At 71.5% G+C, this 57,671-nt stretch carries 50 protein-coding genes (2 of these 50 cut by a window edge); 37 read left to right on the top strand and 13 right to left on the bottom strand.

Annotated elements, in window-relative coordinates:
• Positions 1-527 carry part of the coding region annotated (locus tag ACZ4S3_RS37105; protein ID WP_467942849.1) for an NAD-binding protein on the top strand (this coding region is incomplete at its 5' end). 14 nt of the annotated region lie to the left of the window's left edge, so 527 of the 541 annotated nt are shown.
• An 89-nt stretch (positions 528-616) separates the two neighbouring features.
• Here the strand turns inward: ACZ4S3_RS37105 and ACZ4S3_RS37100 are convergent.
• Positions 617-1,813, bottom strand: coding sequence for a cytochrome P450 family protein (locus tag ACZ4S3_RS37100; RefSeq protein WP_467942847.1), 1,197 nt, complete (start codon positions 1,811-1,813; stop codon positions 617-619).
• On the bottom strand, positions 1,810-2,250 hold the full coding sequence (locus ACZ4S3_RS37095) for a MarR family winged helix-turn-helix transcriptional regulator (protein WP_467942845.1): 441 nt from the start codon (positions 2,248-2,250) through the stop codon (positions 1,810-1,812). Before ACZ4S3_RS37095 ends, ACZ4S3_RS37100 begins: the two co-directional genes overlap by 4 nt.
• 108 nt (positions 2,251-2,358) lie before the next feature.
• Here ACZ4S3_RS37095 and ACZ4S3_RS37090 point away from each other — a divergent pair, with 108 nt between their 5' ends.
• Positions 2,359-2,586 (top strand): hypothetical protein, encoded by a 228-nt coding sequence (locus ACZ4S3_RS37090; RefSeq protein WP_467942843.1) that lies wholly within the window; start codon positions 2,359-2,361, stop codon positions 2,584-2,586.
• Positions 2,587-3,338: 752 nt separating this feature from the next.
• Here ACZ4S3_RS37090 and ACZ4S3_RS37085 read toward each other — a convergent pair.
• Entirely contained in the window at positions 3,339-3,683 is a 345-nt protein-coding gene (locus tag ACZ4S3_RS37085) for an AfsA-related hotdog domain-containing protein (protein ID WP_467942841.1), read from the bottom strand.
• Positions 3,684-3,869: 186 nt separating this feature from the next.
• Between ACZ4S3_RS37085 and ACZ4S3_RS37080 the strand changes: the two genes are divergently transcribed.
• Positions 3,870-4,532, top strand: coding sequence for a ScbR family autoregulator-binding transcription factor (locus tag ACZ4S3_RS37080; protein WP_467942839.1), 663 nt, complete (start codon positions 3,870-3,872; stop codon positions 4,530-4,532).
• Positions 4,533-4,934: 402 nt separating this feature from the next.
• Positions 4,935-7,424: an MFS transporter gene (locus ACZ4S3_RS37075; RefSeq protein ID WP_467942837.1), complete on the top strand. Its 2,490-nt coding sequence runs from the start codon at positions 4,935-4,937 to the stop codon at positions 7,422-7,424.
• 91 nt (positions 7,425-7,515) lie between these two features.
• On the opposite strand, the gene ACZ4S3_RS37070 is transcribed toward ACZ4S3_RS37075, so the two are convergent.
• Complete coding sequence (locus ACZ4S3_RS37070; RefSeq protein ID WP_467942836.1) at positions 7,516-8,208, bottom strand: FadR/GntR family transcriptional regulator; 693 nt, start codon at positions 8,206-8,208, stop codon at positions 7,516-7,518.
• A gap of 173 nt (positions 8,209-8,381) precedes the next feature.
• On the opposite strand from ACZ4S3_RS37070, the gene leuA reads away from it, so the two are divergent.
• The 17 genes from leuA (at position 8,382) to hypE (ending at position 26,950) form a co-directional block, all read left to right on the top strand.
• On the top strand, positions 8,382-10,199 hold the full coding sequence (gene leuA, locus ACZ4S3_RS37065; protein WP_467942834.1) for a 2-isopropylmalate synthase: 1,818 nt from the start codon (positions 8,382-8,384) through the stop codon (positions 10,197-10,199).
• Between the two features lie 269 nt (positions 10,200-10,468).
• Entirely contained in the window at positions 10,469-11,998 is a 1,530-nt protein-coding gene (locus ACZ4S3_RS37060) for a right-handed parallel beta-helix repeat-containing protein (RefSeq protein ID WP_467942833.1), read from the top strand.
• Positions 11,999-12,333: 335 nt separating this feature from the next.
• A complete protein-coding gene (locus tag ACZ4S3_RS37055) occupies positions 12,334-13,074 on the top strand; it encodes a DUF4232 domain-containing protein (RefSeq protein WP_467942831.1) in 741 nt (246 codons plus the stop codon).
• Between the two features lie 535 nt (positions 13,075-13,609).
• Positions 13,610-14,701 carry an NADH-quinone oxidoreductase subunit B family protein gene (locus ACZ4S3_RS37050; protein ID WP_467942829.1) on the top strand — a complete coding sequence of 364 codons (1,092 nt, stop codon included), beginning with the start codon at positions 13,610-13,612 and terminating at the stop codon, positions 14,699-14,701.
• Between the two features lie 232 nt (positions 14,702-14,933).
• On the top strand, positions 14,934-16,718 hold the full coding sequence (locus ACZ4S3_RS37045; RefSeq protein WP_467942827.1) for a nickel-dependent hydrogenase large subunit: 1,785 nt from the start codon (positions 14,934-14,936) through the stop codon (positions 16,716-16,718).
• Positions 16,715-17,266, top strand: coding sequence for a hypothetical protein (locus ACZ4S3_RS37040; protein ID WP_467942825.1), 552 nt, complete (start codon positions 16,715-16,717; stop codon positions 17,264-17,266). The genes ACZ4S3_RS37045 and ACZ4S3_RS37040 overlap by 4 nt, the downstream gene beginning before the upstream one ends.
• Positions 17,263-17,931 (top strand): DUF5947 family protein, encoded by a 669-nt coding sequence (locus ACZ4S3_RS37035; protein ID WP_467942824.1) that lies wholly within the window; start codon positions 17,263-17,265, stop codon positions 17,929-17,931. Before ACZ4S3_RS37040 ends, ACZ4S3_RS37035 begins: the two co-directional genes overlap by 4 nt.
• The gene (locus ACZ4S3_RS37030) at positions 17,928-18,656 is read left to right on the top strand and encodes a DUF6084 family protein (RefSeq protein WP_467942822.1); all 729 of its coding nucleotides are present in this window, start codon (positions 17,928-17,930) and stop codon (positions 18,654-18,656) included. The genes ACZ4S3_RS37035 and ACZ4S3_RS37030 overlap by 4 nt, the downstream gene beginning before the upstream one ends.
• Positions 18,653-20,074, top strand: a complete 1,422-nt coding sequence (locus ACZ4S3_RS37025; RefSeq protein ID WP_467942820.1) for a hypothetical protein — start codon at positions 18,653-18,655, stop codon at positions 20,072-20,074. The genes ACZ4S3_RS37030 and ACZ4S3_RS37025 overlap by 4 nt, the downstream gene beginning before the upstream one ends.
• The gene (locus ACZ4S3_RS37020; protein ID WP_467942818.1) at positions 20,071-20,631 is read left to right on the top strand and encodes a hydrogenase maturation protease; all 561 of its coding nucleotides are present in this window, start codon (positions 20,071-20,073) and stop codon (positions 20,629-20,631) included. The genes ACZ4S3_RS37025 and ACZ4S3_RS37020 overlap by 4 nt, the downstream gene beginning before the upstream one ends.
• Entirely contained in the window at positions 20,625-20,729 is a 105-nt protein-coding gene (locus tag ACZ4S3_RS37015) for a DUF6893 family small protein (protein WP_467942816.1), read from the top strand. Before ACZ4S3_RS37020 ends, ACZ4S3_RS37015 begins: the two co-directional genes overlap by 7 nt.
• 127 nt (positions 20,730-20,856) lie before the next feature.
• Positions 20,857-21,249 carry a hydrogenase maturation nickel metallochaperone HypA/HybF gene (locus ACZ4S3_RS37010; protein WP_467942814.1) on the top strand — a complete coding sequence of 131 codons (393 nt, stop codon included), beginning with the start codon at positions 20,857-20,859 and terminating at the stop codon, positions 21,247-21,249.
• A gap of 5 nt (positions 21,250-21,254) precedes the next feature.
• Positions 21,255-22,043 (top strand): hydrogenase nickel incorporation protein HypB, encoded by a 789-nt coding sequence (gene hypB / locus ACZ4S3_RS37005; protein WP_467942812.1) that lies wholly within the window; start codon positions 21,255-21,257, stop codon positions 22,041-22,043.
• The gene (gene hypF, locus ACZ4S3_RS37000; protein ID WP_467942811.1) at positions 22,040-24,400 is read left to right on the top strand and encodes a carbamoyltransferase HypF; all 2,361 of its coding nucleotides are present in this window, start codon (positions 22,040-22,042) and stop codon (positions 24,398-24,400) included. Before hypB ends, hypF begins: the two co-directional genes overlap by 4 nt.
• Before the next feature lie 42 nt (positions 24,401-24,442).
• A complete protein-coding gene (locus ACZ4S3_RS36995; protein ID WP_467942809.1) occupies positions 24,443-24,766 on the top strand; it encodes a HypC/HybG/HupF family hydrogenase formation chaperone in 324 nt (107 codons plus the stop codon).
• Positions 24,763-25,887, top strand: coding sequence for a hydrogenase formation protein HypD (gene hypD, locus ACZ4S3_RS36990; RefSeq protein WP_467942807.1), 1,125 nt, complete (start codon positions 24,763-24,765; stop codon positions 25,885-25,887). The genes ACZ4S3_RS36995 and hypD overlap by 4 nt, the downstream gene beginning before the upstream one ends.
• On the top strand, positions 25,880-26,950 hold the full coding sequence (hypE, locus tag ACZ4S3_RS36985) for a hydrogenase expression/formation protein HypE (RefSeq protein WP_467942806.1): 1,071 nt from the start codon (positions 25,880-25,882) through the stop codon (positions 26,948-26,950). The genes hypD and hypE overlap by 8 nt, the downstream gene beginning before the upstream one ends.
• A gap of 95 nt (positions 26,951-27,045) precedes the next feature.
• Here hypE and ACZ4S3_RS36980 read toward each other — a convergent pair whose 3' ends face one another.
• Entirely contained in the window at positions 27,046-28,851 is a 1,806-nt protein-coding gene (locus tag ACZ4S3_RS36980; protein ID WP_467942804.1) for an AMP-dependent synthetase/ligase, read from the bottom strand.
• A 134-nt stretch (positions 28,852-28,985) separates the two neighbouring features.
• Here ACZ4S3_RS36980 and ACZ4S3_RS36975 point away from each other — a divergent pair, with 134 nt between their 5' ends.
• From ACZ4S3_RS36975 to ACZ4S3_RS36965, 3 genes are all read left to right on the top strand, one after another.
• Positions 28,986-30,071 carry an AraC family transcriptional regulator gene (locus ACZ4S3_RS36975; RefSeq protein ID WP_467942802.1) on the top strand — a complete coding sequence of 362 codons (1,086 nt, stop codon included), beginning with the start codon at positions 28,986-28,988 and terminating at the stop codon, positions 30,069-30,071.
• A gap of 84 nt (positions 30,072-30,155) precedes the next feature.
• Positions 30,156-31,325 (top strand): lipase family protein, encoded by a 1,170-nt coding sequence (locus ACZ4S3_RS36970; RefSeq protein ID WP_467942800.1) that lies wholly within the window; start codon positions 30,156-30,158, stop codon positions 31,323-31,325.
• Positions 31,326-31,470: 145 nt separating this feature from the next.
• Positions 31,471-31,695 (top strand): acyl-CoA carboxylase subunit epsilon, encoded by a 225-nt coding sequence (locus tag ACZ4S3_RS36965; protein WP_467942798.1) that lies wholly within the window; start codon positions 31,471-31,473, stop codon positions 31,693-31,695.
• Positions 31,696-31,822: 127 nt separating this feature from the next.
• Here ACZ4S3_RS36965 and ACZ4S3_RS36960 read toward each other — a convergent pair whose 3' ends face one another.
• Entirely contained in the window at positions 31,823-34,081 is a 2,259-nt protein-coding gene (locus tag ACZ4S3_RS36960; protein WP_467942855.1) for a HelD family protein, read from the bottom strand.
• Positions 34,082-34,333: 252 nt separating this feature from the next.
• Between ACZ4S3_RS36960 and ACZ4S3_RS36955 the strand changes: the two genes are divergently transcribed.
• The 3 genes from ACZ4S3_RS36955 (at position 34,334) to ACZ4S3_RS36945 (ending at position 37,990) form a co-directional block, all read left to right on the top strand.
• Positions 34,334-35,947 (top strand): APC family permease, encoded by a 1,614-nt coding sequence (locus tag ACZ4S3_RS36955; RefSeq protein WP_467942796.1) that lies wholly within the window; start codon positions 34,334-34,336, stop codon positions 35,945-35,947.
• Positions 35,948-36,105: 158 nt separating this feature from the next.
• Complete coding sequence (locus ACZ4S3_RS36950; RefSeq protein WP_467942795.1) at positions 36,106-36,939, top strand: PP2C family protein-serine/threonine phosphatase; 834 nt, start codon at positions 36,106-36,108, stop codon at positions 36,937-36,939.
• A gap of 64 nt (positions 36,940-37,003) precedes the next feature.
• A complete protein-coding gene (locus ACZ4S3_RS36945; protein ID WP_467942794.1) occupies positions 37,004-37,990 on the top strand; it encodes an MASE1 domain-containing protein in 987 nt (328 codons plus the stop codon).
• 19 nt (positions 37,991-38,009) lie between these two features.
• Here the strand turns inward: ACZ4S3_RS36945 and ACZ4S3_RS36940 are convergent, their stop codons facing one another.
• On the bottom strand, positions 38,010-39,071 hold the full coding sequence (locus ACZ4S3_RS36940; RefSeq protein ID WP_467942792.1) for an ATP-dependent DNA ligase: 1,062 nt from the start codon (positions 39,069-39,071) through the stop codon (positions 38,010-38,012).
• Positions 39,072-39,162: 91 nt separating this feature from the next.
• On the opposite strand from ACZ4S3_RS36940, the gene ligD reads away from it, so the two are divergent.
• The 4 genes from ligD (at position 39,163) to ACZ4S3_RS36920 (ending at position 42,022) form a co-directional block, all read left to right on the top strand.
• Positions 39,163-40,173, top strand: a complete 1,011-nt coding sequence (ligD, locus tag ACZ4S3_RS36935) for a non-homologous end-joining DNA ligase (protein WP_467942791.1) — start codon at positions 39,163-39,165, stop codon at positions 40,171-40,173.
• A gap of 179 nt (positions 40,174-40,352) precedes the next feature.
• Positions 40,353-40,517: a hypothetical protein gene (locus tag ACZ4S3_RS36930; RefSeq protein ID WP_467942790.1), complete on the top strand. Its 165-nt coding sequence runs from the start codon at positions 40,353-40,355 to the stop codon at positions 40,515-40,517.
• A gap of 8 nt (positions 40,518-40,525) precedes the next feature.
• Positions 40,526-41,749, top strand: a complete 1,224-nt coding sequence (locus ACZ4S3_RS36925; RefSeq protein ID WP_467942789.1) for a PP2C family protein-serine/threonine phosphatase — start codon at positions 40,526-40,528, stop codon at positions 41,747-41,749.
• Between the two features lie 60 nt (positions 41,750-41,809).
• Positions 41,810-42,022, top strand: a complete 213-nt coding sequence (locus ACZ4S3_RS36920) for a hypothetical protein (protein WP_467942787.1) — start codon at positions 41,810-41,812, stop codon at positions 42,020-42,022.
• Positions 42,023-42,030: 8 nt separating this feature from the next.
• Here the strand turns inward: ACZ4S3_RS36920 and ACZ4S3_RS36915 are convergent, their stop codons facing one another.
• The gene (locus ACZ4S3_RS36915) at positions 42,031-43,578 is read right to left on the bottom strand and encodes an AMP-binding protein (protein ID WP_467942785.1); all 1,548 of its coding nucleotides are present in this window, start codon (positions 43,576-43,578) and stop codon (positions 42,031-42,033) included.
• Between the two features lie 365 nt (positions 43,579-43,943).
• On the opposite strand from ACZ4S3_RS36915, the gene ACZ4S3_RS36910 reads away from it, so the two are divergent.
• Together ACZ4S3_RS36910 and ACZ4S3_RS36905 are read left to right on the top strand one after the other, a co-directional pair.
• Positions 43,944-46,028, top strand: coding sequence for a SpoIIE family protein phosphatase (locus tag ACZ4S3_RS36910; protein WP_467942783.1), 2,085 nt, complete (start codon positions 43,944-43,946; stop codon positions 46,026-46,028).
• A gap of 320 nt (positions 46,029-46,348) precedes the next feature.
• Positions 46,349-47,809, top strand: coding sequence for an APC family permease (locus ACZ4S3_RS36905; protein WP_467942782.1), 1,461 nt, complete (start codon positions 46,349-46,351; stop codon positions 47,807-47,809).
• Between the two features lie 34 nt (positions 47,810-47,843).
• Here the strand turns inward: ACZ4S3_RS36905 and ACZ4S3_RS36900 are convergent, their stop codons facing one another.
• Positions 47,844-48,179 (bottom strand): hypothetical protein, encoded by a 336-nt coding sequence (locus ACZ4S3_RS36900; protein WP_467942780.1) that lies wholly within the window; start codon positions 48,177-48,179, stop codon positions 47,844-47,846.
• Between the two features lie 568 nt (positions 48,180-48,747).
• Between ACZ4S3_RS36900 and ACZ4S3_RS36895 the strand changes: the two genes are divergently transcribed.
• Positions 48,748-51,477 (top strand): SpoIIE family protein phosphatase, encoded by a 2,730-nt coding sequence (locus ACZ4S3_RS36895; protein WP_467942778.1) that lies wholly within the window; start codon positions 48,748-48,750, stop codon positions 51,475-51,477.
• A 68-nt stretch (positions 51,478-51,545) separates the two neighbouring features.
• On the opposite strand, the gene ACZ4S3_RS36890 is transcribed toward ACZ4S3_RS36895, so the two are convergent.
• Positions 51,546-52,607 carry an isopenicillin N synthase family dioxygenase gene (locus tag ACZ4S3_RS36890; RefSeq protein ID WP_467942776.1) on the bottom strand — a complete coding sequence of 354 codons (1,062 nt, stop codon included), beginning with the start codon at positions 52,605-52,607 and terminating at the stop codon, positions 51,546-51,548.
• Positions 52,608-52,792: 185 nt separating this feature from the next.
• Between ACZ4S3_RS36890 and ACZ4S3_RS36885 the strand changes: the two genes are divergently transcribed.
• A complete protein-coding gene (locus ACZ4S3_RS36885) occupies positions 52,793-53,518 on the top strand; it encodes a Mut7-C RNAse domain-containing protein (protein WP_467942774.1) in 726 nt (241 codons plus the stop codon).
• Here ACZ4S3_RS36885 and ACZ4S3_RS36880 read toward each other — a convergent pair.
• Positions 53,498-53,929 carry a tautomerase family protein gene (locus tag ACZ4S3_RS36880; RefSeq protein WP_467942772.1) on the bottom strand — a complete coding sequence of 144 codons (432 nt, stop codon included), beginning with the start codon at positions 53,927-53,929 and terminating at the stop codon, positions 53,498-53,500. The genes ACZ4S3_RS36885 and ACZ4S3_RS36880 overlap by 21 nt on opposite strands.
• Positions 53,930-54,047: 118 nt before the next feature.
• Here ACZ4S3_RS36880 and ACZ4S3_RS36875 point away from each other — a divergent pair, with 118 nt between their 5' ends.
• The gene (locus ACZ4S3_RS36875) at positions 54,048-54,977 is read left to right on the top strand and encodes a LysR family transcriptional regulator (RefSeq protein WP_467942770.1); all 930 of its coding nucleotides are present in this window, start codon (positions 54,048-54,050) and stop codon (positions 54,975-54,977) included.
• Positions 54,974-55,765: a GNAT family N-acetyltransferase gene (locus ACZ4S3_RS36870; RefSeq protein WP_467942768.1), complete on the top strand. Its 792-nt coding sequence runs from the start codon at positions 54,974-54,976 to the stop codon at positions 55,763-55,765. The genes ACZ4S3_RS36875 and ACZ4S3_RS36870 overlap by 4 nt, the downstream gene beginning before the upstream one ends.
• Positions 55,766-55,832: 67 nt before the next feature.
• Here ACZ4S3_RS36870 and ACZ4S3_RS36865 read toward each other — a convergent pair whose 3' ends face one another.
• Both ACZ4S3_RS36865 and ACZ4S3_RS36860 read right to left on the bottom strand, forming a co-directional pair.
• On the bottom strand, positions 55,833-56,582 hold the full coding sequence (locus tag ACZ4S3_RS36865) for a glucose 1-dehydrogenase (protein ID WP_467942766.1): 750 nt from the start codon (positions 56,580-56,582) through the stop codon (positions 55,833-55,835).
• Positions 56,579-57,671 carry the 3' portion of an LLM class flavin-dependent oxidoreductase gene (locus ACZ4S3_RS36860; protein WP_467942764.1) on the bottom strand. 44 nt of this gene lie beyond the right edge of the window, so only the last 1,093 of its 1,137 coding nucleotides appear in the window; the start codon falls outside the window, past its right edge; it ends in the stop codon at positions 56,579-56,581. Before ACZ4S3_RS36860 ends, ACZ4S3_RS36865 begins: the two co-directional genes overlap by 4 nt.

Below are 57,671 nucleotides of genomic sequence, written 5' to 3'. Positions count from 1 at the left end.
TCTCCGGCGGCGAAGCCGGCGCCATCGAAGCGGTCCTGTCCATCATGGTCGGCGGCGACCAGAGCGACTTCGACGCCGCCCAGCCCCTCCTCCAGGCCCTCGGCAAGACCATCGTCCTGTGCGGCCCGCACGGCTCGGGCCAGACCGTCAAGGCCGCCAACCAGCTCATCGTCGCCATCAACATCCAGGCCTGCGCCGAAGCCGTCGTCTTCCTCGAGAAGTCCGGCGTCGACCTCCCCGCCGCCCTCGACGTCCTGAACGGCGGCCTGGCCGGCTCCACCGTCCTCGCCCGCAAGAAGGACAACTTCAAAAACCGCGACTTCAAGCCCGGCTTCCGCATCGACCTCCACCACAAGGACATGGGCATCGTCACCGACGCCGCCCGCACCGTCGGCGCCGCCCTCCCCGTCGGCTCCGTCGTCGCCAACCTCGTCGCCTCCCTCCGCGCCCAGGGCGACGGCAACCTCGACCACTCCGCCCTCCTCCGCGGCGTCGAACGCCTCTCCGGCCACACCACCGAAAGCTGAGACGGGTCGCGGTCCTTGCGCCGCGACCGACCCGGAACCAGCCGGCGCCGCGACTGCCGTACTGCAGCCGCGGCGCCGGTTTGCTGTGTTCAGCCGGCCGCCGAGGTCACCGGGAGTCCCGCCAGGCCGCGCATCAACCGCGTCCGCCGCCACTCGAGCGCCTCCCCGCCCGCTTCGGTACGCCGCAGCTCCGGGAAGCGCGTCAGCAGCACCTCGAACGCGATCCGCGCCTCGATGCGGGCCAACGGCGCACCGAGGCAGTGATGCGGCCCGTGACCGAACGAGAGATGGCCGGCAGGACGGTCGAGCCGTACGGCGTCGGGCGACGGGAACCGCGCCGGATCGCGATTGGCGGCACCGGGGGAGACCAGGACGACGTCGCCCGGCTCGATGTGGGCGCCGGCCAGCTCCATCGGTTCGGTGGCGTAGCGGAAGGTGGCGAGGGTGATCGGTGCGTCGTAGCGCAGGAGTTCCTCGACCGCGCCAGGAAGCAGCCCGGGATCGGCCCTGAGGCGGGCGCGGAGCGCGTCGTCGAGGAGCAGGGCGAGCATGCCGTTGCCGATGAGGTTGGCCGTGGTCTCGTGCCCGGCGACCACCAACAGCACGGCCAGGGAGACCAGTTCGGGCTCCGTCAGCCGGTCCTCCTCGTCCCGTGCGGCGATCAGACCGCTGAGCACGTCCTCTCCGGGGGCGGTCCGGCGGGCCGCGATCAGCTGCGTCATGTAGTCGCTGAGGGCATGTGACGCGCGGTCGACGGTATCCGGATCCGCGGCCGCGAAAAGGTCGTTGGACCAGTGCCGTACGGCCGCCCGGTCCGGCTCCGGCACGCCGAGGAGTTCGCTGATCACGGCGATGGGCAGCGGCACGGCGAATTCCTCGATGAGATCCGCGGACCCGCGCGCGGCCAGTCCGGCGGCCAGCGCATCGGCCAGGCCCTCCGCGATCTCGCGGATACGGGGCTCCAAGCGGGCGACGGCCGCCGGGGTGAATGCCGTCATCGCCAGCTTCCGCAGCCGGCCGTGGTCCGGCGGGTCGGTGGCGAGCATGCTGCGGCTCACGGCCGGGGCCAGATTGCGGGTGGACGGCCGGTCGGCGAAGTACCTCGCGGTGTCCTTCGACAGCGGCGCGGCGGCCAGCGCCGTCCGCGCCGCCGCCCATCCGGTGACGACCCATGTCGTACGGCCGTTGCCGGTCCGTATCCGCTGTACGGGGCCGCGCTCGCGGAGGGCGGCGAGCAGCGGGTACGGGTCCCGGGAGAATGCGCTCGAGTCCAGGGGGCTGTTCACGGCCGGCCGGCCTGGGCCAGGGCCTTGCGGAGCAAGCGCAAGGTGGCCGCCTGGTCCTCGGGGCTCAACGCCGCCAGGGGCGACTGCTCGACCATCGCCTCGATCAGCTCGCCGCGCACCAGCGCCCCCTTGTCCGTCAGCTCGACCATCTTGGAACGCCGGTCCGCCGGATCGGGCACCCGCTCCGTGAGCCCCTGCATGTCGAGGCGGGTGACCAGGAACGTGGCGCTGGAGGGATCGCAGTGCAGCAGGCCCGCGAGGACCTTCATCGACGGGGCGGGGAGCGCGGGATCGAGCACCCACAGCGCATCCGCGAGCGGAACCGTCAGCCCCAGCCCGTCGAGGGTTTCCCTGAGCTGGGCCTGAGACGCGCCGATGACCTCGCGGACGGCGATGAGCAGCTCCCGCGTACGTTCGGCCGGTGTCGGTGTCACCACATGGCCAGCCTACGGGGCACTGATTGGAGTCTCCAAGCTTGGAGCTCACAGGCCTGCCGACCGGACTTTCGACGTGCGCGGCCGGGAAGCCCGGCGCACGCTGGACTCATGACCGAGCACCCGCCCGTGATCGTGCACCCACCGACGCCGTCCGGCGGCCGGCGAGTGACCGTGCGTGGCCAGATCGTCGGGCTCGCCCACGGCCGGGGCGACGTCGCCGAATTCCTCCGCCGCGCGGGAGTAGCCGGACCCGCCGAGGAGATCGAGCTGGATAACCCCCGGATCGTCGAATGGCGCGGGGGCAACCTGGACGAATGGCCGATGCCGCCTGCCTGAACCGTGCGGGGCGGCGCGGCGGTCCCGGAACCCGGACCATGCCACGTGCCGCACCCGCGGCGTGTGCCTCAGGGGTCACACGCATTGCGGCGTTCATATCGGTCTCGATGAAGCCCGGGGCGATGGTGTTCACCGTGATACCGCGCTCGCCGAGGTCCTTGGCCGGTGAGGGGCAGGGTGTCCACGGCGCCCTTGGACAGCGCGTAGGCGATGGTCGGCGGGAAGGCCGTGGTGGTCACTGCCGAGCAGACTTTGATGATGCGTCCGCCGTCGCGCATCCGGCGCAGACCGTGCTGCACAGTGCACCGTCCTGGGCGAGGTGGGGAATTCAGGAACGTGTGTCCAGCGCGGTCAGTGTGGAGACGAACACCGGCTCGCCGTCCTGTGAACCGTGATCCGGACGGTCGTGGTGCGGGGCCGGCCGGCGAGGGAGAGCAGGACACGTCACTGTTCCGGCCGTCCTTGCGGAAGGTCATGGCGAAGTGTCCGCCGGAGAGCGCGCCGCTCCGGATCCGCAGCCGGCTAAGGGCTGTCCCGTAATCCCTGGCGGATCAGCGCGCGGCGTCAGATGCGGTGCATCGCAAGGCGGAGGAGCGTCCCGATACTGGATGTATCGGGATGTTCCGACAACGCGGCGAGGTGCCGTAGCTGTCGTCGCGCGCCTGCCAGGGATTACGGGACAGCCCTTAGTTGACCTCGATCGTCAATCGGGTGGGTCCACAGCCAACCGTCAGATCCTCGGGGTGTGTTGTCTACACAAGATTTCCGAGGACGAAGTGGTGGCCGACCGGCACGCCGAGTTGCGTGTGGCACGGGAGCAGGCCTGCCTGCCGGATGGTCTCGCCGGTAAGGATGAGGTGGTGGCGGCCGTGAAGCGGGGTGAAATACGCGTGATCGTGGGGCCGCTGGGCGGTCAGTGAGAAACGGTGGCCGTCAGGTCGGCGCCATGATGTGACCAGAATGTCTTCGGTGAAGGAGCGGTGCACGAGCTCCCGGGGATTGCGGGGTTCTCGGTGATGCCCGGTGACGGCGCGGCGGGGCCGGTTCAGGTGTACCTGCCGTGGACTCTTCGGCCGAACCGTGCCGCTGACGTGCATAGTGTCGCTCATGACTGCCCCCAGGCGCCTCAATGAGGTGAGTGTCGATGCCATTAAAATACGTACCATCCGGTTTTCTTTTCCGTGCCGGAGTGACGAGACGAAGCAAGTAGCTGGTGCTGGGGCGACTTGGGCGATAGCTAACTCATGCGGAACTTGAAAGCAGCGAGAGGCAGGAGGCGTCCTGTGGCGCAACAGGACCGCGCGATCCGAACCCGGCGATTGATCTTGGAGGCGGCCGCTTCGGTCTTTGACGAGCTCGGCTATGACCGCGCGACCATCGCCGAAGTACTCGAGCGCGCCGGCGTGACGAAGGGCGCCTTATATTTCCACTTCGCTTCCAAGGAGCAGCTCGCGCTGGCTGTGCTCCAGGAGCGGGTGATCGACATCTCGGTGGCGCCCCAGAAGATCAAGCTGCAGGAGTTCGTCGACGCGGGGCAGGTGCTGGCGTACCGGCTGCGGAGTGATCCGATTCAGCGCGGGGCGGCCCGGCTGGCGGTCGAGCTGGGCTCGAACCACCTGGACCGCAAGCAGTCGATAATGGCCTGGACGCGGTTCGTCGAGGGCCTGCTGGGTCAGGCGCGAGACCGTGGTGAGGTGCTGGAGGGCGTCGTCGTGAACGACACCGCAGAGTTCTTCGTCGGAGCGTTCGCCGGACTGCAGTTGATGTCGAATGCCGTGAGCAATCAGGCGGATCTCAGTCACCGCCTGACGGTTTTCTTCGAGCACACCCTCCCCAGCATTGCGGTCCCGGCCGTGCTCGCCAAACTCAAGCTGGATCCGGAGCGGGGTGCCGAACTCGATGCCGCGCTCAAGGGGAAAGCGCTGACGGACGCCGCTTCGGCGTGAGGTGAAAGGCGGGCGATTCGAAAGGCGAGCAGGAGAAGCGTGGGGCAGAAAAATACCGCGCGGACGGTATTTAACAACGGTATTTAACGCCCTCGCCGAAGTCCGCGGCGCCTTCTGGTGTCTGCCGCGGCGGTGCGGTGGCGCAGAGGGAGAGGCGGGCGGCCGCCGCGAAGGGGGCCCGCCGGTAAGGGGGGTGAGCCAGATCACGGCCGATGTGGCGAGAAGTCTTTCTGTAGGCCGGAATAGGACGCCGGCGTAAAACGTTCGGCATGCATGTATTCATGGTCCCGGCGGCGTCGGGGCCATGTGTCATACCTGTAGGCAATGCCGTCCCCAACGGCCGCCGTCAGCCCTGCTCCGCCCCCGACGACACTCATCTCTGCCGCCCTGGAGGCCGCACGCATGACCCAGACGACGACCGACCAGCTGTCCGGGAGGACACCGATCCCCGGTGCCGCGCAGGCGGTGCCCGACCCCGGCAAGGGCGGGCACCGCAGAGCAGGCCGCGGCATCGTCCCGGTGCTTGCCTTCTCCGGCATCGTCGTCGCGGTGATGCAGACACTGCTCGTGCCGGTCATCAAGGACCTGCCGACGCTGCTCAACACGGCGCCCAGCAACGCCACATGGGTCATGACGGCCACCCTCCTCGCCGGCGCCGTCTCGACACCCATCATGGGACGCCTCGGCGACCTGTACGGCAAGCGGCGGATGCTGCTGGCCAGCCTTGCCGTCATGGTCGTCGGCTCGCTGATCTGCGGATTCACCAGCGACCTGGTCACCATGATCGCGGGCCGGGCGCTGCAGGGCTTCGCCATGGGAGCCATCCCGCTCGGCATCGGCATCATGCGCGACGAGCTGCCGCGCGAACGGCTCGGCTCGGCGATGGCCCTGATGAGCTCGTCCATAGGTGTCGGCGGCGGCCTCGCCCTGCCGGTCGCCGCTCTGGTGGCCCAACACGCCAACTGGCACGCCCTGTTCTTCGGCGCCGCCGGGCTCGGTGTGCTGTCGATGCTGCTCACCGTCCTCGTCGTACCGGAGACCTCCGTACGCGCCCAGGGACGCTTCGACATCGCCGGTGCCCTCGGGCTGTCCGCGGGACTGGTCGCGCTGCTGCTGCCCATCACCAAGGGCAGTGACTGGGGCTGGGGATCGCCCACCATCCTCGCGCTCTTCGGGATCGCGGCGGTGATCCTCGTCCTGTGGGGCCTGATGGAGCTGCGGATCGCCGACCCGCTGGTCGATCTGCGCACCAGCGCCCGCCGCGAGGTGCTGCTCACCAACCTCGCCTCCATCACGGTCGGCGTCGCGTTCTACGCGATCTCTCTGGTGCTGCCGCAGTTGCTCCAGCTCCCGACGTCCACCGGCTACGGCCTCGGCCAGTCGATGGTGGTGGCCGGTCTGTGTGTGGCACCGCTCGGCCTGACGATGATGTTCGTCGCCCCGCTGTATGCGCGGATCGCCGCCCGGCGCGGCCCCAAGATCTCGCTGCTCCTGGGCATGCTGGTGATAGCCATCGGCTACGGCGCGGGCATCGGCCTGATGAACGCCCCCTGGCAGACCGTCATCATCGCGGTGATCGTCGGTGCGGGCATCGGCCTTGCCTACTCCTCGCTGCCCGCGCTGATCATCGGCGCCGTCGACCCGTCCGAGACCGGCGCGGCAAACGGCCTGAACACCCTGATGCGGTCGATCGGCACGTCCGTCTCCAGCGCCGTGATCGGCATGGTGCTGGCCCATATGTCCCAGGACATGGGCCCGGTGACGGTGCCGACCATGGCCGGCTTCCGGGTCTCCTTCCTGATCGCGACTGCCGCGGTCCTGATCGGCGTCTTCGTGGCGGCATTCCTGCCGTCGCAGCGCACGGCATCCCGTACGACGCCGACCCTGGTCGCGCAGAGCACGGATCTGGTGAAGGAGACGGGCGAGGCGGCTGCTCCGGCCGCCGCGGCAGGTCCGGCCGACGCCGCGCACGACCCGGTGACGCCCACCCGACAGGCGACGACCGACCGGCTCGCCCAGCCCGACCCGCTCACCAAGCCTGACGCGCAGGCGGAGCCCCCCTCGCTCGCGAAGCCCGCGCCTTCCCGGGCGCAGCCCGGCACCGAAGGCCGGGCGGACCGCGCGGCGTTCCGGGGCCGCGTCCTGGACCCGTCCGGCGCGCCCGTCCGCCGGGCCACCGTCACCCTCATCGACCGGCAGGGCGGCCAGGCCGGCGTCACCACCGCCGACGACGACGGCCGTTACGCACTCGCCGCCCCCGCCGCCGGCACGTACGTCCTCACCGGCGCCGCCCCCGGCCATACGCCGCACGCGGCCTCGGCCACGTACCGCGGTGAGGGCGCGCCGACCGCCGTGGACCTGGTCCTGGCCGGCACCGGCCGGCTGGGCGGCACCCTGCTCGGCGGACCGGACGGCGCCCCGCTGGCCGATGCGAGCATCGTCGTCACCGATGCCCGGGGCGATGTGGTGACCCGTACGACCTCCGGCGCCGAGGGCAGCTGGGAGGTCTCCCACCTCCCGTCCGGCACCTACACCCTGGTCCTGAGCGCCCCCGGCCACCGGCCCGAGGCCCGCACCGTCGAACTGCCCGGCGCCGAAGCGGCACGCCAGGACGCCCGGCTGCGGCCGACCGCGCTCGTCCGCGGCACGGTCCGGGGTCCCGGCGGCCGACCGCTCGCGGATGCGGCGGTGACCCTCCTGGAGGACGGTACGGTCACCGGCCACACCGTCACCGGCCCGGACGGCGCGTTCGCGTTCTCCGACCTGGCGGGAAGCCACTACACGCTCACGGCGGCCGGCTACCCGCCGCACGCCGCGCCGATATCCCTCGCGGGCGGCGCCGATGAGGTCCTGGACCTGGAGCTCGCCCAGCCGTCGGCCGCCGCTCACTGACGGCCACATCACTGTCCCCCCGTCCGCCCCGCCCCTCTCAGGGCGGGGCGGACGTGCGAGGCCGGGCGGCGGGCGGTCGCTCGGGCGCGGTTCAGCGCGCCATCAACTCCCGCAACGTAGCCTCGAGTTCGGACTGCAGGATGCGGCCGGCGGCCTCCCCGTCACCGCTGATCACGGCTTCCGCCAGGGCCGCGTGCCGGGCGTCGCCGTGCGGCGGGTCCGGGTCACGCAGGCCCAGCAGGTCCACGAGCTCGATCAGGCCCTGGCGCAGGACGGGCACGAACTCTGCGAACAGGTCGGTCAGTACGGGGTTGTGCGCGGCGTCGACCACGGTCGCGTGCAGGGCGATATCCGCGTCCACGAAGGCCGCGTTGTCGCTTCCGGACCAGGCGGTGCGCCGCTTCTCGAGGGCGGCGCGCATGGCCGCGATATCGGCGTCCGTGCGCCGGTCGGCGGCCAGCCGGGCGGCCTGGACCTCGACCATCATGCGCACCTCGTAGACATCGGCGACGGCCGCGCGGCGCAGGCGGGCCGGCCAGTCCTCGGTGGGCTCGGTGGCGATCACGAAGACGCCGGAGCCCTGCCGTGGCTGCACCAACCCCGCGCCCGCCAGGGCCCGTACGGCCTCGCGGACCGTGGAGCGGCCGACGCCGAGGGTTTTGGCCAGGGTTGTTTCGCCGGGGAGCTTGGTGCCCACCGGCCAGTGCCCGCCGGTGATCTGGTCGCGCAGCCGCTGGGCGGCCTGTTCGACCAGGGGGCTGGGGCGAAGGGCTTCGAGAGACATCCGGGGGTACCTGCCACCTCTCAGGTTGTCTGAGGAGTTGTTTCATGGTTAGTGTACCCGGCATGAAGCTGCGTGGTCTCCTTCTCGGCCGCCGCGGCGGGGCCTGACGCGACCGGCACCCCGCCGCGGGGTTCGGCGCTGCCGGTCTCCTCCGGCTCCTCAGAAGGACAGCGATGACCAGCACCACTTCCCCCCGCTCCGCCACCGCCTTCCCCTCGCTCCGTACACCCGCCGGCCCCGTCCCCGCCGCCGCACCCGCCTGGAATCCGCAGCGCGGCAGCGCGATGCCTTCCCACCGCTACCGGCCCGCCCACGAGCGCGTCGACGTACCGCTGACCCCACGCGCCTGGCCCGCCGCCCGGATCGAGCAGGCCCCGCTGTGGGTGCCGGTCGATCTGCGCGACGGCAACCAGGCACTGGTCGAACCGATGGACATCCCCCGTAAGCGCCGGATGTTCGACCTGCTGGTCGCGATGGGGTTCAAGGAGATCGAGGTCGCCTATCCGTCCGCCAGCCGGACGGACTTCGGCTTCGTGCGGCATCTGGCCGAGAGCGGCGCCGTGCCCGACGACGTCACCGTCGTCGTCTTCACCCCCGCCCGCCGCGAGCTGATCGAGCGGACCTTCGCCGCCATCGAGGGGCTGCCGCGCACCGTGGTGCACCTCTATACGGCCACCGCACCCACCTGGCGCGAGGTCGTCCTCGGCCGCAGCCGCGACGACGTGCACGCCCTGGTCCGCGACGCCGCCACGTACATGGCCCAACTGGCCGCCGCCCGCCCGCAGTCCGACATCCGGTTCCAGTTCTCGCCCGAGGTCTTCAACCTCACCGAGCCCGACCTCGTCCTGGAGATCTGCAACGGGCTGACGGAACTCTGGGATGCCTCGCCCGACCGCCCGGTGACCCTCAATCTGCCGGCCACCGTCGAGATCGCCACGCCCAATGTGTACGCCGACCAGATCGAGTACATGCACCGCCACCTTCAGCGGCGCGACGGGGTCATCCTCTCCGTGCACCCGCACAACGACCGGGGCACCGGGGTGGCCTGTGCGGAACTCGCGGTCCTGGCCGGGGCGCAGCGCGTGGAGGGCTGCCTGTTCGGGAACGGCGAGCGCACCGGCAACGTCGATCTGGTCACGCTCGCGCTCAATCTGCACACCCAGGGCGTCGACCCGATGGTCGACTTCTCGGACATCGACACCGTCCGCCGCACGGTCGAGGACTGCATCCGTATCCCCGTCCACCCCCGCCACCCCTACGCCGGTGAGCTGGTGCACACCGCCTTCTCCGGCACCCACCAGGACGCCATCAGCAAGGGGCTGGCCCACCACGCCAAGCGCGCCGCCGAGCTGGGCGTCCCGGAGTCCGAGGCCCCGTGGGCGGTGCCGTATCTGCCGGTCGACCCCGCCGATCTCGGGTGCAGTTACGAGGCCGTCATCAGGGTCAACAGCCAGTCGGGGAAGGGCGGTATCGCGCATCTGCTGCAGGTGCACCACGGCCTGGACCTGCCGCGCGAGATGCGGCCCGACTTCTCCCGTACGGTGCAGAGCGCCACGGACGACAGCGGCCAGGAGGCCACGCCGAAGGACCTGTGGGAGCTGTTCCGCAGCACCTATCTCGTCCCGGGTACGCACGGTCCGCTGACGCTCGGCTCCTGGAGCGCGGCCGAGCCGGCCCCGGGGGAGCACCGGGTCACCTGCGCACTCGGTACGGACGGCGGCTCGCGTCGCTACGAAGGCACCGGGAACGGGCCGCTCGCCGCGTTCAGCGATGCGCTCGCCGCCGCCGGATACCCCGTCGAGATCGTCAGCTACGCCGAGCACGCCACCGCCTCCGGACCGGACAGCGCCGCCGTCGCCTACGTCCAGTGCCGGATCGGCGGCGCCATGTACTGGGGTGCGGGCCAGGACACCTCCGTCCTGACGGCCTCGGTGCGGGCCGTGCTGTCGGCCGTCAACCGGGCGCGAGGAGCCGCAGAAGCGGGCCGCTGAGGTCGGCCGACGTCGGCCGACAGCAGCGGGGCAGCCGATGGGGGACGCTCCGGCCGTACGGGCGCCGGGGCGTCCGCGGCGCCCCCGGCGCCCGTTCCGGGCCGATCAACTCGCCGACGAGTTCCGGGAGTTGCACTTTCGCGGGCGAGGGCTTGGACTTTCCCGTACGTCCCGGCGGCCACGTCTTGCCGGCGAAGGGCGGGGGCTTGACGATGTGGCCGACCTCGTCGGCCCCAGGCTCCTGCCGACGCACCGAACCGGGAGAGACGATGCTCCGATTCCCCGCAGGCCGGCTGCGCAGGGCGGCCGTCACGGCGCTGGCCACCACCTCGGCCGTCGCCGCCCTGGCCACCCCGCAAGCGACAGCCGTGCCGGCGCGCACCACGGGATCCACCTATTACGTGGACTGCGCCGCCGGTTCCGACATCGCCGCCGGTACGAGCGCCCGGACCGCCTGGCGCACGCTCCAGAAGGCGAGTGCGGCGCGCTTGCGGCCCGGAGACCGCATCCTCTTCCAGCGTGGCACCACCTGCACCGGCACCTTCGCGCCCACCGGTTCGGGTGCCGCCGGCGCGCCGCTCGCCGCGGGTGCCTACGGCAGCGGCGAAAAGCCCCATATCGAGGGCGCGGGGGCGCGGGCCGCGATCCTGCTGGACAACGTGCAGTACTGGGAGCTGCGTGACCTCGACGTGTCCAACACCGGCCCCGCCACCACTACCGACCGCCGCGCCGGGGTACTCGTACGGCTCCACGACTTCGGCACCGGCCGCCACTATCTGGTCGACGGCGTGGACGTACACGACGTCAACGGTGCCGACTTCAAGGACCCGGACCCGTCCGGCGGCATCCTCTTTGCCGTACAGGGCGCGGCCGAGCCGACCCGCTTCGCCGATGTGACGGTCCGTCACTCAACGGTGAAGCACACCGATCGCACCGGTATCGGCACCTCGTCCACCTGGGGCCGACGCCCTGAACACCCGCAAGGGCCCGGCACCTCCTTCGCGCCGATCACGGGCCTGTTCCTGCACGACAACACGGTGCGCGACGTCGGCGGTGACGGGATTGTCGTACAGAACGCGATCGGCGCGCGCGTCGAACACAATCTGGTCGAGGGCTTCAACATGCGCTCGGCGGGCTACAACGCCGGGGTCTGGGCGTGGAATTCCGACCGGGTCGTCTACCAGTTCAACGAGGTCAGCGGCGGCCATGGCACCCGGGACTCGATGGCGTACGACATCGACGGCGGGAACAACGGCAACGTCTACCAGTACAACTACAGCCACGACAACGAGGGCGGTTTCCTGCTGATCTGCAACGGCGAGGGGATGACCTCCGACCGCAATACGGTGCGTTACAACGTCAGCCTCAACGACCGGAACACCTCCGCGCCCTATGGCGTCGTCTCGGTCGTCTGCGCGGGGGCGACGCACACCCTCGTCCACAACAACACCCTCGCCACCAATGCCCCGGGCACCGCGATGGTCAGCAGCAACGGCCCCGGCGGCGTCACCTTCCGCAACAACATCTTCGCGGGCGCCGCGGCGAATTCCCCGATCAGCGACGCGCACAACACCTACGACCACAACCTCTACGCCCGCATCTCCGCCGTCCCGGACGGTGACACCGCGGCGGTGCGCACCGACCCGCGGTTCCTCGCGCCCGACGACGTCCGACTCCGCGCCGGCTCCCCGGCCCTCGGTGCGGGCGTACGCGTCCCGGACTCGGGCGACCGCGACTTCTACGGCAACCCGGTCCCCGACCCGCCGAACATCGGCGCGTACCAGGCACAGGGGGAGTAGCGCGCGAGCCGCCCGTGCCCGCCCGTGCCGTCTGTGGCCATCTGTGGGCGACCGCATGCCCTCAGGGGGAGACCGGCGTCCGGCGTCCGGGTGGTCATCGGGCGCTCACCGGCGGGTGACGGCGCATGCGGCCGGTGACGGCGCGCTCTGCGGTAGCGCGGTGCGGGGAAATTTCTGCGAGCCTGAGCGGCGCACCCGGCGCTCCGGCTCGTTAGCGGTGCGTTAGCGCGTCGTTAGCGGACCGGCAGTGCCCGGGGTCACGCTGGAAGTACAACGGACCGACCGTGCGCACCCCACCCGCGAGGGTACGCAACCACCAGACGAGGGGGAGACTGATGTCCTTCACCACCACAACCCTCGGCCGCGGCCGTCGAGTCGCCGCCGGATCACTGATCGCCGTCGCGGCGCTCGCGCTCACCGCCTGCCAGAACGGGACGGACGCCGCATCCCACTCCTCGTCGGCCTCCGCGCCCGCCGCGGCCCCCAGCACCGACAGCGGTCACGGTTCGCAGCCGAAGGGCAACAACCCGAAGCCGTCCGGTGGCCAGGGCCACTCCAACGAAGCCGCCGGGCCGTCGTCCGGCGCCGGGCAGAAGTCCCCCGGCGGCAAGCCGGAAGGCAACGCCCCGAGCGCGAGCGAGTCCCACACCTCGGTCATGACGGCCTCGGACCGCTGCTCCGCGAACAACATGTCGCTGCGCCTGGGCCGCACCGACATCGGGGCGGGCAACATCCACATCCCCCTGGTGTTCACCAACAAGAGCAAGACGGCCTGTTCGCTGAACGGCTTCCCCGGGGTCTCGCTGATCCTGCGCGACGGCTCGACCGTCGGCAAGCCCGCCACCCGCTCGGGCACCGCGGGCGGCTCCGTCCGGCTGCAGCCGGGGCAGAGCGCACACGCCGTGCTGCACACGGTCAACGACGGCATCTCCGACACCCCGTGCTGGAACAAGTCGCAGCTGGTCTACGTCTACCCGCCCGGCTCCAAGGACTCGATGACCACCAACAGCGGTGGGCTGCGGGTGTGCGGCGGACGCTTCGATGTGTCCACGGTGCAGACCGGATCCGAGGGCTGACGACGAGCACGGGGGCATGCCCCCGTAGAACGCCTCCCGGTGCCCCTCGCGCCCAGACCCGCACGGTACGGGCCGGGCGCCCGAGGGCATGCGCCAGGACGCCGGTCATCACGGCCTTGCCACCAGCCCGGACGCGCCGGTCGCCGCGGCGTGCCGCCGGGCGGGTAGCGATGCGGGGGGATTGCGGGGCCGCGGTGGGGCCGCTGCGGATGGCGCGGCTGAGCAGGGTGCGGATGAGCAGGGTGCGTGTACGGGCCTCGCCGGAGCGCGGGGTAGTCCTGAGACCGGCAGGCCGGGTGCGACGACCGGTTGCCCATGATCGCGGAGTACCGGCGGGTCATGCGGGTGACGCCTACCGCGTACGCCGCCGGGCGGCCGCCGCTCGCCCCCTCTGAGCGGGGCCCGGAGCGGCGCGCCACGCCCCCGTCACTGGAACGGACCGCGTGACCGCTCCAGGGGTGGTGATCGGTGTTACCAAGGGGATGGAAGCCGTCATACGCGCTTTTGTTGCATACCCCTGCAAGGAGGCATCCCGATGGATGCAGGACCGTCGACCGTTGCCGACCGTACGCAAGCGAACGGGAGCCCGTCCGGCGAGGACGAGGCCCCGATTCATGTGTTGTGGATCAACGCGGGCCTGAGCTGCGACGGCGACTCGGTATCGCTGACCGCCGCGACCCAGCCGAGCATCGAGGAGATCGCGCTCAGCGTGCTGCCCGGCCTGCCCAAGATCCAGGTGCACTGGCCGCTGATCGACTTCGAATGCGGTCCGGTGCAGGGCGCGGACAACTTCATCGAGTGGTTCTTCAAGGGAGAACGCGGCGAGATCGACCCGTTCGTGCTGGTCGTCGAGGGGTCCATCCCCAACGAGTCGATCAAGCCGGAGGGGTACTGGTGCGGCTTCGGCGACGACCCCGAGACCGGGCAGCCGATCACCACCAGTGAGTGGATCGACCGGCTCGCGCCCAAGGCGCTGGCGGTCGTCGCGATCGGCACCTGCGCCACCTACGGCGGCATCCACGCCATGGCCGGCAATCCGACCGGCGCGATGGGCGTGCCCGACTACCTGGGCTGGGACTGGACGTCCAAGGCCGGCATCCCGATCGTGTGCGTGCCCGGCTGCCCCATCCAGCCCGACAACTTCTCGGAGACGCTGACCTATCTGCTGTACCAGGCGACGGGTGCGGCCCCGATGATCCCCCTCGACGACCAGCTGCGCCCGTCCTGGCTGTTCGGCGCCACCGTGCACGAGGGCTGCGACCGGGCCGGGTACTACGAGCAGGGCCAGTTCGCCACCACCTACGACTCGCCCAAGTGTCTGGTGAAGCTCGGATGCTGGGGCCCCGTGGTCAAATGCAACGTGCCCAAGCGGGGATGGTTGAACGGCGTCGGTGGCTGCCCGAATGTCGGCGGCATCTGCATCGCCTGCACCATGCCCGGCTTCCCCGACAAATTCATGCCGTTCATGGACGAGCCGCCCGGCGGCAAGGTCTCCAGCACCGCCAGCGCCGCCTACGGCAGTGTCGTCCGCCGGCTGCGCGGCATCACCGCCAGGACCGTGGACCACGAGCCCAAGTGGCGCCACCGCGGCGACAAGCTGACCACCGGTTACCGGTCCCCTTGGTGACCGTACCCACCGCAGCCGTCCACGCCTGATCCCCGGCCTCCGAACCCTGACCCCCGGTCACCGATTGCCCGGTCTCCGATTGCCCGGTCCCTGATTCCCCGGTCCCTGATCGCGCGGTCCCTCCCCCCCCCGGATCGCCCGGTCAGGGGCCGGCCTCCGGCCACCCCGCCGGACCGCAGTTCCGTCAGATCCCCCTCCCCCTCGCGCGTAACAGAAGGGCACGGCACACACGATGGCACCGAAGACAAAGGCGGCCGGTGACGGCAGCGGTCTGACGGAGATGTCCTGGGATCCGATCACCCGGATCGTGGGCAGCCTCGGCATTCACACCAAGATCGACTTCAAGCAGAAGCGAGTGGCGGAGTGCTACAGCACCTCGTCCGTCTTCCGCGGCTACAGCGTCTTCATGCGCGGCAAGGACCCGCGTGACGCGCACTTCATCACCAGCCGGATCTGCGGCATCTGCGGCGACAACCACGCCACCTGCTCGGTGTACGCGCAGAACATGGCCTACGGGGTGAAGCCGCCGCACCTGGGGGAGTGGATCATCAACCTCGGCGAGTCCGCCGAGTACATGTTCGACCACAACATCTTCCAGGAGAACCTGGTCGGGGTCGACTACTGCGAGAAAATGGTCCGCGAGACCAATCCGGGGGTCTGGGAGCTCGCCCAGCGCACCGAAGCCCCGCACGCGGGCGACCACGGCTATCGCACCATCGCCGACATCATGAGCTCCCTCAACCCCATCGAGGGAGAGTTCTACCGCGAGGCGCTCCAGGTCAGCCGCTACACCCGGGAGATGTTCTGTCTCATGGAGGGCCGCCATGTGCACCCCTCCACGCTCTACCCGGGCGGCGTCGGCACCATCGCCAGCGTCCAGCTGTTCACCGACTACCTCTCCCGCCTGATGCGCTACGTAGAGTTCATGAAGCGCGTCGTCCCGCTCCACGACGACCTCTTCGACTTCTTCTACGAGGCGCTGCCCGGCTACGAAGAGGTCGGCCGGCGACGGGTGCTGCTCGGCTGCTGGGGCGCCCTGAACGACCCCGAACACTGCGACTTCACCTACCGCAATATGACGGACTGGGGACGGAAGATGTTCGTCACCCCGGGCATCATCGTCGACGGCAAGCTGGTCACCAACGACCTCACCCAGATCAACCTCGGCATCCGGATCCTGCTCGGCAGCTCCTACTACCAGGACTGGGAAGGCCAGGAGCAGTTCGTCACCCATGACCCGCTCGGCAACCCCGTCGATCCGCGCCACCCGTGGAACCAGCACACCATCCCCGCCCCCCAGAAGCGGGACTTCGCGGACAAGTACAGCTGGGTGATGTCCCCGCGCTGGTTCGACGGCAAGGAGCATCTGGCGCTGGACACCGGCGGCGGCCCGATCGCCCGCCTGTGGTCCACCGCCCTGTCCGGGCTCGTCGACACCCCCTACGTCAAGGCCACCGGCCAGAGCGTGGTCATCGACCTGCCGCGCAGCATGACCAAGCCCGAGACCCGCTTCGAATGGAAGATCCCCAAGTGGAGCAACGCGCTGGAGCGTAACCGCGCCCGCACCTACTTCCAGGCGTACTCGGCCGCCATGGCGCTGCACTTCGCCGAGCAGGGCCTGGAAGAGGTCCGAGCGGGGCGCACCCAGACCTGGGAGAAGTTCGAGGTCCCCGACGAGTCCATCGGCGTCGGATTCACCGAGGCGGTACGCGGCGTCCTCTCGCACCACATGGTCATCCGGGACGGGAAGATCGCCAACTATCACCCGTATCCGCCGACCCCCTGGAACGCCAGCACCCGCGACTCCTACGGCACCCCCGGCCCCTACGAGGACGCCGTCCAGAACACCCCGATCTTCGAGGAGAACTCCCCGGAGAACTTCAAGGGCATCGACATCATGCGCGCGGTGCGCAGCTTCGACCCCTGTCTGCCCTGCGGTGTCCATATGTACGTCGGCGGCGGCAAGTCCGTACAGAAGATGCATGTGCCCACCGGCCTGAGCGGACTGGCCGGATGAGCGCCCCGGACACCGTGCCGGACGCCGCGCCGGACGCCGAGGCGACCGGCCGCCGCATCGAGGAGATCCTGGACCGGCTCGCCGGCAGCGGCAACGCCGAGGCCGGCACCGCCGCCGAGGAACTCGTCCGCACGCTGATGGACTTCTACGGCGCGGGGATCGCCCGGATGCTGCGGCTCCTCGACGACGACCAGCAACGGGTCCTGCTCGGCGATGAGTTGGTGGTCGCCCTGCTGGTGCTGCACGATCTGCATCCCGAGAACGTCACCACCCGGATCGGCCGGGCGCTGGACAGCGTCCGGGCGCAGCATCCCGTCGAGATGTCCGGCTTCGACGCGGAGAGCGGTGTGCTGCGCCTGCAGTCCGGAGAGTCGGGTGGCTGCGGCTGCCCGAGCACGGCGCAGACGGCCCAGCAGGCCATCGAGAACGCCCTGTCCTGCTTCGCACCCGAGGTGACCTCGGTGCGCCTGGAGGCGGCCGGGTCCGGGCCGGAGCCGGCGCTGCTGCAGATCTCCCGCCGCCCGCCGACCGCCGCCACGGCCTCGTGAGCGCCCGGCCCACCGCGCCCGCGCGCCCCGGAGCACCCACCGCCCCCCGGGGCCTGCGCAGATTCCGCGCGCCGCAACCGCCCACCCCCGAACGCTGCGAGCTGTGCGGCGAGCTGCTCGCCGACCCCGACCACCGTCACCTGGTCGACACCAGGCGCCGCGCGCTGGCATGTGCCTGCACCCCCTGTGCGCTGCTCTTCGAACGGTCCGGCGCCGGCGCCGGACAGTTCCGTACCGTCCCGAAGCGCTATCTCAGCGACCCGGGCCACACCCTCGACGACGCGGCCTGGGACCTCCTCCACATCCCCGTCGGCGTCGCCTTCTTCCTTCGAAACACCGACCTGGACCGGCTGGTTGCGCTCTACCCCAGCCCGGCCGGAGCCACCGAGAGCGAACTCGACCCCACCGCCTGGCAGTCCGTCCTCGGCGCCACCACCCTGGCCGGTCTCCTCGAACCCGACGTGGAAGCCCTGCTGCTGCGCCGGTCGGAAGGAACGATCGACTGCTATCTGGTGCCCGTCGACATCTGCTACGAACTCGTCGGCCGGATGCGGCTGCTCTGGACGGGCTTCGACGGCGGCTCCGAGGCACGCGCCGCCCTCGCCGACTTCTTCACCCGGGTCGCGGGCCGCGCCCGCGCGCCGAAGGGGGCCGACCTGCCGTGACCGACGTCTCCTTCGTCTGCACCGGCGTCCGCGCCGATCCGTACGCCGCCGGCCCCACCCTCGTCTTCCGGCTGCGCATCACCGCCGCCGGCCCCGCCCGGGTGCACGCCATCGCCCTGCGCTGCCAGATCCGTATCGAACCGGCCCGCCGCGGCTATGCGTCCGACGAGGCAGAGGCGCTGGCCGACCTCTTCGGCGAGCGCTCCCGCTGGGGCAGCACCCTCAACCCCCTGCAGTTCGCCCAGGTCTCCCTCGTCGTCCCCGGCTTCAGCGGCGCCACCGAGGTGGACCTCCCCGTCCCCTGCACCTACGACATGGACGTCGCCGCCGCCCGCTACTTCCACGCGCTGCGCGACGGCGAAGTCCCGCTGCTCCTGCTGTTCTCCGGGACGGTGTTCTCCGGCCCCGGCGGCTTCAGCGTGGCACCGGTGCCCTGGGACAAGGAATCACCGTTCCGGATGCCCGTCGAGGTCTGGCAGGAGATGACCGAACAGCACTTCCCGGGCTGCGGCTGGCTCCGGCTGTCGCGCGACACCCTCGACGCGCTGCTCGCCTTCCGTTCCCGGCGCGCCCTGCCCTCCTGGGAGGCGACCGTCGAGGCGCTGCTGGACGGCGCCCGAGCCGCCGGACCCTCCCCCGTCGAGGCAACGGCACAGGAGCCGCGCCCCGCGCCGTCCCGCCCCTTCGCCGCCGCCCGGCCCGTCACCGAGAGGACCGCGCCGTGACGACCAGCGTCCTGCCCGACGAGACGGCGGCCCGGTTCGCCGCCGCCCGTCAGGTGGCGGACGCGGTGCTGTTCGAGGGCTATGTGCTCTATCCGTACCGCGCCTCCGCCGCCAAGAACCGACTGCGCTGGCAGTTCGGCGTGCTCATGCCGCCCCACTGGGGTGCCGAGAGCGAGGAACACTCCTTCCAGCGCACCGAATGCCTGATGGAGCCGCGGTCCGGCGCCCGGCTCTCGGCCGAGCTGCGGTTTCTGCACGCCCAGCGACGTACGGTCCAACGCCTGTGCCCCGACGGCGAGTTCGAGACCGTCGAGGAACTCGACCTGCCGGACCGGGTGCTGGTCCCCTGGGACGAGGGCGTCGAGGAGCGCGTCACCACCGTCGTCGACGTGGCCGAACTCCACGGCGCGGGCCTGACCTTCCCTTTCTCCCGGCCCGCCCAAGAGGAGACCGAGCCGGTGTATGACGCGGACGGCCGGCTCGTCGGGCGGCTGGTGCGCCAACGAGAGGAGATCCAGGGGCAACTGCGGGTGACCGCCAACGAACTCGACGGCCCCTACACGGCGTTGCGGCTGACCGCCACCGTCGAGAACACCAGCACCTGGACCCCCGACGGCCCCGCCGCCGACCGGGCGGCGGCGCTGCCCCGCGCGCTGGTCGCCGCCCATCTCCTGCTCGGGCTCGACTCCGGCTCGTTCCTGTCCATGACCGACCCGCCCGAATGGGCCAAGGGCGCCGTCGCGGCCTGCCGCAACCAGCACACCTGGCCCGTACTCGCGGGCGAGGCCGGCCGCGCCGATGTGCTCCTGTCCTCCCCGATCATCCTGGAGGACCACCCGGCGATCGCCCCCGAAAGCCCCGGAGCGCTCTACGACGCCCTGGAGATCGACGAGATCCTGGCCCTGCGCACCGCCGCCCTGACCGATCAGGAGAAGCGCGAGGCCCGCGGCACCGATTCCCGGGCCGCGGACGTCATCGACCTCGCCGACTCGATGCCCCCCGAGGTCCTGGAACGGCTGCACGGCGCCGTACGGGCGCTGCGCGAGGTCACCGGGCCGGGACCGTCCGCCCCCGACGACCTCGCACCCGATGTGCCCGGCCTGAGCCCCGGGACCCCCTGGTGGGATCCCGAGAGCGACCGCAGCGTCGACCCGGTACGCGATCGGATCACGGTCGACGGGCGGTCGATCGGCGCCGGGAGCCGGGTGCTGCTGCGCCCCGGGAAGCGCCGTACCGACGCCCAGGACCTGTTTCTGCACGGCCGCAGCGCGCAGATCGAGGCGGTCCTGCACGACGTGGACGGCGGGGTGCACCTCGCGGTGACCGTCGACGGCGACCCGGGCGCCGACATCCGGCGCGAGCAGGGCCGGTTCCTGTATTTCCAGCCCGACGAAGTAACTCCCCTGGAGGACGTGTGAGCGCCCACGCCCGTCCCGGCACCCCCAAGACGCTGATCGCCGGTGTCGGCAACATCTTCCTCGGCGACGACGGCTTCGGCGTCGAGGCCGTCCGCAGGCTCGGTGAGCACCGGCTCCCGGACCATGTCGAGGTCATCGACGCCGGGGTACGCGGGGTGCACCTGGCCTACCAGATGCTGGACGGCTACCACACGGTGCTTTTGGTGGACGCCTCCGCGCGCGGCGGCAAACCCGGCACCGTCTATCTCCTCGACGCCACCGCACCCGCCCCCGCCGCCCCGCAGAGCACCCCGCTCGACGGCCACCACATGACCCCGGACACCGTGCTCGCGCTGCTCGACACGCTCAGCGCGGGCACCGGCGGCAGCCGCCCGGAACGCGTGCTGGTCGTCGGCTGCGAACCCGCCGATGTCGAGGAAGGCATCGGACTGAGCGAGCCGGTCACCGCCGCGGTCGAGGAGGCCGTACGGCTGATCCTGCGGCTGGTCGGCGGGACGCAGCCGGCCACGGCCGACGCCGGGAAACCCACCAGTGAGAGGAACACCACGCCATGCTGAAGCTCGTCCTCGGCGGGGCGGTCGCCGTCGCCCTCGCCGCCGCCGTCAGATCCCTGCTGCCCGATATCAAGCGCTATCTCCGTATCCGGGCCATGTGAGAGGACGGCGCTGCACCGAACGGCGGACCCCGTCCCGCCGCCCCGGCGAGGCACCCCGGCCACCCTGTGGCCGCGCCGTCTAATGAGCCGAGCGGCACCCGGTCGTCCCCGTACCAGAGAGAGACCGATGCACGAGATGTCCATCGCGCTGGCGGTCGTGGACCAGGTCGTCAGCGCGCCCCGGCCGGCCGGCGCCACGGCGGTCAGCAGCGTCCGGCTCCAGGTCGGCGAACTGGCCGGAGTGGTCCCGGACGCCCTCGCCTTCTCCTTCGAACTCGCCTGTACGGGAACGGTGCTGGCGGGCGCCGAGCTCGTCACCGAGCCGGTGCCGGCCCGCGCCCGCTGCGGCCCTTGTGCGGACACCTGGCCGGTGGGCATGCCGCCCTCTCTGAGCTGCCCGACGTGCGGCGGGGCGAGTGCCGAGCTGCTGTCCGGCCGCGAACTGCAGATCGTCAGCGTGAGCTGGCACGACACCCCGGTTCCCGCACCGGGTCACGTACCGATCCCCGAGGAGCGCTGAACACCATGTGCCGTGTCGTCGACCTGCAACAGGCCGTCCTCGCCAAGAACGACGCCTGCGCCCGCACGCTGCGCGAGGACCTGGCGGCCCGGGGCACCGCGGTCGTCAACCTTCTCTCCAGCCCCGGCAGCGGCAAGACCGCCCTGCTGGAGCGCGAACTCACCCTCGCCCGGCGGCGCGGCGTGCCGGTGGCGGCGCTCACCGCCGACCTGGCCACCGAGAACGACGCGGTCCGGCTGGCCAGGTCCGGCGTGCCCGTCAAGCAGGTGCTCACGGACGGGCTGTGCCACCTGGAGGCCGGGATGCTGGGCGGGCATCTCGACGGCTGGCTGCCGCCCGAGACCCGGCTGCTGTTCGTCGAGAACGTCGGGAACCTGGTCTGCCCTGCCTCCTACGACCTGGGGGAGACCCTGCGGGTCGTGCTGGCATCGGTGACCGAGGGCGAGGACAAACCGCTCAAGTACCCCACCGCCTTCGGGCTGGCGCATCTCGTCGTGGTGACCAAGGCCGATATCGCCGGTGCCGTCGACTTCGACGAGCGCGAGTTCCGCGCCAACGTCGAACGGATCAACCCCGGCGTGGAGATCGTGTTCACCTCGGCGCGCCGCGGCGAGGGCGACGGCGCCCTGCTCGACCGGGCGCTGGCCGCCCGCGACGGCGCACCGGTCCATGTCCCGGTGATGGCCCGGCAGCAGGGCCACCACCACCATCATGAGCGCGCCTCCGTGGTCGACGCCCACTCCATCGATCCCCGTCCCGCCGACACCGACTCCATGGCCCAGAGCGGTTCATGACGACCCATCGCCTCTCGGCCGGCCCCGCAACGGCCGCCGTACGCCGCAGGGTCACCGTGCGCGGAGTCGTCCAGGGCGTGGGGTTCCGGCCGTTCGTGCACACCCTCGCCACCGAGCTGGGCCTGACCGGCCATGTGACCAACACCGGCAACGGTGTCGTGGCCGAGGTCGAGGGACCGCTCGCCGCGGTCGCCCGCTTCGGCGTACGGCTCGGCGGCGACGCACCACCGCTGGCCGTGGTCGAGGCCGTCGACGGCGAGGACATCGCGGCCACCGGCGGCACCGGCTTCGCCATCCTCCCCTCCCGCGCCGACGGCCCCGCCCGCACCCTGGTCTCCCCGGACGCCGCCACCTGCGACGCCTGCCTGGCCGAGCTGCGCGACCCGGCCGACCGCCGTCACCGGCACCCCTTCCTCACCTGCACGCACTGCGGCCCGCGCTTCACCATCGTCACCGCGCTGCCGTACGACCGGGCGAAGACGACGATGGCCCGTTTCCCGATGTGCCCCCGGTGCGCGCGTGAGTACGCCGACCCGACCGACCGGCGGTTCCACGCCCAGCCCATCGCCTGCCCTGACTGCGGACCGCGGCTGCGCCTGCTCACCACGGGCCCGGCCCCCGCCGGTGACCCGCTCGCCGGGGCCCGCCGCCTGCTCGCCGACGGCGCGATCGTGGCCGTCAAGGGCCTCGGCGGCTATCACCTCGTCTGCGACGCCGCCAACGACGACGCGGTCGCCCTGCTGCGCCGCCGTAAGGCCCGCGGCGACAAACCGTTCGCCCTGATGGCCGGCCAACTCGCCGACATCACACCCCTGGTGCACGTATCGGACGGGGAACGGGCGCTGCTCACCGGCCCGGTGCGGCCCATCGTCCTGCTGCGCCGCCGCCCCCCGCACCCTGCCGTACCGCTGTCCGGCGCCGTGGCCCCGGGCAGCCCGGACCTGGGCGTGATGCTCCCGTACACCCCCGTCCACCACCTGCTGTTCGGCCTGCCGGGCGATCCTCCGGGACCCCGGCTCCTCGTCATGACCAGCGGCAATGTCGCGGGCGAGCCGATCGTGACCGATGACGGCGAGGCCGTACGGCGGCTCGCGCACCTGGCGGACGCCTGGCTCACCCACGACCGGCCGATCCACGTCCCGTGCGACGACTCGGTGGTCAGGATCTGCGACGGGGAGCCGCTGTTCGTACGGCGCTCGCGGGGCTATGCGCCGTTTCCGGTCACCCTCCCCGTCCCGGTGCGGCCCGCGCTCGCGGTGGGCGGCGACCTCAAGAACGTGCTGTGCCTGGGCGAGGGGCGGCGGGCCTGGCTGTCCGCGCACATCGGCGACATGGACGACCTGGCGACGCAGCACGCGTTCGAAAAGGCCGAGGAACACCTCGAGACGGTCACCGGGGTACGTCCCCAACTCCTCGCCGCCGACCGGCACCCCGGCTACCGCTCCACCCGGTGGGCGCAGCGCCACCACGACGGCCGGCCACTGGTCCAGGTCCAGCATCACCACGCCCACATCGCGGCCGCCATGGCCGAACACGGCCTCGACGGCGGCCGGCCGGTGATCGGTGTGGCCTTCGACGGCACCGGATACGGCGATGACGCGGCGGTCTGGGGCGGCGAGATCCTGCTCGCCGACTACGACGGATACCGGCGCTTCGGGCAGCTGTGCTACGTCCCGCTGCCCGGCGGCGACGCCACCGTCCGCCGCCCGTACCGGATGGCGCTCGCGCAGCTGCGCGCCGCGGGCATCGGCTGGGCCGCGGACCTGCCCCCGGTGGCGGCCTGCCCGCCGGACGAACGGCGGCTGCTGGAGAGGCAGCTCGTACGCGACCTCAACTGCGTCCCCACCTCCAGCATGGGCCGCCTCTTCGACGCGGTCTCCTCGCTGGCCGGGGTGTGCCACCACGCCGGATACGAGGCCCAGGCCGCCATCGAGCTCGAGGCCGCGGCGCTGGCCGCCGGAGCCGACCACGGCCCCGGCTACACCTTCGGGCTCGACTCCGCCGCGCCCGCCGCACCGGTGACCGCCGAGCCCGCCCCCGTGCTCGCCGCCATCGTCGAGGACCTCCGCGCGGGCACCGCGCCCGCCCTGATCGCGGCCCGCTTCCACACCGCGGTCGCCCAACTCGTCCGCCGCTGGTGCGCCCTGGCCCACGAGCGCACGGGCCTGGAGACCGTCGCCCTGACCGGCGGCGTCTTCGCCAACACCCTGCTGGCCGGCACCACCGCCCGCCTGCTGCGGCAGGACGGCCTCACCGTCCTGCGCCACCGCCGCGTCCCGCCCAACGACGGGGGACTGGCGCTAGGCCAGCTCGTCGTGGCGGCGCGTACCCCAGCCCGTACCGCGGCCACCCCGTGACCGGCGGGCCGCGGAGAAGACCCCACGACGAGGAGAACACCCATGTGCCTGGCGGTACCCGGCAAGGTTGTGGACATCGAGGAACGGGACGGCACCCGGATGGCCACCGTCGACTTCGGCGGCGTCATCAAGGAGGTGTGTCTGGAGTACGTACCGGACCTCGCGGTCGGCGAGTACGCGATCGTCCATGTGGGCTTCGCGCTGCAGCGCCTGGACGAGGAGTCGGCCCGCAAGACGCTCGCCCTGTTCGAGGAACTCGGGCTGCTGCAGGAGGAGTTCGGCGACCCCTGGGAGGCGGCGGCCGGCGAGGCGGGCGCGCTGCCGGGGCCCGCCATGAGTGACGGAGCGCGGGAGGCGCAGCGGTGAAGTACATGGACGAATTCCAGGACCCCGGGCTGGCCCGGCGGCTGCTCGACGACATCCACGCCACGGTGACCCGGCCCTGGGCCCTGATGGAGGTCTGCGGCGGCCAGACCCACACCATCATCCGCCACGGAATCGACCAACTCCTGCCGGACAAGGTCGAGTTGATTCACGGTCCCGGCTGTCCGGTCTGTGTGACGCCGCTTGAGGTCATCGACAAGGCGCTGGAGATCGCGGCCCGCCCCGAGGTCATCTTCTGCTCCTTCGGGGACATGCTGCGCGTCCCGGGCAGCGACCGCGACCTGTTCCGGGTACGCAGCGAGGGCGGCGACGTACGGGTCGTCTACTCGCCGCTCGACGCCCTGAAGATCGCCCAGCAGAATCCGGACCGCGAGGTGGTGTTCTTCGGCATCGGCTTCGAAACCACCGCCCCGCCCAACGCCATGACGGTGTATCAGGCCCGTAAGTACCACATCCCCAACTTCAGCCTGCTGGTCTCGCACGTACGGGTCCCGCCCGCGATCGAGGCGATCATGACGTCGCCCAGCTGCCGGGTCCAGGCATTCCTCGCCGCCGGACATGTGTGCAGCGTGATGGGCATGGGGGAGTACCCGGCCCTGGCCGAGCGCTTCCAGGTCCCGATCGTGGTGACTGGCTTCGAGCCGCTGGACATCCTGGAGGGCATCCGCCGCACCGTCCGCCAGCTGGAGCGCGGCGAGCACACCGTCGACAACGCCTACCCGCGCGCCGTACGCACCGAGGGCAACCCGGCCGCCCAGGCCATGCTCGCGGACGTCTTCGAGGTCACCGACCGCGCCTGGCGCGGCATCGGCACCATCCCCGCCAGCGGCTGGCGGCTGTCCGCCCGCTACCGCGACTTCGACGCCGAACACCGCTTCTCGGTGCAGAACATCACCACCCGCGAGCCCGCCGCCTGCCGCAGCGGCGAGGTCCTGCAAGGCCTGATCAAACCGCATGAGTGCGAGGCATTCGGCACCACCTGCACCCCCCGCACCCCGCTCGGCGCCACCATGGTCTCCAGCGAGGGAGCCTGCGCCGCCTACTACCTCTACCGCCGACTCGGCGTCACACCCACCTCGCTGGAGGCGAGCCCCGTTGCCTGACACCACCCTGCCCGCCCTGGACATCTCCGGCTGGACCTGCCCCGCGCCGCTGCGGGACCAGCCCCGCATCGTCATGGGACACGGCGGAGGCGGCGCGCTCTCCGCCGAACTCGTCCAGCAGATCTTCGCGCCCGCCTTCGGCGGCGACATCCTCGCCCAGCTCGGCGACTCCGCGGCCGTCACCCTCGGCGGCGTCCGCCTCGCCTTCTCCACCGACTCCTACGTCGTGCGCCCGCTGTTCTTCCCCGGCGGCAGTATCGGCGACCTCGCCGTCAACGGCACCGTCAACGACCTCGCCATGAGCGGGGCACGGGCCGCCTATCTCTCCTGCGGGTTCATCCTGGAGGAGGGCATCGAGATGCCGGTGGTGGCGCGCGTCGCCGAGGCGATGGGCGCGGCCGCACGCACCGCCCGCGTCGAGGTGGCCACCGGCGACACCAAGGTCGTCGAGGCGGGCCACGGCGACGGCATCTACCTCAACACCGCCGGCATCGGGCTGATCCCGGCGGGCGTCGACCTGCGCCCGCAGCGGGTGGTACCCGGCGATGTGGTGATCGTCAGCGGCGATATCGGCGTCCACGGCGTGGCGATCATGAGCGTCCGCGAGGGCCTGGAATTCGGCGTCGAGATCGAGAGCGACTGCGCGGCCCTCGGCGGCCTGGTCGAGGCGATGCTCGCGGTCACCCCGGACCTGCACGTCCTGCGCGACCCCACCCGCGGGGGACTTGCCGCGGCCCTCAACGAGATCGCGACGGCCTCCGGCGCCGGCGTCGCCCTCCGGGAACGCGCCCTCCCGATCCCGGCCCCCGTCGCCAACGCCTGCGCCATCCTCGGCCTCGACCCGATGTACGTCGCCAACGAGGGCAAGCTGGTGGCGTTCGTTCCGCGCGAGCATGCCGACGCCGTCCTCGACGCGATGCGCGCCCACCCGCTGGGCACCGGCGCCGTCGTGATCGGGGAGGCCGTCGAGGCACACCCCGGCATGGTGGTGGCCCGCACCTCGCTCGGCGGCACCAGGGTCGTCGATCTGCCCGTGGGGGAACAGCTGCCGCGGATCTGCTGAGGCAGGAAGAGACCGCAAGGCGGGCGCGGCATCACCGAGCCGTGGCATCACTGAGCTGCGGCATCACTGAGCTGCAGCATCACCGAGCCGCGGCATCACTGAGGAGATCGAGGCGCGGATACCCCGGCGCCCCCGGCGTACAGCGCCTCGATCCGGGCCGCGTAGCGCTCGGCCACGGCCGCCCGCCGGACCTTCAACGTCGGTGTGAGCTCCCCGGTCTCCACCGAGAAATCCTCCTCCAGGAGCGCGAAGGCGCGGATCCGGGCCGGCCGGGCCGCCTGCGCATTGGCGGCCTCGACGGCCTCCTGCACGAGGGCGCGCACCGCCGGGTGACGGGCCGGAGCCGCGGCCTCGCCGAGTGAAGTCCCCGTACGCTCCGCCCAGTTGACGATCTCCTGCGGATCCAGGGTGATCAGCGCCACCGGGTACGGGCGACGGTCGCCGATCATCACGGCGCGGGAGACATAGCGCGACTGCTGGAGGGCGAACTCGACCGTCGACGGGGTGAGGTTCTTGCCGCTGGAGGTGATGATCAGCTCCTTCTTGCGGCCCGTGATGGAGAGAAAACCGTCGGCGTCCAGGGATCCCAGGTCGCCGGTGTGCAGCCAGCCGTCCCCGTCCAGCGCCTGGGCATCGGCCGCCGGATTCGCGTGGTAGCCGGGGAAGACATTGGTGCCGCGGGCCAGCACCTCGCCGTCCTGCGCGATCCGTACCTCGCAGCCCGCCACCGGCCGCCCGACCGTCCCGTACCGCACCGCCCCCGGATGGTTGAGCGAGATGACGCCCGCCGACTCCGTCATCCCGTACCCCTCATGGACCGCGATCCCGCAGGCGCGCAGGAAGTCCAGGGTCTGCGGGGCGATCGGCGCCGCGCCCGTCAGCGCCCACCGCAGCCGGCCGCCGAACGCGGCCCGGACCAGCGAGAACAGTGCTTCGTCCGCGGCCCGCCAGCGCTCCAGCAGCTCCCCGTCCGGCTCCTCGCCGCGCGCCCGCAGCTCGGCGGCCTCGACCCCGGTGCGTACGGCCGCGGCGAACCGGTCCCGGCCGCCCTCCCGCGCCTCGGCCAGCGAACGGACCGTGGCATGCACCTTCTCGAAGAGACGGGGCACGGACGGCAGATGAGTGGGCCGGACCTCGGCCAGCTCGGCCACCACATTCTCGATCTTCCCGCCGAAGTAGCAGAGCGTGCCGCCGAGCAGCAGCGCCTTCAACTCGATGAGCTGGGCCAGGAGATGGGCGAGCGGGAGGTAAAGGTAGGTGACATCGCCGGGGCCGCCCTCGATGAGGCCGTCGGTGCTGTCCTGCACGGCGGCGAAGTTGGCATGCGTGAGACGGCAGCCCTTGGGCGGGCCGGTGGTCCCGGAGGTGTAGACGATGGCGGCGAGGTCCCGGCCGGTGACCGAGGCCGCGCGGTCCAGGAGATGCGGCAGCGGCGCGGGGGAGGGCAGCGCAGTCAGGGCGAGCACGTCGTCGTCCGTCTCCGAGAGCAGGACGACATGGCGCAGGGCGGGCAGCCCGGCGCGGATCCGCTCGACCCGCCCCGCCTGTTCCCGCCCCTCACAGATCACCACGCAGGCCCCGGAGTCACCCAGCACCCAGGCCAGTTCCTCCTCCCCGGCCGTCGGGTACACCGGTACCACCACCGCACCCGCCGCCAGCGCCCCGAAATGCGCATACGTCCACTCCGGGCGGGTCTCCGAGAGAATCGCCACCCTCTCGCCCGCCCGCACCCCCAGCCCGCCGATCAGGCCCCGCCCCACCGCCCGTACGGTGTCGCGCAGTTGACCGTACGAGCGCTCGCCCCACCCCGCGCCCTCCCGGAAACGCAACGCGGGCAGATCGGGGAACCGCCGCGCGGTCCACTCGGTGAATTCGGCGAGGGTGCCGGGCCTGTGCTGCATCGCGCCTCCAGGAGAGGGGACTTCGCGGACCGTACGGGCGCATCCGACGCTAGAGAGGCCCGCCGACCGCCGGGGATGACGAAAACCGTCACGCCCGCTGACCTCTTCGCTCACGGCGGCTACCGTGGCGGGCCATGAACCGCCTGACGATCGCGATGCACCATGTGCGGGCCGCGCTGAGCGGTGCGCAACGGCGCGGCATCGACACCGTGCCGCTGCTCCAGAGCGCCCGGATCCCGCCGCTGCTGCTCGCCGACGACCGGGCCCGGGTCACCCCCGAACAGTTCACCCGCCTGGTCAAGGCGCTGCACCGGGCCACCGACGACGAATTCCTGGGCCTGGGCCCGGTCCCCAGCCGCCGTGGCACCTTCGCGATGATGTGCCACGCCTGCCTCAGCTGCCGCGACCTCGGCGCGGTCCTGGAGCGGGCGGCGCGGTTCTACGGGCTCTTCCCCGGCGGGCCGGAGATGGCGGTGGAGACGGACGCGGGGACGAACGGAACCCCGGAAGCCGTCTTCTCGGTACGCAACGATCTGCGCCCCTACGACCAGGGCAACTTCCTGGCCGAATGCGTGCTGATCATCTGGCACCGGCTCTCCAGCTGGCTCATCGGGCGGCGCATCCCGCTGCGCTGGGCGCAGTTCGCCTACCCGGCACCGGCCCATGCCCCCGAGTACGACGTCCTCTTCGGCTGCCCGGTGCACTTCGGCGCCCGGCACACCGCGGCCGGCTGGGACGCGCACTGGCTCGCCGCGCCCGTCGTACGGGACGAGGCCGCACTGGCGGCGATGCTGCGCCGGGCGCCGGCCGATCTGCTCAGCCGGCGCGACTACGGCACCACCATCGCCGAGCAGGTCCGGCGCAGCCTCGCCCAGGCGCTGCGGGCCGCGTCCCCGGTGCGACTGCCGGAGGCCGGTGAGGTCGCGGCCCGGCTGGCGCTCAGCCCGGCGACGCTGCGGCGCCGGCTGCAGGACGAGGGCACCTCGTACCAGCGGCTGAAGGACGCGGTGCGCCGGGACGCGGCGATCAGCTCGCTGGCCGCCGGGCAGGAGCCGATCGCCGAACTGGCAGCGCGTATCGGGTTCTCGGAGGACACCGCCTTCCACCGGGCCTTCCGGCGCTGGACGGGCACCACACCCGGCGCATACCGGCTGACCGGGGCCATGGACGGGTGCGCGGCGCCCACCCGCCGTCATGAGACAACGGGTCAGCAAAGCTGAGCGTCCCGGTCAGCGCTTTCCTTACCGGCGAGTCACTACGGTCGCCCCAACCACCCTGGCACCCGAGTCAGTTGGGAGAGCCGCATGCACCTACGCGCCACCGCACTCACCGCCGTCGCCGCCCTGACCCTGTCACTCGGCCTCACGGGCAGCAGCGCCGCGGCAGGCCCGCCGGCCGCGAACGCCGCCCCCGGCGACATCGTGACGTCCTCGCCCACGTCCTTCCATCCGCTGCCCGGCCGGCCGACCAACACCCGGGCCTGGCACATCACCTATCGCTCCACCACCGCCAAGGGCACCCCCAACACCGTCTCCGGGACGGTCATCGTCCCCAAGGACGGCAGGAAGGGCCCCCGCCCGCTGATCACCTACGCCGTCGGAACGGTCGGCCTCGGCGACTCCTGCGCACCCTCGGCCGGCTTCCCCAAGGGCACCACCATGGAAGCCAATCTCATCCAGCAGCTCACCCACCGCGGCTGGGCGGTCGCGGTCACCGACTACGAAGGCCTCGGCACGCCCGGCGACCACACCTACACCGTCGGACGCGCCGAGGGTCAGGCCGTCCTGGACGCCGCCCGCGCCGCGCAGCGGCTGCCCGAAGCGGCCGCGGCCGGCATCACCAAGGACTCCCCGGTCGGCATCATGGGCTACTCCCAGGGCGGCCAGGCCAGCAGCTGGGCGGCCGAGCTGCACCGCTCGTACGCACCCGAGCTCCAGGTCAAGGGCACCGCGACCGGCGGCGTTCCCGGCGATCTGCTGAAGGTCGCCGACTCCAACAACGGCAACATCGGCGCCGGACTGATCCTGATGGCCGCCGCGGGCCAGAACGCGGCCTTCCCCGAACTCCATCTGGAGAAATACCTCAACGACAAGGGCCGGCACTACGTCGACTTCCTGCAGAAGAACTGCGTGGCCATCGACGTGGTCGCCGGTCTCTTCAAGAAGATCTCCGACGTCACCGTCAAGAACCCGCTGTACGAGCCGGACTGGCAGCAGCGGCTGCGCGAGTCCGACCTCGGCACGCGCAAACCGGATGCGCCCGTGTACCTCTACCACGGGACCGCGGACGAACTGATCCCGTACGGCGTCGGCAAGCAGCTGCGGGCCGACTGGTGCGGCAAGGGCGCCACCGTCCAGTGGACCTCGATTCCGCTCGGCGAGCATGTCCTCGGCGCGATCGTGGGCTCGCTCCCGGCCGCCAACTGGCTCGCCGACCGCTTCGCGGGCAAGCCCACGGGCGGCAACTGCGGCTGACCGCGGAGGCGCGAGGCGAGGCCGGTGGCGCGTGACGAAGACCGCGCGGCACCGGCCCGCTTCGCGTCGCGCCCGTGCCACGAATGGCCTACACGGACCGCCCGCCCGCGCGACAGCGCCCGCCCGCGCTCCTAACGTCGGGCTTGTGACCTGCACGAATACTCCGGACGGTGTCCCCGAGGTGCCGCTGCGTATCGACAAGGGCCATGCCGAGCCCGAGGAACTCGCGGCCCTCACCGTCATCCTGGGCGCCCATCTCGCAAGCCTCCGCATCCTCGCGGACCACCGCCGCCGCACGCAGTCCGACCGGCAGCAGATCGTCCACGAGGCGCGCTGTGCCTGCTGGTCGGGCTGCTGGTGCTGCAGCTGACGTCCGACGTCATACGCCCCACCCGGGGGTGTCCGGCCGGGAGAGGTGTCCAGGATGCCGAACAGCGCGACGCCCGGCGCACTGCCGATCTGGCGCGCGGCGTTGCGGGACGGGCCCGGGACAGGCCCTAAGCCCCGGGCATCGCCTCCAGCCCCGCCGGCAGCGCCCCCGTATGGACCACGCCCAGCCGTTGCGTGGCCCGCGTGAGCGCGACGTACAGATCGCTGGTGCCGAACTCCTCCGGCGCCGCCACGATCACCGTGTCGAATTCCAGGCCCTTGGCCTGGCGCGGGTCGATCAGCACCACCGGGGCGGCCAGGTCCGGCGCGGAGCCGACGGAGGCGGCCGGGAGGGCGGCGGACAGCGCCTCGTGGCGGGACCGCGGGGCGATCACCGCGAGGCGGCCCACTTCGCGGGTCTCCCGTGCCACGGCCTCGGCGACGGCTCCGGCCAGGTCGTCGGCGCGCCGTGCCCAGGGCCGCAGCCCCGTGGAGCGGATCGAGCGCGGCGGTTCGAAGGAGGGGTCCGTGGCCCGGGGCACCTCGGCCGCGATCTCCATGATCTCGGTCGGCGTGCGGTAGTTGACGCCGAGCCGGACGTGCTGCCAGCGGCCGTCGGCGTACGGCGCAAGGATCGTCTCCCACGAGCCGCAGCCGCCCGGCTCCGCGGTCTGTGCCGGGTCACCGACCAGGGTCATCGAGCGGGTCGGGCAGCGGCGCATCAGCAGCCGCCAGGCCATCGCGGACAGCTCCTGCGCCTCGTCGACGATGATGTGGCCGAACGCCCAGGTGCGGTCGGCTGCGGCGCGTTCGGCGGCGCTGCGGTGGTCGGCCTCCTCGTGCCGGTCCGCGAGCCGCTCCGCGTCGAGCAGGTCGTGCACGGCCAGCACCTCCGAGTCCTCGTCGTCCCGGTCCTCGAACTCCTGGGTGCGGGAGCCGTAGGAGAGGTCGAGCACGCCCTGTGCGTAGGCGATGCGCTCCTGGCGCTCGGCCTCCTCGGCGACCCGCGCCGCCGTGTCGTCCTCGCCGAGCAGCTCGGCGGCCTCGTCCAGAAGCGGCACATCCGCCGGCGTCCACTCCCCGTCCGCGCGGCGGATCGCCGCCGCATCGGCCTCGGGAAGGTGCACCGGCTCGGCCAGGAAGTCGGCGACCAGCTGCTGCGGGGTGAGGGTCGGCCACAACTCCTCGATGGCACCGTGCACTTCGGGGCTGGCGGCGATCGCTTTCCCCAGCTGGGCGATGTCGTCCGGCCCGAGCAGGCTGTCCCCCAAGTTCTCGGCTCCGCTCGAACAGGGGGGACCCCCATCGCCGTACGGGTCCGCGCCCAGCCGGTCGGCCAGCTGCGCGGTGAGGGCGTCGATGACAGCGAACGCGAAGTGGGGGCGGGCGAGGTTGTGCGGCAGCAGCGCCTCGCGCGCCCGGCGCCGGGCCCCGTCCGCCAACTCCGCGTCCAGCACCAGCTCACCGTCGTCGTGCTCGATGACCCTCGCCGTCTCGGGCAGGGTCTGCCGGTCCGCCACGAAGCGCGCCAGCGCGTCCGCCATCGCCGTACCGCCCTTGACCTCGGCGGCCCTGGCGGTGTCGGCCCCGGTCGCCCGTACGCCGGGGAAGAGTTCGCCGGGCGTGGCGAGCAGGACACCCGTCTCACCGAGCGAGGGCAGCACCTCGCCGATATAGCTGAGGAACGCCGGGTTGGGCCCGACGATCAGCACGGCACGGCGGGCCAGCTGCTCGCGGTGCGCGTACAGCAGATACGCGGCGCGGTGCAGCGCGACGACGGTCTTGCCGGTGCCGGGGCCGCCCTCCACGACGAGGATGCCGCGGTGCGGGGCGCGGATGATCCGGTCCTGGTCGGCCTGAATGGTCTGCACGATGTCATGCATCCGGCCGGTGCGTGCCGCGTCCAGCGCGGCCAGCAGCACGGTGTCCCCGTCGGTGCCCTCATAACCGGTGCGCACCGCGTCGGAGAGGTCCAGGATTTCATCGTGCAGGGCGGTGACCCGCCGCCTTTCGGTGGTGAGGTGGCGTCTGCGGCGCAATCCCATCGGGGTGTGCCCCGTGGCGAGATAAAACGGGCGGGCGACTTCGGCGCGCCAGTCGATGACCAGCGGAGTACGGTCCGCGTCATCGCGCCGGATACCGATCCGGCCGATGTGGTGATCGCGGCCGTCACGGAATGCCAGCCGCCCGAAGCACAGGCCGTTCTCCCCGGCATCGAAGGCGGCCAGCAGGCCGGACTGCTCGGTCACCAGCACATCGCGCTCCAGCCGCGCCTGGAAGGTGTTCGCCTCCAGCGGCAGGGCCGCCTGCACCGCGCTCTGGGCTCCGGCCCGCATTTCGGCGAGGCGTCGGTAGAGCAGATCAAGGAATTCCTGCTCGCTCCGCAATTCCTCGTTCGACACGTTTGACAATTCATCCCCGCTCGGATACAGTGCAATTGATGGGTGGTTATGTGTCTTGTTTTTCATCAAGACATGAAGCTCCCAATATACGCAGAGAAATACCCCGGCCGTCAATTCGGCGCGGGGTATTTTTTGTGCCCGCCGGGAAATATCCGCGCCGGAGCGGCGGAATCCGCATCCGCCCTCGTCACGTAGGCTCCCACCAGCCAGGACAGGGATCCAAGGAGGCCGTTTTTCGTGACGGAGCGTCAGGTGTCAGGTGGGGGCGATACGGCGGGCGCGCCGGAAGTGCAGGCGCAGGAACGCCGGTTGCGCCGCGAACTGGGCTTCTGGGGACTGACCGGGATCGGTTTCTCCAACATCGTCGGATCCGGCTGGCTGTTCGCCGCCATGTACGCGGCGCAGACGGCGGGCCCGGCGTCGCTGCTGTCCTGGGTCGGCGCGGGGGTGCTGTGCACGCTCGTTGCCCTGGTCATGATCGAGCTCGGCGCCTCGCGGCCGGAAGGCGGCGGCACCGTCCGCTGGCCGCTCTACGCCAGCGGACGCCTGGTCGGCACCCTCGTCGGCTGGTCGGTGCTGCTGTCGGTCGGCGGCACCGCGGCCGAGATCAGCGCGATCATGCAGTACCTCGCCCACTACCTGCCGGCCCTCTACAACGGCCACACCCTCACCGTCTCCGGTCTGGCGCTGGCCGCCGGGCTCAGCGTGCTGCTGACGGCGCTGAACTGGTTCGCGGTGCGGATGTTCGCCCAACTCAACAATCTGATCTCGGTGTTCAAGATTGTGGTCCCGGTCGTCACCGTCATCGCGCTGATCGCCTCCGGCTGGCACTCCGGACGGCTCACGGACCACGGCGGATTCGCCCCCTACGGCTATGTGGCCTGCCTGACCGCGCTGGCCGGCGGCGGCATCGTCTACTCCGTCAACGGCTTCCAGGCACCGCTGGACTTCTCCGGTGAGACCCGTAACCCCCGCCGGACGATTCCGGGCGCGGTCCTCACCGGCATCGGCCTGGCCGTCCTGATGTACCTCGCCCTGCAGGTGGCATTCCTCTTCTCCGTCCCCGAGAACCTGCTCGGCGGCGGCTGGCAGGGCATCTCCTTCGACTCGCCGTTCGGCCAGCTCGCCCTGATCCTCAATCTGCACTGGCTGTCCAGCCTGCTCTACGCGGACGCGGTGCTCTCCCCGGGCGGCTCGGCCTACGTGGGCGTGGCGATCGACGCCCGGCACACCTACGCGCTCGCCAAGAACGGCACCATCCCGCGCTACTTCATGAAGGTGAACGAGCGGTTCGGCATCCCGCGCCGGGCGCTGGTGGTCAACCTCGTGGTGATCCTGGTCTTTCTGCTGCCGTTCGGCGGCTGGCAGGACATCGTCAGCGTGATGGGCGATATGTATCTGCTGATCTACGCGGCCTCGGCGGTCGCGGTCGCGGTGTTCCGCGCCGAACCGGGCGGCGGCACGGCCGGCTGGGTACCGGGGCTGCGCTACATCGCGCCGATCAGCTTCGTGGTGGCGACCGAGTTCGTGTACTGGTCGGGCTGGGACGATCTGCGGCTGGCGCTGCCCCTGGTCCTGGGCGGGCTGCTGATCTTCCTGGTCATGCGCCGCCCGGGAGAGCACGCCGGTCCCGCCCGCCCGCTCCGCACGGAACTGCGCACCGGTGCCTGGCTGGTGGTCTACCTCGCCGTGCTGACCGTGCTCTCCTGGCTGGGCACCTTCGAGGGCTCCGGCCGGCTTCCCGCACCGTACGACTCGTTCACCGTGGCGGCCGTCGCGCTGGCGGTCTTCTACTGGGCGGTACGGTCCGGCGTCGGCCATCTGACGGCGTCCCGCACAGCCGCGGCCTGAGCGGCCGGCCCCCGGCACCGGCCGCGCGGAAGCCGACCCGCGGAAATATGATGAACCCGGGAGTTGCGGATCGCGCCAGGTCAGGCGGGGGGAACGGACAAGCCGCGCGGATCGCACCCTCGTAGTGGTTCCTGCACCGATGCACCCTGGAGCGTGCCATGCTTCGGCGTCGTCCCCCGCGGTCGGCGAGCGCCGACGACCTGCTGACCACGCTCGGGCGGCTGACCGCCCAGGCGCGGGAAGGGGCCGAGCTCCAGCAGGCCCGGGTGGAGCTGGCCGAGGCGCTGCAGCGCGAGATGCTTCCCGCCTTCCTGCCGGAGGTGCCGGGGCTGCGGGCCGCGGCGACCTATGCGCCCGCCCGCCACGGCCTGGACATCGGCGGCGACTGGTACGACGGCTTCCCGCTGCCCGACGGGTCCCTGGCGTTCTGCATCGGCGATGTGCAGGGCCACGACGTCGAGGCGGCCGCCTTCATGGGACAGATCCGGATCGGCCTGCGCGCCGTCGCCCCGCACGCCGCCGACCCGGGCGAGGTACTCAGCCGGGCCAACGACCTGCTGCTCTCGGTGGACTGCGGCCTCTTCGCCACCTGCACCTTCCTCCGGTTCGACCCGGCCACCTGGGTCATCTCCAGCGCCCGCGCGGGCCATGTACCCGGCATCTGGGCCACCGTCGACGGCGGCTGCGGCGTCGCCGAGGACCCCGGAGGGCTGCCGCTGGGCATCGACCCGGGCGAGACCTATCCGGTCACCCGTCGCCGGCTCACGACGGCGGGCACGTTCGTGCTGCTCACCGACGGCGTTGTCGAGGGGCCGTCGTTCGCGATCGAGGCGGGGCTGGCGAAGGTGACCCGGCTGGTCGCCGCCGGCGCCGGACACGAACCGGCCGAAGTGGCCGCCGAGGTGATGAACATCGCCGAGTGCACCGGGCACACCGACGACGCCGCGGTGATCGTGCTGACCTTTGACGGGGCGGCGCACAGGGCCGGGTGAAGCGCGCCCCCGGGAGCGCGTGTCGCGGCCGACGCCGGGACACCGGCGTTGTCTGATGGCTGGTGTGGTGCGCACCGAGGAGTTCCGGCGGCTCGCTACCGCAGCCGCGACGATCGCCGCCCTCACCGCCGTCTACTACGGAGCCGCCCGGATCGGGCTGCTGGAGCAAGTGGTGGTCGCGGGTGCGGTGGTCACGCCCCTGTGGCCGCCCACCGGCATCGCCCTGAGCGGCTTCCTCCTCCTGGGCCTGTGGACCTGGCCGGCCGTCGCCGCCGGCACCCTCCTCATCGTCTGGACGATCAGCCCACTCAACATCTCGGTCCTCGGCATCATGGCGGGCAACACCCTCGCCCCGCTGTGCGCCTGCCTGATGCTCCGCCGGGTGGGCTTCCGTCCCGAGCTGGACCGGCTGCGCGACGGAGTGGCCCTGGTGGTTTTCGGCGCCTTCGCCGGGATGCTGATCAGCGCGACCCTGGGCAGCGGAACCCAGGTGCTCACCGGCTCCCTGCCGACCGGTGACTTCTGGCGGACCTGGGCCGCCTGGTGGGTCGGGGACGCGATGGGCATCCTCATCGTCACCCCGCTCGTGCTCGCCTGCCGCACGATCCGCCGGCCGTGGGACATCCCCGCCTACCGCTGGTTCGAGGCGGCGGCCCTGCTGACCGGCTCGGTCATCGTCTCGGCCATCGCCGTCAAAAGCCCGCTGTCCCTGCTGTTCCTGGTCTTTCCGCTGATCGTGTGGGCGGCACTGAGTTTCCAGCTGGTGGGCGCCACACCGTGCGTGCTGCTGGTGTCCGTGGTGGCGATCCAGGCGGCGACCCGGCGCATCGGACCGTTCGAGGGCCAGAGCCTCCTGGAGGCGATGGTCAACCTGCAGGCCCTCAACGCGTCCATGGCGCTCACCGCCCTGCTGCTCTCGGCGGTCATCACCGAGCAGATCGGCGTCCGGCGGAAGATCGAGCACGCCTGCTCGGAGCTGGCCGAAGTGGTGGACCGGCTCGCGCCCGGTGAACGCAGGCGCCGCTGGCCGCCGGGCGGCGAACAACGGTGACCGGCCCTCGTCCGCGTCCTCATCCGCTCAGCACATCCCCCAGGTCATAGCCGACCGGCTCCTCCAGCTGCGCATACGTGCAGCTCTCCGGCGTACGGTCCGGGCGCCAGGTGCGGAACTGGGCCGTGTGCCGGAACCGGCTGCCCTCCATATGGTCGTAGGCAACCTCGCACACCCACTCCGGGCGCACCGGCACCCACGACAGGTCCTTGCCCCCGCTCCACCGGCTCGGCCCCCCGGGCATCCGCCGCGTCGCGTGCGCCGCCTCGTCGGTCCAGTCCCCCCAGGGGTGCTCCGCGACATCGTCCATCCGCAGCGGCTCGAGTTCCTCGATGAGCTTGCGCCGCTTGGCCATGGGGAACGAGGCGCACACCCCGACGTGCTGCAGCTGTCCGGCGTCGTCGTGCAGGCCCAGCAGCAGGGACCCGACGACCGGCCCGCTCTTGTGCAGCCGGTAGCCCGCGACGACGCAGTCGGCGGTGCGGGCATGCTTGATCTTGAACATGGCGCGATCGCCCGGCCGGTACGGCAGATGCAGCGGCTTGGCGACCACCCCGTCCAGGCCCGCCCCCTCGAACCGGGTGAACCAGGTGCGCGCCAGCTCCTGATCGGTGGTCGCCGGCGCGGTGTACACGGGAGGCCGGGCCGTCCGCAGCGCCTCCACCAGCGCTTCCCGCCGCTCCGCCTGCGGCTCGTCCAGCAGGGAATCGGGGCCCAGGGCCAGCAGGTCGAAGGCGACGAGGGAGGCGGGCGTCCGCCCGGCGAGGGTGCGGACCCGGGAGTCCGCCGGATGGATGCGCTCCAGCAGCTCCTCGAAGTGCAGCCGCCCGTCGTGCGCGATGACGATCTCGCCGTCGACGACACAGCGCGGCGGCAGTTCGTCCCGCACCGCCGTGACCACCTCGGGGAAGTAGCGGGTGAGCGGCTTCGTCGTACGGCTGGCGATCTCGACCTCGTCGCCGTCCCGGAAGACGATGACGCGGAATCCGTCCCATTTGGCCTCGTACTGCATGCCTGCGGGAATGTCGGTCACAAGCTTGGCGAGCATGGGGGAGACCGGGGGCATGACAGGCAGGTCCATGTCCCGATCCTGACGGCCGGGCGTCCGTTCCGCGCGCCGGGGCCGGGCGCTCCGGCGCGCGGCGGCGCCGCCCGGAACTTAGCGTTGAGGCATGGCCGCAGGAGCTGTGGAGCTGGACGTCGCGGGGCGCACGGTGCGTGTGTCGCACCCGGACAAGACGTATTACCCCGAGCGTGGCTTCACCAAGCTGGACGTCGCGCAGTACTACCTCGCGGTCGCGGACGGTGTGCTGCGCGGGCTGCGCGACCGGCCCACCACCATGCAGCGCTTTCCCGACGGCGTCGAGGGCGAGTTCTTCTACCAGAAGCGGGCCCCCAAGGGACTGCCGGAGTGGCTGCCCACCGCCCGTATCGCCTTCCCCAGCGGCCGGTTCGCCGACGAGATGTGCCCGACCGAACCCGCCGCCGTCGTCTGGGCGGCCAACCTCGGCTGTCTGACCTTCCACCCCTGGCCGGTACGCCGCGCCGACACCGAGCATCCCGACGAGCTGCGGATCGACCTCGACCCGCAGCCCGGCACGGATTTCACCGATGCCGTCCGCGTCGCCTACGACCTGCGGGAACTGCTGGCGGAACACGGGCTGCGCGGCTGGCCCAAAACATCCGGCGGCCGGGGCGTGCACGTCTACGTCCCCATCCGCCCCAACTGGACGTTCACCGAGGTCAGACGGGCCGCCATCGCCGTGGCACGGGCCCTCGAACGCCGCCGGCCGGACCAGGTGACCGCCGCCTGGTGGAAGGAGGAGCGCGGCGCGAAGGTCTTCGTCGACTACAACCAGATGGCCAGGGACCGCACCATCGCCTCGGCCTACTCGCTGCGCGCCCGGCCGCGGGCGACCGTCTCCACCCCGCTGCGCTGGGAGGAGCTCGCCGACGCCGCGCCCGAGGACTTCGATCTGCGGACCGTTCCGCCGCGCTTCGCCGAACTCGGCGACATCCACGCGGACATGGCCGAGCACGCCTTCGGCCTGGAGTCGGTCCTGGAACTGGCGGACCGTCAGGAGACGGACGAAGGGGTGGGCGATATGCCGTACCCGCCCGACCACCCCAAGATGCCGGGGGAGCCGGCCCGGGTGCAGCCGAGCCGGGCCCGTAAGCGCTGAGGGCCAGGCCTTCCGCCGGGCGACCGGCCCGGCGCGTGAGCGGCGGAGGCGGTCCGGCGCTCGCCGTGACGTGGGGCGCCCCGCTCAGCCTGGCCGGCGCGGTACCCGACGACCGCTCAGGCGCGTCGACCGTAGTCCCCGACATGCGCGGGCTCCGATCGGGAGGGAAAATTCCGCCCGTGGAGTACGACACGCAAACGCAGGACGCGCGCCGGGAGGCGCGGGCGCGAGCGGCGCGGCGAAGGCGCCCGCCGGCGGCGCTCGCCGCAGTGCCCGCGGTCTTCGACTGCGCGCCCGCGCACCCGGGCACCCGGGTGGCCCAGGCGCCGCCCCCGGATGTGTGAGCCGCTCCGTGTCCGCCGAGATCGACTACGCGGCCGTCTTCCAGGCCCTGCCGGGCGGGGCGCTGCTGCTCACCCCGGAGCTGGTGATCCTCGACGTCAACGAGGCCCATCTGCGGCTCTCGGGGCGTGTGCGGGCCCATCAGATCGGCCGCTATCTCTTCGATGTCTTCCTCGACAACCCCAACGATCCCGACGCGTCCGGCGCCCGCGGCCTGGAGGCGTCGCTGCGGCGCGCGGTGGCCACCCGCGCTCCCGACGCCATGCCGGTCCACCGCTACGACGTGGAGGTGCCCGGCCGGCCGGGGGTGTACGAGGAGCGGTACTGGAGCACCGTCAACGCGCCCGTGATCGGCCCCGACGGGGAGGTGAAGCTGCTGGTGCACCGGGTCGAGGAGGTCACCGAACTGATCCGGGCTCGCCGGGTGGAGCTCGGCGAGGAGCGGGAGCGGATGGAGGCCCAGCTCTACAGCCGTGCCCGGGAACTCCAGGAGATCAACGACCGGCTGCGCCAGGCCCACGCCAGGGAACGGCAGGTGGTCCTGACGCTTCAGGAGGCGATGCTGCCCGCCCCGCGGCCTGTGGGGCATCACCGGGCGGCGGTGCGCTATCAGCCCGCCGTCGGGACGTTCAACGTATGCGGCGACTGGTATGAACTGGAGGACCTGCCGGGGGACCGGATGGCGGTGGCCGTCGGCGACGTCGTCGGCAACGGTCTCGAGGCGGCCTGTGTCATGGGCCAGCTGCGCAGCGCGCTGAGCGCCGCCGTCCTGGTCGCCGACGGGCCCGCCAAGGCGCTGGAGGTGCTCGGCCTGTACGCCCGCTCGGTCGACGGCGCCGAATCCACCACCGTGGTGCAGGTCGTCATCGACTGGACCACCCACACCCTCAGTTACAGCAGCGCCGGCCACCCGCCGCCCGCCCTGCTGCACCCCGACGGCACCGTGGAGTTCCTCGACCGGGCAACCGACCCGCCCCTGGGAGCGCGCCCGGAACACGTCGCCCGGCCCGAGGCGCGGAGCCCCTTCACCGACGGCACCGTGCTTGTCCTGTACACCGACGGCCTGATCGAACGCCGCCGCGAGGACATCGACGTGGGCCTGACCCGGCTGGCCGATGCCCTCATCCACCACCAGGGCGCCGCCGTCGAACCCCTCGCGGACGCCTTGCTGGCGGACCTGCTGCCACCGGGCGGGACCACCGACGACACGGCGCTGGTCATCATCCGCCTGTGACGGCGCCGTACGGGTGCCGTCCGGCCTGCGCGCCGCCGTTCCCGCCCGCACCCTGGTGTCATGGAAGCGAATACACCGCAGGTGACCGTGCACCCGCCGGGCCCGGACGGGGCGCGGCGGGTGACGGCCGGCGACCGCAGGCTGGGGGTCGCCCACCGGATCGAGGACCTGGTGAAGTTCCTGCGGCATGTCGGCCTGGACGACGTCGAGGTCGAGGAGACCGACCTGATCGACTGGCGGGGCGGCGGACCCGAGTCCTGGGACGCCCTGTAGGGGCGGCCTCAGCCGGCGACCGAGAGCTCCCGCTCGGCCAGGCGGCGCAGCTCCTTCTTGTCCGGCTTGCCGGCGTCGGTCAGCGGCAGCGCGTCGGTAAAGCTGACCTGGGCCGGCTCGTACATCGTGCCGCGCTCCGCGCAGACCATCGCCCGCAGCTGCTGTCCGTCGACGTCACTGCCGGGTACGGGCACCACCACGGCGTACACCCGCTCCATCCGGTCCGCGTCGCGGACACCGAAGACGGCGCTCTGCAGGACCTGCGGGTGCGAGTTCAGCAGGTCCTCGAGCTCGGTGGTGTACACATGGCCGCCGACCACGACGATCATGTCCTTGATCCGGTCGACGATGGTCAAGTACCCCTCGTCGTCGAGGAATCCGATGTCCCCGGTGTGCAGCCAGCCGTCCCGCAGCACCTCGGCGGTCAGCTCGGGCTGCTTCCAGTAGCCCTGCATGATCATGGCGGAGCGGACGCAGACCTCGCCGTGTTCACCGTTCGGCAGATCGCGGCCGGACTCGTCCCGGACCGCCACCTCGACGTCGGGCAGCACCTTTCCGGCGGAGCGCAGCCGGTCCGGGCGCTCGAGGTCGTGGTCCTCCCGGGTGAGGACGGCGATGCCGCCGGCCTCGTTCTGGCCGTACCCCTGAAACAGCACCGGGCCGAACCGCCGTACCGCGTCGGCTATTCGGGCCGGGGACGCCTGGCAGCCGCCGTACGTCAGCATGCGCAGGCTGGAGGTGTCGGTGTGCCGCGCGTCCGGGTGGTCCATCAGCTGGTAGAGCAGCGGCGGCAGGAGGAACATGTCGGTGATCCGCTCGCGTTCGATCGCGGCGAGCGCGGCCGCCGGGTCGAAGTCGTCGAGCAGCACCACGGTGCCGCCCGCGTGCAGCACGCTGTCGGCCAGATAGCCGGCGGCGTGCGCGAGGGTGGTGCACACCAGCTGGCGGCGCTCGAACCCCGGCTCCTCGGGCAGCACCCCGCGGAACCAGTGGGCCTGCTCGAAGGTGGTGCAGATGCCCTTGGGGTGACCGGTGGTGCCGCCGGTGTGGCGGATGGTGCAGACGTCGTCGGGCCGGGCACGGGTGGCGAGCGGCTCGGCGCTCTGCTGCGCCGCCAGCTCCAGCAGATCGGCGCCCGCCTTCGCCGGGCCGAGTGCGAGGACGGCCGGCACCGGGGCCAACTCCATTACCTCGGCGGCCCGTTCGGCGTAGCGGGGGTCGACGATCAGCGCCTGGGTCTCGACATCGCGGACGATGTCGGCCTGGGCGTCGGCGGAGAGCTTGTTGTAGAGGTGGTTGACGCGGGCGCCGACCAGGTTGGCCGCGTAACGGGCGGCGACGGTCTCCGGCAGGTTGCCGCTCAGCAGGGTGACGGTCTGTCCGCGGTCGATCCCCTGGGCGAGCAGCGCCCTTGCCATACGGTGGACCAGGTCACGGAATTCCCCCGCAGTGACGCGACGGCCTTGATGAATCAGGGCTTCGTGGTCCGGGTGGGTGCTAAGGACATCGAGGTTCTCCTCCACGTAGGTGCGGAAGTTCTGGTCATCCATCGGCATGTCGGGCTTCTCCTGAGGCCGGAGTGCGGTCCTGACTCCGGCGGTGCGGGTACGAGAAAGTTAGTTGCTAGAGGCAACTAAACCCAGGGTAGTCGCTGGAGATCAACATCACCAAGTCGGACGGCCCGGCACGGCTGTTATCCGCCACGGCCAGGAAAATCGTCAGCAAGGTCGCCCGGTCGTACTACTACGGCGCATAATGCTGGCTCCCCACAGGACACCGTTCTCTTGAAGATCTCGCTCTCCCTGCGGGGCTGTCCCGTCTGGAGAGATGATGGAGGGCAGCGGACGCACGGCGTATGACGGCCGGGCGCGGAGAGCACCACGGCTGTCGGTCCCCGGAGACCGGCGGAAGGAGTGCCTTGATGGGTGCGACCGACGCGTTCCCCGAGGGTGCGGCCCCGACGGGGGCAGGCGCGTCCCGGCCCGGCGGCCTGCTCGATGTCCTGGGCGTGGCCGCGGTGATGCTGGACGGGGAAGGCCGGATCACGCTGTGGAGCCCGCAGGCCGAGGACCTGTTCGGCTGGACCGCCGATGAGGCGCTCGGTCGGCTCGCCGCGCAGCTGCTGGTAGCGCCGGAACACTTCGATCTCGCCCTCTCCCTCTTCTCCCAGGTGATGACGCACGGCGAGAGCTGGGCCGGGGTCTTCCCCGTCCGGCACAAGGACGGCGGCACCCGACTGGTCGAATTCCGCAATATGCGGCTGCAGGACGAGCGCGGCGAGTCCTACGCCCTGGGCATCGCCACCGACCAGCACGTTCTGCGGCGGGTCGAGCGGGATCTGGCGCTGTCCGTACGGCTGGTGGCGCAGTCGCCCATCGGGCTGGCCGTGCTGGACACCGACCTGCGGTTCGTCATGGTCAACCCGGCGCTGGAGCGGATCAATCACCTTCCCGCCGAAGCGCATATCGGCCGTGACGTCCACGAAACGCTGACGTTCCTGGACACGAGCGTCATCGCGGCCCGCATGCGCGAGGTCCTCGCCAGCGGCAAACCGCTGCTCGATCAGTTCACCGTCGGCCGGACCGGCGCCGACGCGGGCACCGAGCAGGCCTGGTCGGTGTCGTACTACCGGCTGGAGGACCCCAACGGCCGGGTCCTCGGTGTGGCGACCTCCGTCGTGGACGTCACCGAACAGCACCGGGCCGCCGCCGAAGCCGCCCGCGCCCGCCGCCGCCTCGCCGTCATCGCCGACGCCTCCGCCAGTGTGGGCACCACCCTCGACGTCGACCAGACCGCCCACGAGCTGGCCGATGTCATCGTGCCCGAGCTGGCCGACCTGGCCGCGGTGGACGTCCTCGACACCGTCCTGAACAGCCGCCGCCCGGCCTCGCTCGCACCGGGCGCCCCGGCCCGCTTCCGGGCCCTCGCGGTGGCCGCCGCCTACCCCACCGACGCCGTCCGTGCCGCGGATCCCACCGGCCAGATCGCCTCGTACGACGCCGACCGGCTGATCACCCGGTGTGTCACCGACGCCCGCCCCGTCCTGGTCGCCCAGGTCGGCGAGAAGGACCTGCCGCGCATAGCCGCCGACCCGCAGGGCGCCGAACTGCTGAGGGAGGCCGGGCTGCACTCGTATCTCGCGGTGCCGCTGATCGCCCGCGGCGAGGTGCTGGGCGCCCTGTCGCTCTACCGCGTACGCAATCAGCTGCCGTTCGACGAGGACGACGCCGTGCTCGCCGTCGAACTGGCCGCCCGCGCCGCGGTCTGTATCGACAACGCCCGGTCGTACCAGAGCGAACGCCGCACCGCCCTCACCCTCCAGCGCCACCTGATGAACCACCGGCCGCGGCAGCCCGCCGGCATGGAGATCGCCTACCGCTACCAGCCCGCGCAGGCGGCCAGCGAGGTCGGCGGCGACTGGTTCGACGCCATCCCGGTGGCCGGCGACAAGACCGCGCTCGTGGTCGGGGACGTCATGGGCAGCGGGATCAACGCCGCCGCCACCATGGGCCAGCTGCGCACCACCACCCGCGCGCTGGCCGACCTCGACCTCGACCCCGCCGAGGTGCTGCGGCATCTCGACCACATCGCCGCGGGCCTCGACCCCGCCTTCGCCACCTGCCTGTACGCCGTCTACGACCCCCAGCGCAAGCAGTGCAGCATCGCCGTCGCGGGGCATCTTCCCCCGGTCCTCGTACGCGTCGGCCAGCCGCCGGAACTGCTGGATCTGCCCACCGGCGCCCCGCTCGGCGTCGGCGGCGTCACCTTCGAGCAGACCACCGTGCCGATGGCCGACGGTGACCAGCTCGTCCTCTACACCGACGGGCTCATCGAAACCCGCGAGGACGCCATCGACACCCGGCTGGACACCCTCCTCGAGCTGCTCGCGGAGCCCGAGCGGCCGCTGGAGGAGCTGTGCGACCGGCTGCTGGGAGAGCTGCGCCACGGGCACGACCACGACGATGTCGCGCTGCTCATCGCCAGGGCCCATGCGCGGGACCTCTGACGGGTCGCAAGGCGCCGGATCCCTCGTTCCGCCAAGGGATCCGGCGTGCCGGACGGAAGAATCCGCACTGTGGCCCAGGCCACGAAATCCGCATGGATTGCGCCCTCACAACATCGATTAGCGATCGTTGCGTCTCACAGACAACGGATTTCGTTGTCCGGCAGGCTTAACAAAACCTTGACGGGAGTAGCCGGCGGGGGTTTTATTCGGTCACCGAAGCGGCACTTGCAGTCTTCCTGGTTTCCCCCGCTTTGCGGCCCTCTCCATCGAAGAGCGCCCCCCTTCCTGCCGACAGCACCGATGGGACACGGATAACCGATATGCCCAACTCGCCCGTTGCCTCCGTAACCCCCGACCGGGAAATCCGTACGACGGAAGAGGGAGCCCCCAAGCTCACCCGCTCCATCGGCGTCGTGGGCGGCACGCTGCTCACCCTGTCCTGCCTGACCCCGGCGTCCTCGCTCTTCGTGATCGTGCCGGACTCGTTCGCCACGCTGGGCACGGGCACCGCTCTGACCATCGCTGTCGCGGCGCTGCTGTGTATCGGCGTCGCCTTCACCTACTCCGAGCTCGGCACGCTCATCCCGAGCTCCGGCGGCGAGTACGCCATGGTCGGCACCCTGATGGGGCGGCTCGCGGGTTGGCTGGTTTTCATACTCTCGCTGATCGTGGTCATGATCGTGCCGCCCATCATCGCGTTGGGCACCGCCGACTATCTGGCCCCGATCGTGCATCTGGATCCGCAGTACACCGCGGCCGGCGTCATGCTGCTGGCCACCGTCATGGGCCTGCTGGACCTGCGCGCCAACGCCTGGATCACCGGCATCTTCCTGGTTCTCGAGGTCGTGGCCTGCGCCGTCGTCGCCTTCCTCGGCTTCACCCACACCCACCGCTCGGCCTCGGTGCTCGTCCACCCGGTCATGGACGCCGGACACGGTCACAGCACCGCGGTCACCGGGGGCCTGATCATCGCCGGACTGGCCACCGCGCTCTTCATCCTGCAGGGCTTCTCGACCGCCGTGTACCTCGCGGAAGAGATGGAGAACCCGCGCCGCAATGTCTCGCGCACCGTGCTGTGGACCCTCGCCATCGGCGCCGCGGTCGTCCTGATCCCGGTCGTCGCCATCACCCTGGGCGCCCCCGACCTCGCGACCCTGGGCGCCGGTGACATCGCCGGCATGGTGAAGTCCTGGAGCAACTCCGGCGTCGGCACCTTCGTCAGCCTCTGCATCGCCCTGGCGATCATCAACGCCGCCATCGTGATGGTGATCCAGAACTCCCGCGTGGTGTTCTCCTCGGCGCGCGACGCCGCCTGGCCCACCCCGGTCAACCGCCTCTTCTCGCACGTCGGCAAGCGCTTCGGCTCCCCCTGGGCGGCCACCCTCGCGGTCGGCGTCCCCGGTGCGGCGCTGTGCTTCGTCAACCTCGACACCCTCAGCGAGGTCACCGGCGTGGCCGTCGCCGCCATGTACGTCTTCGTCGCGCTGGGCGCCCTGGTCTCCCGCCGCGGGGACCACAAGCACCGCCTGGCCTGGCGGATGCCGCTCTGGCCGGCGATTCCGGCGCTGCTCGTCCTCGTCCTGGCCTGGGTGCTGTGCCAGCAGAGCACCAAGAGCCTGCTCATCACGGGACTCATCGTCGCGGCGGCCGCCGTGTACTGGGCCGTCTACCTCCGCCCGCGGCAGGAGACGCACTGGGTGATCTCCGTCCCCGAGGACGAGCAGGCGCCCAACGTGCAGGCGCCCACCGAGCAGGACGTGGTCCCGTCGGTGAGCGCCTAGAAGGGTCTACCGGACGTCCCCGGCCCGCCCGCTGCTATCCGGCGGGCCGGGCAAGGGCAAGAGCGTCCAGCAGCAGACACACGTGGTCGACGGCGTCCCGCCCGGCGGGGCCGTCGGCCGCTGTCGTTTCGTCGAGCAGGCCGGCGGTGTCCCGCAGCAGGCCGAGCAGGCGCTCGCTGCCACCCTCGGACGGCTCCGCGTGCACAAGGACGGAACGGATCTGCTCGCCGGTGAGCGGCAGGCCCGTCTCGAGGAAGCGGAACAACGCCACGGCGGCTTGCCGGTCTGCGCCATCGGGCTTCCACAGACCGAGCGCGTGGTGGTCGATGAGCGCAACCGCCTCGGCACGGATCTCCTGAGCAACATGCATGCCCACGAACGTCTCATACGCAATTGCCGGCCCGCCGGGCCGCGCTGGGGCCGCCCCGACCGCCCTTCCGTCGTTCCCGATCTTCCGGCGATCCGGGCTGACCAGGCACATTACGCACGAGCCGCACTCACCCGACCGGTCGAAATCCGGAATTCCGGCGGTCAAACCTGTGGCAAGAGTTACATGCCGCGTAAAGAACCGCCGCAATTGCGTTCCCCATCCGTGGCGGAGCGTGACCGGAGCGAATGCCGTATGAGCCCCAATTCCATGGCCCTATCGGACATAACGCCCGCCGTCCCGCGAGTGCCGCCCCGGCATTCGCCGACCGCAACGCCGACACCGGAGCCCGACCGCGGCAATACACACTTACGAACAAAGAACTCCGCAACCGCATAGCCGTGAAACATACCCGCTGGTTTACTGGCCCTCTGGTGCCCCAGCCAGGAGCGCGGGATCATCGGACCAACTCCGGGATGCCCGTGAACTCGGCCGTCGCGGTGCGGCCTGAGCGGCTGCGCTCCGCAGTGCGCGGCTCGCCCACCGTATGCGGGAGGTGTAGAAAGAGGACATGGCCGGACGCTACGGCCGCCCGCGTTCGGTTCACAGAATGCGAACTGTCGCAGGCCAGGTCTTTCTCCTGCAGGTGGCGATCGTGGTACTGCTCGTCGCCGCAGCCATAGCGGCACTCGTGCTGCAGTCCAGAACCGACTCCGAACGCGAGGCCCGCAACCGGTCGGTCGCCGTGGCCGAGTCCGTCGCCAACGCCCCCGGCATCGAGCAGGCACTCAAGAGCCCCGATCCCACCGTGGTGCTGCAACCCCGGGCCGAAGCGGCCCGGAAGGGCTCCGGCGTCGACTTCATCGTCATCATGAACACCCAGGGCATCCGCTACACCCACCCCCTGCGCGACCGCATAGGCAAGAAGTTCGTCGGCAACCTGTCGCCCGCCCTGGCCGGCGGCATCGTCACCGAGAAGATCACCGGCACCATAGGGCCCCTCATCCAAGCCGTCGTCCCGGTCACCAACCGCAGCGGCAAAGTCGTCGGCCTGGTCTCCGCCGGCATCACCATCAGCAAGGTCAGCGGCGTCGTCGACGACCAGTTCCCGCTCCTCTTCGGCTCCGCCGCGGGCGTCCTGCTCCTGACCACCGGCGGTACGGCACTGGTCAGCAGACGCGTGCGCCGCCAGACCCACGGCCTCGGCCCGGCCGAGATGACCCGGATGTACGAGCATCACGACGCGGTACTGCACGCCGTACGCGAGGGCGTCATCATCGTCAGCGGCAGCGGCCGGGTGCTGCTCGCCAACGACGAGGCGCGCCGGCTGCTCGACCTCCCCGCCGACGTGGAAGGACGACAGGTCGCCGACCTCGGGCTGGACCCTGAGACCGCGGCGCTGCTGGCCTCCGGCCGGAGCGTCACCGATGAGGTGCACCCGGTCGGCGACCGCCTGCTCGCCGTCAACCAGCGCTCCACCGACCAGGCCGGCGGACCGCCCGGCAGCGTGACGACGCTGCGCGACACCACCGAGCTCCAGGCGCTCTCCGGCCGGGCCGACGTGGCGCGCGGCCGCCTGAAACTCCTCTACGAGGCCGGCAGCGAGATCGGTACCACCCTCGACGTGGTCCGCACCTGCGAGGAACTGGCCGAATTCGCCGCCGCCCGGTTCGCCGACATCGTCACCGTGGACCTCGCCGGGGCGGTGCTGCGCGGCGAGGAGCCGACCCCCTCCGGCTCGGGCCCGGAGATGCGGCGTACCGCGGTCAGCGGCGAGGGCGCCGAGGACACCGCGCTCTACCCGGTCGGCAAGGTGATCCGCTTCAACCCGGACACCTCACTGGGCGCCGGCCTGGGCAACGGCGAGCCGGTACTCGAAGCGGACCTGACCGCCCTGTCCGGCTGGCAGCGGCAGAACCCCGAGCGGGCCCGCCGGCTCATCGACTACGGCATCCACTCGATGATCGCCGTCCCGCTGCGCGCCCGCGGCGTCATCCTGGGCGTCGCCATGTTCTGGCGCGCACAAGAGCCCAAGCCCTTCGACGAGGAGGACCTCTCCCTCGCCGAGGAACTCGTCGCCCGCGCCGCGGTCAGCGTCGACAACGCCCGCCGCTACACCCGCGAACACGCCATGGCGGTGACCCTGCAACGCAGCCTGCTGCCGCGCGGCCTGCCCGAACAGAACGCCGTCGAAGCCGCCTACCGCTACCTCCCCGCGCAGGCCGGCCTCGGCGGTGTCGGCGGGGTCGGCGGCGACTGGTTCGACATCATCCCGCTGCCCGGCGCCCGCGTGGCCCTCGTCGTCGGCGACGTCGTCGGCCATGGCCTGCACGCCGCCGCCACCATGGGCCGGCTGCGTACCGCCGTCCACAACTTCGCCAACCTCGACCTGCCCCCCGACGAACTTCTGTGGCACCTGGACGAGCTGGTCACCCGGATCGACCAGAACGAGGGCGCCGACATCGACGGCTCCGCCGCGGTCACCGGCGCCACCTGCCTCTACGCCATCTACGACCCGGCCTCCGGCCGCTGCACCATCGCCCGCGCCGGACACTGCCAGCCCCTGCTGCTGCGCCCGGACGGCACCGCCGAATTCGTCGAGGTACCCGGCGGGCCGCCGCTCGGCCTGGGAGGTATGCCCTTCGAGAACTGGGAACTGCGGCTTCCCGAGGACAGCCGTCTGGTGCTCTACACCGACGGCCTGGTCGAGGACCGCGAACGCGACATCGACGCCGGTATGGCCCTGCTGGCCCGGACCCTGGGCGGCCACCCCGCCCGGACCCCGGAAGAGACCTGTGAGGCCGCCCTCCACGAGCTGCTGCCCGACCGCCCCAGCGACGACATCGCCCTGCTCGTCGCCCGCACCCGCGTACTGGACGCCGCCCACGTCGCCGACTGGGACGTACCGGCCGACCCCTCCGCGGTCGCCCGGGTACGCTCCGACGCCGTCCGCAAGCTCGTCGAATGGGATCTGGCCGACGAGGCCTTCACCGCCGAACTCATCCTCAGCGAACTCGTCACCAACGCCATCCGCTACGCCTCCGGCCCCATCCACGTACGCCTCATCCGCGACCGCTCCCTGATCTGCGAGGTCTCCGACCACAGCAGCACCTCGCCGCACCTCAAACAGGCCGCCACCACCGACGAGGGCGGCCGCGGCCTCTTCCTCATCGCCCAGCTGGCCGAACGCTGGGGCACCCGTTACACCGGCGACGGCAAGGTCATCTGGACGGAACAGCCGCTGGTGGGGGAAGTGGTGGGGGAGCAGGGGGCGCCCTCGCTCGGTCCGCCCGTTCCCTGACCCGCCGCCGGCCGTGGTGGAAGAGCAGGTTCAGTACGAACGCGGCCAGGTGCGGGTGCGGTGCGACGTCAGTCGTCCCTGGCGGCGCGGAGCCGGGCGGCCTCACGGGGCGAGTGCTCGTTGAGCCGGCCCGCCCGCGATCCCGCCAGCTTGTCGGCGAGGTGCCGGCCCACCGTCGTCGGCGGGTAGAGCGGCTCGCTGCCCGCCGGGACGCAGCCGGGCAGACAGCTGATCTCCGCGTCCCAGTTCCCGTCGTGGAAATACGCGGCGGAGCGGCGCCGCACCACCCGCCCCCGCTCATCGGCCGGCGGCAGGACCCGGTGCATCGTCGACAGCCAGCGGTCATTGGTCCAACGGGCCAGCAGATCACCGAGGTTGACCAGCAGACAGCCCGGCTCCGGCAGCACATCGTGCCAGGTGCCGTCGCTGTCGAGGATCTGCAGCCCGGGGACGCGGTCCGCCCACAGCACCGTCACGATGCCGTAGTCGGTGTGCGCGCCCATCCCCATCTGATCCCGGTCGATCACCGTCTCCTCTTCCGGGAGGAGGTAATGGTTCATCCGCAGCACGTCGAGGGAGTGATCGGTGAACGGGACGAAGTAGCCCTCCTCCAGCCCCAGCGCGCGGGCGAAGATGTCCGTCAGCCGCTCGGCGAGACCGCCCGCCCGGGTACACCATTCCTCCACCGCCACGCGGAACCCCGGCAGGGACGGCCAGATGTTGGCCGGGTAATGGGCCTCCGGAAGGTCCAGCCCCGGGTAGGACACGGCCTCGGCACCGACATTGAACGCCTCGAAGAGATCCTCGGCGGCCGCCGGCACGCCCAGGCTCAGGCTGAGCTTCTCGGTACGCGGCGGGGTATAGCCGCGGTTGATGTCCGGGGACGGCGCACGCAGCGCCTTCTTCTCCTCGAGCGGCAGCCCGAAGAAGGCGTCCAGGCCGTCCGCGAAGGCGTTCACCGCGGACTCGGGGATGCCGTGCCCGCGGATCTGCAGGAACCCGACCGTACGTGCCGCATCGTCGGCCCGCGCCGCGATGGCCGCGCGGTCGGCCTCGCCGCCGGTCTGCCAGGCGGCGATATCGATGACGGGTACCTCCAGCACGCCGTTCACCGCGGTGGCCCTGCCCATGGCGCAACTCCCTTCCCGGATCTGATGCCCCCTCAGGGACGTGCTTCAGCATTTCGATGAACAAGATGGTGATGAACAAGATGTTGCGTGTCTTGATCAAATCAAGCCGATCGCGCGGGATCCGGACGCGACCCGGACCGGGAACCCCTTGGCTGTCCGGGCGCACCCGATGGCATGCTGGCGGCGTGAACGGACCCGAGATCCATGTGAAATTCCCGCCTGAGCTGCACCTCTTCCTCGCGGCGGGCCGCACCCCGGCCCATACCCGGGTCGTAACCGACGGGGCATCGACACTGGGCCACGTCATCGAGTCCCTGGGCGTCCCGCTCACCGAGGTCGGCCGGCTCCTCGTGGACGGCCGCGAGACCCCCGTCTCCCACATCCCGCAGGCGGACGAAAACGTCGAGGTACGCGCCGTCGAACGCCCCCAGCAGGTCCCCGGCGCGCCCCTGCGGTTCCTGCTCGACGTCCACCTCGGCACCCTGGCGCGACGGCTGCGGCTGCTCGGCGTGGATGCGGCGTACACCAACGAGGACCCCGGTGACGCCGCACTCGCCACGCTCTCGGCGAAGGAACAACGGGTCATGCTCTCCCGCGACCGCGGGCTGCTCCGGCGCCGGGAAATCTGGGCGGGCGCCTACATCTACAGCGACCGCCCCGAGGACCAACTCCAGGACGTCCTACGGCGCTTCGCCCCCGCTCTCGCCCCCTGGACCCGCTGCACCGCCTGCAACGGCCGGCTGACCGACGCCGACAAGGACGCGGTGCAGGAACAGCTCCACCAGGGCACCCAGCGCACGTACGACGTCTTCGCCCGGTGCACGTCATGTGACCGGATCTACTGGCGCGGCGCGCACCATGCCCGCCTGGAGGCGATCGTCGCCAAGGCCCTACGGGAGACCGCCCGCTGAGGAGACCGTTTCCCGGCCCGCTTCCCCGGCCCGGCGGTAGAAGTCGAACTGGGTCACACCGTTGTAGCCGTAGCTCTCGGGGTGCAGTTCGTGCAGCGCGACGCCGGACCGGGGAAGCGGGCCGAGGACGTCCGACAGCAGCTCACCGGCCCTGGCGATGAAGGCGGCCTTCTCCGCGGCACTGTTCGTGCCCATGGTGAGGCTGGCCTCCACGTGCGCGTCCCGGCCGCTGGTCAGGGGCGTGCCGCCGACGTAATAGCTGCCGGCCGGAACGAGGTTGAGGTGGACGATGGTGCGCGCGCTGGACTTGCGCAGGACCGAGACCGCCAGCCGGGTCAGGCCCTCGGCAAGGGCACGCTGGACGTCGGCGGGGAGGTCGGGGTCGGGGACGGTGACGCGGAAGTACGGCATGGCTCTCCTCGGCAGGCGCGTGGTGGGTGTCCGCCGGATTCGGCGGCATGGAGCAAGCGTCGCCAACCTGGCACCATAGATCCAACGCATATATGTCATAGCTCTATGAGGCCGCCGCATGACCGTGAACCTTCCCCAACTGCGGGCATTCCTCGCCGTCGTCGATGCGGGCGGCTTCAGCGCGGCCGCCGCCGAGCTGGGCATGAGCCAATCGGCGGTGTCACACGCCGTCGCCTCCCTCGAACGTGAGCTGGCCGCCCCGCTGCTCGTGCGCACCACTCCGGCCCGGACCACGGCACTCGGCGAGCGGGTCCTGCCGCACGCGCGCATCGCGTTGTCGGCGGCCCGGTCCGTGGAGCAGATCGCGGCCGATGCCCTGGAGACCCTGACCGGGACCGTACGGCTGGCCGCCACACCAACGGTCTGCCAGGGGCTGGTCCCCGGCCTGCTCCGGCACTGGCACGAGGAGCGGCCGCGGATCACGGTCCGGGTCTTCGAGGGTGACAGCGCCGAAGTTTCGGCCTGGCTGGAGGACGGGACGGCCGATGCCGCCGTACTGATCGACCCTCCCGCAGCCACCGCTGGGAGGTGTCCCCGGTCCGGCCCCGGCATCCAGCTCGCCATGGACGGCTACCGGGCCTTGCTGCCCCGGGACCATCCCCTGGCGGGCGAGCCGTTCGTCGACATCCGCGACCTGGAGGACGACCAGTTCCTGATCTCGCCCAACGGCTGCGAGGCCCGCATCCGTACGATCCACGGCCTGGCCGGGCTGCGCTTCACACCCACTCACCGGGTACGGGACCTGGCGACCCTGATCAGCATGGTGCAGGCCGGCATCGGCGTGACCGTCCTGTCCGAGGTCTCCCGCTCGCTGATCCCCGCTGACCTGGTCCTGCTCCCGCTGGAGCCCCGGACCTCGCGCCGCCTCGTACTGACCGGACCACCGGCCCGCCCCTGGCACCCGGCGGTCCGCACGCTGGCCGAGTCGGCCGCCGCCCATCTGGCCCGGAAAAGCAGTGGCGACGACCTCGTACTGTCTGGTCCGTGACAGACATCGACGGCTTGCTCGCGGCCTACGACGAGCAGATGCGGGGAGCACCGCCCAGTCCTCCCACCGGAGTCCGCTATGAGCGGGACGGCCCGCTGCTGCGGATCGTCGGCGAGTTCCGCGGCTTGGTGAGTGCCCCGCGTGATGCCGGGGTACGCGGCGCCGAACTCGACCGGCTGATCGCCCGGCAGCGTGAGTACTTCGCCGCCCGCGGCGAGGCGGTGGAGTGGAAGACCCGCGGGCATGACCGGCCCGCCGATATCACCGACCGCCTGTGCGCCGCGGGCTTCGTCCCCGAGGAGCAGGAGACGGTCCTCATCGGCCTCGCCACGGAGATGGCCGCACCGCCGGCCCTGCCGGACGGCGTCGTCATCCGTCAGGTCACCGCGGATACGGATATGCACCGCATAGCCGCCATGGAGTCGGCAGTCTGGCAACAGGACCAGAGCTGGCTCGGTGATGACCTGATCGCGCGCGTCTCGGCCGCCCCGGACGAGATCGCCGTGCTGGCCGCCGAAGCCGGCGGCGAGGTGGTCTCCGCGGCCTGGCTGGTCTTTCGTGCGGGAACCGAATTCGCCGGCCTGTGGGGCGGCTCGACACTGCCCGCATGGCGAGGCCGGGGGATCTACCGCGCGCTGGTCGCCGCCCGCGCCGAACGTGCCGCCGCCCGCGGCGTCCGGTTCCTGCAAGTGGACGCCTCCGACGACAGCGCCCCGATCCTGCGCCGGCTGGGCTTCCACGCCGTGACCACCACCACGCCCTATGTCTGGTCGCCGCCACCGTCCTGACGTGGGCCCAAGTACCCTGCCCGGTATTCCGCGGCACAGCCACGCAACGCCATGCCGTGCCATGCCATCAGGTGGTCAAGCCTCCGTCCACGGCGAACTCGGCGCCGGTGATGTACGCGGACGCATCCGAGGCCAGGAAGCGGACCAGCTCCGCCACCTCGTCCGGCCGCCCGATCCGGCGCAACGGCACCCGCGGGTACTCCTGTTCGCGGCGCTCCGGTCCCAGCACGTCCGCCACCATCGGGGTGTCGATCATTCCCGGGTGGACGGAGTTGACCCGGATCCGGTCGCCGGCCAGATCGATGGCGGCGGACCTGGTCAGGCCGCGCAGCCCGAACTTGCTTGCCCCGTAAGCCGCGTGCCGGGCCAGGCCCTTGAGCCCGGCCGTCGACGAGATGTTCACGATCGAGCCGCCGCCCGCCTTGCGCAGCTCCGGAACGACGGTCTTGATCCCGAGGAACGAGCCGAGCAGATTCACCCGGAACAGCAGCTCGAAGTTCTCCTGGGTCTCGGTGTCGACGGGCGCGGTACGCCACAGGGCCGCGTTGTTGACGAGGATGTCGAGGCGGCCGAAGGAGGCGACGGCGGTGTCGGTGACGGCCTGCCAGCCGGCGGCATCGGTCACATCGTGCCGGACGAAGACGGCGGCCGCACCCAGGCCGGCGGCGACCGCCCGGCCCTCCTCCTCGCGGACATCGGTGATCACCACCCGCGCGCCCGCCGCGGCGAACAGCCGCGCCTCGACCGCGCCCTGGCCCCGCCCGGCCCCGGTGATCACGGCCACCTTGCCGTCCAGTCGCTGTCCGTCGGTGCTCATGCGCGCTCCTCGAGGGCCCGGAAGTGCGGGATGACCGTCTCGCCCCACTGCCGGATGGTCTCCATACAGGCCTGTTGCGGCACGGTGCCCATCTGGATCAGGCACATCACCTCGTCCACGCCGATCTCGCGGAGCCGCTCGACATAGGCGATCGCGTCCCGCGCGGTGCCGTAGGCGTGCTGGGCGTTGTAGGCGCCGGTGTCGTTGGGGCGCGCCGGGATATTGGCCTCGTGCAGCTTGGCGACCAGCCGCTCACGGCCCTGCTCCATCGCCGCCACATGGTCCGCCGCCTCGAGGTCGTCGTCGTAGCCGGTCGGCGCGGGGCCGTTGCCGTACCAGTGGGCGATGGACTCGGCGAAGAACCGCTGGCCGCGGGTGCCGATCCGGTACGCGGCATCCGCGTCGTCCAGCACGATGGTCGGGCACAGCGCGGAGAAGTGGTTGTTGACCTCGCTGGAGACCAGCCGGTCGCCGCTGCGGGTGGCGATCGCCTCGTCGTAGACCTTGCGCATCTCGCGTACGTCATCGGCCCCGGCGAAGCCCATGACCAGCGCGCCGATGCCCAGTTCGGCGGCGAGCTCGAGGGTGTCGTGCTTGCTGCAGGCCATGAACAGCGGCGGGTGCGGGCCTTGTACGGGGCGGGGCAGGATGGCGCCGGGGCCGATGTCGATGGACCCGTGCCACTCGAACCGCTCCTCGCGCCAGGCGTTGGCGACGATCCGCAGCGCCTCTTCCATCTGCGGGTAGGTGTCCGCGGGCTCGACCCCGTACATGGACATCTCCTGCTTGGTGGCGCCGCGCCCCGCGCCGATGTCGACGCGTCCGCCGGAGAGCACGTCCAGCATGGCGGCGCGCTCGGCGACCCGGACGGGGTGCTGGTAGCCGAACGGCATGGTCACCACTCCGTGACCGATCCGGACGCGGGAGGTCCGCGCCGCGACCCAGGTGAGGAAGATCTCGGAGGCGCTCATATGCGCGTACCGGGTCAGTGCGTGGTGCTCCACCGCCCAGATGCGGTCGAAGCCCATCTCCTCGGCGTAGACGGCCTGTTGGACGCAATCGCGGATGACCTGGTGTTCCCGTTCGGGG

This window comes from Streptomyces sp. NPDC028368 (assembly GCF_055565615.1).
The sequence above is the reverse complement of the archived record's forward strand: the minus strand, read 5'-3'. Positions and strand labels throughout refer to the sequence as shown.

Coding starts and splice junctions, on each gene's coding strand:
- ACZ4S3_RS37045 (WP_467942827.1), top strand. CDS start 14,934: ATGGCACCGAAGACAAAGGCGGCCGGTGACGGCAGCGGTCTGACGGAG.
- ACZ4S3_RS37075 (WP_467942837.1), top strand. CDS start 4,935: ATGACCCAGACGACGACCGACCAGCTGTCCGGGAGGACACCGATCCCC.
- ACZ4S3_RS37085 (WP_467942841.1), bottom strand. CDS start 3,683: ATGCACGTCAGCGGCACGGTTCGGCCGAAGAGTCCACGGCAGGTACAC.
- leuA (WP_467942834.1), top strand. CDS start 8,382: ATGACCAGCACCACTTCCCCCCGCTCCGCCACCGCCTTCCCCTCGCTC.
- ACZ4S3_RS36980 (WP_467942804.1), bottom strand. CDS start 28,851: ATGCAGCACAGGCCCGGCACCCTCGCCGAATTCACCGAGTGGACCGCG.
- ACZ4S3_RS37050 (WP_467942829.1), top strand. CDS start 13,610: ATGGATGCAGGACCGTCGACCGTTGCCGACCGTACGCAAGCGAACGGG.
- ACZ4S3_RS37090 (WP_467942843.1), top strand. CDS start 2,359: ATGACCGAGCACCCGCCCGTGATCGTGCACCCACCGACGCCGTCCGGC.
- ACZ4S3_RS37070 (WP_467942836.1), bottom strand. CDS start 8,208: ATGTCTCTCGAAGCCCTTCGCCCCAGCCCCCTGGTCGAACAGGCCGCC.
- ACZ4S3_RS36915 (WP_467942785.1), bottom strand. CDS start 43,578: ATGCCGATGGATGACCAGAACTTCCGCACCTACGTGGAGGAGAACCTC.
- ACZ4S3_RS36920 (WP_467942787.1), top strand. CDS start 41,810: ATGGAAGCGAATACACCGCAGGTGACCGTGCACCCGCCGGGCCCGGAC.
- ACZ4S3_RS36970 (WP_467942800.1), top strand. CDS start 30,156: ATGCACCTACGCGCCACCGCACTCACCGCCGTCGCCGCCCTGACCCTG.
- ACZ4S3_RS37010 (WP_467942814.1), top strand. CDS start 20,857: ATGCACGAGATGTCCATCGCGCTGGCGGTCGTGGACCAGGTCGTCAGC.
- ACZ4S3_RS36905 (WP_467942782.1), top strand. CDS start 46,349: ATGCCCAACTCGCCCGTTGCCTCCGTAACCCCCGACCGGGAAATCCGT.
- ACZ4S3_RS37060 (WP_467942833.1), top strand. CDS start 10,469: ATGCTCCGATTCCCCGCAGGCCGGCTGCGCAGGGCGGCCGTCACGGCG.
- ACZ4S3_RS36895 (WP_467942778.1), top strand. CDS start 48,748: ATGGCCGGACGCTACGGCCGCCCGCGTTCGGTTCACAGAATGCGAACT.
- ACZ4S3_RS36975 (WP_467942802.1), top strand. CDS start 28,986: ATGAACCGCCTGACGATCGCGATGCACCATGTGCGGGCCGCGCTGAGC.
- ACZ4S3_RS37015 (WP_467942816.1), top strand. CDS start 20,625: ATGCTGAAGCTCGTCCTCGGCGGGGCGGTCGCCGTCGCCCTCGCCGCC.
- ligD (WP_467942791.1), top strand. CDS start 39,163: ATGGCCGCAGGAGCTGTGGAGCTGGACGTCGCGGGGCGCACGGTGCGT.
- ACZ4S3_RS36890 (WP_467942776.1), bottom strand. CDS start 52,607: ATGGGCAGGGCCACCGCGGTGAACGGCGTGCTGGAGGTACCCGTCATC.
- hypF (WP_467942811.1), top strand. CDS start 22,040: ATGACGACCCATCGCCTCTCGGCCGGCCCCGCAACGGCCGCCGTACGC.
- ACZ4S3_RS37040 (WP_467942825.1), top strand. CDS start 16,715: ATGAGCGCCCCGGACACCGTGCCGGACGCCGCGCCGGACGCCGAGGCG.
- ACZ4S3_RS36995 (WP_467942809.1), top strand. CDS start 24,443: ATGTGCCTGGCGGTACCCGGCAAGGTTGTGGACATCGAGGAACGGGAC.
- ACZ4S3_RS36910 (WP_467942783.1), top strand. CDS start 43,944: ATGGGTGCGACCGACGCGTTCCCCGAGGGTGCGGCCCCGACGGGGGCA.
- ACZ4S3_RS36875 (WP_467942770.1), top strand. CDS start 54,048: ATGACCGTGAACCTTCCCCAACTGCGGGCATTCCTCGCCGTCGTCGAT.
- ACZ4S3_RS36880 (WP_467942772.1), bottom strand. CDS start 53,929: ATGCCGTACTTCCGCGTCACCGTCCCCGACCCCGACCTCCCCGCCGAC.
- ACZ4S3_RS36865 (WP_467942766.1), bottom strand. CDS start 56,582: ATGAGCACCGACGGACAGCGACTGGACGGCAAGGTGGCCGTGATCACC.
- ACZ4S3_RS36900 (WP_467942780.1), bottom strand. CDS start 48,179: ATGCATGTTGCTCAGGAGATCCGTGCCGAGGCGGTTGCGCTCATCGAC.
- ACZ4S3_RS36950 (WP_467942795.1), top strand. CDS start 36,106: ATGCTTCGGCGTCGTCCCCCGCGGTCGGCGAGCGCCGACGACCTGCTG.
- ACZ4S3_RS36940 (WP_467942792.1), bottom strand. CDS start 39,071: ATGGACCTGCCTGTCATGCCCCCGGTCTCCCCCATGCTCGCCAAGCTT.
- hypB (WP_467942812.1), top strand. CDS start 21,255: ATGTGCCGTGTCGTCGACCTGCAACAGGCCGTCCTCGCCAAGAACGAC.
- ACZ4S3_RS37055 (WP_467942831.1), top strand. CDS start 12,334: ATGTCCTTCACCACCACAACCCTCGGCCGCGGCCGTCGAGTCGCCGCC.